Here is a 57,671-nt window from a genome sequence, read left to right as displayed (position 1 = left end):
CCGGTTGAACGGGCCGTTGAAGCCAAAGATTTGAATCATGATCCCTGACAAGATAACCCATGATAAGAAGTGCGGCAAATAGACGCTAGTTTGAACGAACTTAACCATGTATTTTTGGCGAAGTTCATTAAGCATAAGAGCGAAAATGAGAGGAATGAGCAAATTCCCTGAAATTTTCCCCAGTGCTATGATAAGCGTATTGATTAAGGCCTGACGCACATCGTCTAACTCAAGCATGTACCGAAAATTCTCTAATCCAACAAATTCTGAATGAAGAAAGCCGGCACCCGGATTATAATCCTGGAAAGCCATTACAACACCGAACATAGGAACGATTTGAAACATGATCAACCAAACCAAAGCCGGAATGAGCATGAACCAATAATGCTTGATTTCTGAATTTTTCTTTAGCCTTAATGGCATATTTTTCAGTTTAGACCCCACCACTAAGTTTCCTCCTTTATGCATATTTAACATATAAAGCACTTACAAATATTGTTGCATTCGCTATAAGAACAAAGTTCTATAGCGAATGTTGCTACCTTAAGTGGTCCCGCCTTTTCTGAATGTTACCGGTAGACGGTAGAGATCTTTATGAAGCTCCACACCGTCTACTTTTTGGATTAGTAGACGTACTGCCGTCCGGGCCATTTCTTCAACAGGTTGTACAATGGTGGATAAGAAAGGATAAAACAAATCATCTTTCTGAATTCCGTCATAACCTACTACCTTCACGTCTTCCGGAACATGGATTCCGTGTTCTCGTGCCCGCTTAATATATCGAGCCGCCAGCATGTCACCATTCACAAACACCCCGTCAACTTCTTTATATTGTGCAGCCGTTAAGATCTGATCAAGATGGGGGTTCAATAGATCCTCGTCGAGATCAGGAATTTCATAATCGGCTTGGGGCAGCCCCAACTCCTTGGCAGCATCCATAAAACCGACTTTTCTCAGATCCACTTCGCCCCGGATCGACGTCGCGATATAACCCAGGTAGGCCGGATGCCGTACCCCTGCCTTGTGTAACTCTTGTAACGCGATACGCCCGCCGTTATAGTTATCCGAGGTGACACAGGAAATCTCATCTTTGAAATGGCGGTCTATTGAAACCAGCGGGATGTCTTTCACAACACTATGTTCGATATCGTTGTAAGTGATGGCTACGATCCCTGCGACCTTATTCTGGTTCAGGATATCAAAATAATATATTTCTTTTTCGGGCTTGCCCTTGCTGTTGCATAGAATCAATTTGTAGTCATGACGATCCAATTCATCTTCAATATAGTAGGCAAGCTCGGAAAAGAAGGGATGCCTTATTGTAGGAAGCAAAAGTGCAATCATCATTGACTTCTGCATCTTAAAATTTCGTGCCACCTCATTCGGTACATAATTTATTTCTTTGATCGCAGCTAGTACCTTCTCGCGAGTCTCCTGTTTGACTGAAGGGTGGTTGTTAATGACTCTGGAAACGGTCCCAACTGCAACGCCGGCAATATCAGCAACCTCCTTAATACTAGCCATGTTGCACCTGCCTTTCTATTTGGAAACGTTTCATTTATTAAATGAAACGTTTCATTCATTTGTTGGATTTATTCTATCACCATTTTGGAAACGTTTCAATAGGGTATTTTATTTTTTTATATGCACCAAATATCTGCTCATTTGCCCAGAAGGTTTTATCGGGATTACCTAGGTTAGCTGATGGGCAAATTAAAAAGCTTCCCGTCTTGCGGCGGGAAGCTTTACTTAAGACCGTTATTATTTTGTGATCCCGGTTTGCAGTTACGCTAAATGTCCGCTTCCCCTACTTGTCTCAGCTTGCTTGCTCCATGAACTCCCTGAAGTCTTCAACGATTTCTTTGGATTTGGTGTGGTGCAAATAATGATCTGCTTCAAATTTTATGACTTTTCCACGTACAGAATCTTTAGCCTGCGCTTCATGCAGTGGTATCCAGCCTTCAACAGATTTATTATCCGCTTGGATAAACAATAGAACGGGAAGATTTTTTGGGAATTTCAACTGTTGAGCCGCTTTGAAATTAGAAGAAATATTTTTCATTTCATTTAAGGTAGTGTCATTATTATTATTTTTATTTGCAATCATTTTCGATTGCTCTACGGTGTGAGCATCAAATGCTAACGAAGCATAGGGGTCATTCCCTACTTTTTTGATCAATCTTAAGAGACCTGATTTATTGAGGAATTCAAACGTTTTTAATGGGAATCCATCATTCATTCCGCCTTGGGTTGGCACACTGCTGTCGATTCCGATAAATGCATTTACTTCGTTTGGATATTTGTTAACATAATTCAATCCGTAAATACCTGCAATGGAATGGCCCATTAGCGTGAAGCGGTCAATATTGAGCTGCTGCAAAGCTTCATGGACTTCAGTGACCATATTGTCTGCGGTCCGCTCCTTATCGGTTTCATCACTTAATCCATAGCCGAACGGCTCAACCACGACAACTTTGTAGAACGGAGATAGTTCATCTACCAGCATCTTAAAATCAAGTGCTGGAGATGCTGTTCCAAAACCCGGCAGGAGCACGACTGTTTCTTCGCCTTCCCCTTGGATCAGCACATTCATATGTTTTCCGTCTACAGAAACTAACTGGCCATAGGGTTCTATTTTACCCTGCTCCACCTTGTTGCAAACCAGATTAACAATAAAAACAATGGCTAGAAAAAGTACCATTAATCCTGCTAAAGCTCCTATAGATTTAAGGATTATGCGAAGTGGTTTGCGCATCCTTTTTTTTGTACCCTCTTCTTGTCGTTTCACACTCATCTTCTCCTGTCCTTATCTGTGTATTGGACTGCCTTAAGCGGGCCGATATTGCAAAGTTTACATGACAAACATGTACTCCTTGTAACGGCAATATGAACGGAGTATGAACAAACAAAATAAATGCAATTGGAGCTCTGGATTTAAATGCTCGATAACGGTGCTATATTGCGTCGTTCCCGGCTTTACCGGCACATAAAGGCTCCAATACTTGCTGATTTTATCATCCTTTTCATAAATACGGAATCCCCTTACCTTTTCCTTACTGGTGAAAGGCGTTTTCCAGGTTAATGTAGCCTTGGTCCCTTGAAGTTTCACCTTGAACTCCTCTGCAGGAGCCGGTTTGGTGTCCGTTCGTTTGATGCCGTAATGATCATATACCTTTAGCCCGTTTTTTCCATGCCACTCACGTTCTCTCTAACTTCCTGCTTGAGCACCTGTCCTGAGTAGGACGGGGGCATGTTGGCCTTGCAAATGCCTTGAAAATGTAAAGAGTAATACCCGTTTTCATTAATAAATAGAGTTAATGTATTCTTATAACACTGAAAGGAACTATTCGCACATGACAAGAGAAGTGAAAAGGCAATTAAATGAGGGGCCTAGAATTCGAAGAGAACAAGAATTGGTATCAAAAATGATTCATATCTATTGCAGGAAAAAACATCATCATACAGCCTTCTGCGAGGAATGTCAGGAGTTAAATGTATATGCGAGGAACAGACTATCGCTCTGTCGCTTCGGTGAGGATAAAACGGCTTGCGCAAAATGCCCTATCCATTGTTACAAACAAGATTACCGTCAAAAAATCAAGGACGTAATGCGTTACTCAGGTCCATGGATGCTGCTGTACCACCCCATTGAGTCCATTAGGCATATTCCAATGCCAGGCAAAGGAAGAAAATAGCCAGTCTGGAACTATGTATTCTGGCAAATGTTCCAGATCAGCGGGCGGTCCGAATAGGCTGCCGATGGGAATCAGCAGCCTACCGCCTAGTGCTAGGTTATGACGTAGTATGTTCCGCATCATACTCGCTGGAAAGCTCTTTCAGCGACTTGATTTTACCATGGGGGTGCTGGTCCTGCTTTCGGGATTTCCACCCAGCTTCTTTTCTTTGCTTCTGCTGGCTCATCTCGGGTAGCCTCCTCTGGAAATGCATCATGTATACTACAGTAATAGGATGCTGTATATTGCGTTTATTCATACGTGTTAGTTTGTTTTCATATTTGATACTCTCTTGTTAATCCTGATTCAAAAACGTCCGGGTCCGCTCCAGCTGCGGGCTGCCAAAGATTTGCTCCGGTGTTCCCGATTCGGCAATTTCCCCGTTATCCATGAAGAATACACGGTCTGCCACATCGCGGGCAAAGTTCATCTCATGCGTGACGATAATCATCGTCATGTTCTCGTCCGCAAGCTGGCGGATGACACGCAGCACCTCGCCGGTCAGCTCGGGATCAAGTGCCGAAGTCGGCTCGTCAAACAACAGGATATCCGGGTTCAGCATCAGCGCTCTGGCGATAGCTACCCGCTGCTTCTGTCCACCTGACAGCATGGAAGGGTACACCTCCGCTTTATCGGCAAGGCCTACTTTGGAGAGTAATTCCTTACTTTTGGCGGCAATATCCTGAGTGCCCTCCCGCTTCAGCGTTCGTGGAGCAAGCTCCAGATTCCCCCGTACGCTAAGGTGGGGGAACAGATTAAAGTGCTGAAACACCATGCCCATGGTCGCGGTAATCTCCCTTATATCTGCATTGCTGGCGTATTTGCCGTTCTCTACCAACGGTTTGCCATGGATAAGGATACTTCCGCCGGTAACCTCCTCCAGATGAACAAGACTGCGCAGCATCGTACTTTTTCCGGAACCGGAAGGACCGATCACTGCCACGACTTCTCCCGGTTTCACATCAAAGGTAATCTTCTTCAGCACATCGAGACTGCCGAAAGATTTCTGCAATTGCTTAACTTCAATCATACTACTCATAATTGGACAGCCCTTCTACTCAAATTTGAAACGTTTCTCCAGTGCCTTGAAGAACAGCGTTAGTATTAATGTCATCAGCAAATAAATAACGCCGGCAACTACAAATGGGGTCACCGTAAAATCGCGGTTCACCGCCGTCTTCGCGTAATTCAGCAGCTCTGGTACAGCTACGGCATAGAGCAACGCAGTGTCCTTGACCAGAGTAATGGACTCATTGGCTACCGCTGGTAATGCAACCCGGAACATCTGGGCAAGAATTACCTTGCGCAGGGTCTGCCATTTGCTGAGCCCGAGAACCTTAGCCGCCTCATGTTGTCCTTTATCAATCGAGAGCATCCCGCCACGGAAGATCTCGGCAAAATAAGCACCATAATTAAGGATGAAGCCAAGACTGGCCGCAACGAAGCGGTCCATGACCAGATATTCCCCAATGACCGGAATCTGCGGCAAGCCGAAGCAGAAGAATAGCAGCTGCAGCAGTAGCGGAGTTCCGCGCATGACGTAAATATAAGTGTGCGCAAGCCAAGCTAGCGGTTTAATTGAGCTCTTGGCCAGCAGTGTGACCAGCATCCCTAGCGGAATGGACAGCACGATGACAATCAGAAACAGCAAGGCGGTCGTCCGTGCACCTTCAAGCATCGGCCCGGCAATTTTTATAATGTAATCTATATTCATATCTTCAACCGACTCCTAAAGGAAACAATCTAGTTCAGTACTTTGTTCTCGCCAAACCACTTCGTTGAAATTTCAGCAGCCGTTCCATCACTGCTTAGTTCATCCAGAGCCTTTTGCAGCTCAGTAAGCAGTGCTTCATTGCCTTTCTTAATCCCAATGCCGTATTGCTCAGGAGCCAGTGATTCATCCAGCAGCTTATAAGTGCCGGTCTCCTTAGACATGTAATATCTTGCCACCACTTCGTCAATAACCACTCCATCCAGGCGTTTCGACTTCAGGTCCGTCAGGGCAAGCACATTGTCCGGAAATTCGGATACCTTGTCAATCTCTGCTTTGATTGGACTGGCATTCAGGGCATCGGCAGCCGACGAAAGACTCTGCAGTCCGACTTCTTTTCCGGCCAAATCATTCAGCTTCGACAGCGCCGAATCCGCCAGCACGACTACAACCTGGCTGTTCTCCAGATAAGGCTTGGTAAACAACACCTTCTCTTTACGCTCGTCTGTTATGGTGTACCCGTTCCATATCATATCAATGCGTCCGCTATTCAGCTCCGATTCCTTAGCCGACCAGTCAATTGGCTGGAAGGTGATCTCTTTGCCCATTTTCCCGGCTGCTGCTTTCGCATAGTCAATATCAAAACCGACAATTTCATTGTTGTCATCTCTGAAGCCCATCGGAGCAAACTTATCATCTATACCGATCACCAGTTTGCCGTCATCACCTTTTGAACCGGAGCAGCCTGCGATCACTGCAATTGCCATAGCTACGAATAACATTAATAATCCTTTTCTCTTCATCTCTCTAATCCCCCTAGTAAATGACACACTGTATGCTGCGCTTTAGTTCATTAACACGTTATCAGTTTATCATGATAACATATCATCTGAGCGGCGTCGATAGAGAAGAGAAACACTTCTGTGTCAAACAAGTGGAAACGGCCTCACCGTCCTCAAAAGGACGGTATCCGTTACCGAGAAATAGAAGGATAATTTATACCGTGAAGCAAATAAATGCTTATATTTTAAAAAAAGCCATCGCCTGTATGTTCAGGTCAGTGGCTTAAAATAGTTTACAACGACCTCACGGAATTCCAGAGCAGCCGGCGAAATGTAGCGGCTTTTGTGCCACAATAATGCGATCTCACGCGCCAAGTCATGATTTTCCACTTGGAGATAGTGAATCTGTTCCCTAGAATTCCTTGCCGTGCTTGGTATAAAAGCGATGCCGATTTCTGCCTCCACAAGCGCACTTAGCCTTGCTGGTTCATCCCCCTCATACACATATCTAGGTTCAAAGCCAACTGTTCTGCATACATTTTCTACTAAATCGCGGGTACCATAACCTCTCTTTACACCGATAAACTCTTCATCACTTAGTTCTATCAAGGAAATGCTGTTTCGGTCTGCCAGCCGATGCCCTTTGGGAACCGCTACAAGAATGGGGTCAATGAATACTATTTGGCATTCAATATCCTCCTCCTCTATGGCAGGCGAGGACAAGCAGAAATCGACTTCTCCTCTGTGAAGAAGCTTAACCATTTCATACGTGGTCAGCATTTGCACATGAAATTGGACATTAGGCCGTCTTTTTCGAAACTCCCGAAGGATATTTGGCAAAGTGCTCGCGGCAGTCACCGCAAGTTCAAGTGTGCCTTGTTCCGGGGAGGATAAATCACGCAGCTCCTGCTTTCCCTGTTCCAGTTCAAACAAAGCCCTTTCCGCCCTGCGGAGGAATTGGCTTCCGAACTCATTCAAGCGTAGCTTCCTTCCTATCCGGTCGAATAGCGGGACTCCCAGATCTTCTTCCAGACGTTGAATCGTTTTGCTTAATGAGGATTGGGTAACGTGCAGGCTCCGTGCTGCTTCGGTCACATGCTCCAGCCGGGCTACTACGAGAAAATACTGCAGTTGAAGAAGTTCCATTTCACACCCCTCTCATTCCTTCTAGTCTATGAAATCATAACATAAAAGGCGTTGGAATAAATAATCAATCTCAAGTACGATAATATCAATACACTTGGGGAGGACCAAAAATGAATGCTCGCAGCAGGTGGCTGATGATCTCCGTGGGTCTGGGGATCCTATTGAACCCATTAAATTCTTCGATGATTTCCGTGGCTATAGCAAGGCTGCAAAAGGTATATCAGCTTGATTTTACAGAGGTATCCTGGATCATTTTCTCATTCTATATTGCGAGTGCTATCGCTCAACCTGTCATGGGGAAGGCCAGTGATCTATTCGGGCGCAGAAAGATCTTTCTAACCGGTCTTGTTGTAGCCTTCGTTGCATCATTATTAGCTCCGCTATCCCCCACCTTTGGGTGGCTCATTGTGTTCCGCATTGTGCAATCCATCGGAACAAGCATGATGGTTGCAGTTGGAATGGCCATTGTACGAATTCATATTACGGAGAAACAGGCGACTGCGCTGTCCGTGATGTCCATTTTCCTATCCGGTGCGGCAGCTATCGGGCCCTTTATCGGAGGGGTCTTGATTCAATGGTGGGATTGGTCTGCGATCTTTCTCGTCAATATTCCGTTCGTGGTTACGAGCTTTGTGTTAGCTTGGCGGATGATTCCTAAGGACGAACCGCCAACATCCGTTACATCCCAGATGTCGTTCCGTAAATGGTGTGATTTGATTGATGCGACAGGGATTCTGCTCTTTATCGTGGGTCTGGTCGCCTTGCTGGTGGGATTACTGTCAGCAAAATCATCTGGCCATGTCTCGTTGGGTCCTGTCATTATCGGACTGATTGGCCTTTTTGCACTGGGGGCTTTCGTACGCCATGAGTTAAAAGCGGCATCACCCTTTATTCCTTTGCGCACATTCGCCAAATATCCTGAGATGACTTGGGTTAATATCGAATTCATGCTCGTTAACGTACTTTATTACTCACTCTTTTTCGGGCTTCCGTCCTACTTGCAAATGGTACGTCATGTCAGCGAATCCCATACAGGGATTCTGATGTTAAGCTTAGGCTTGTGCTCGCTCATTGTTTCTCCACTAGCCGGACGATGGATAGATAAATCAGGACCAGGGCCGGCGTTGCTGACATCCGGAATACTAATGACACTAGGAGCGGTATGGATGGTGACCATGAATCCAACTTCACCGGTTATCAGTGTATGTGTGTCGTTGGCTGCATTCGGTGTTGGGAACGGGTTAAATAATGTCGGTATGCAAGTGGCCTTGTTCAAAAGCTCACCAAAAGAAATGATCGGTGTAGCGTCCGGCGTATTTATGACATCGAGATATCTGGGAACCATTCTCTCTTCCTTATTGCTGGGCATCATAATGGGAGGTAAGTTCAGCGCTGGGGGATTTCGACTGCTTGGTGTGATCCTCTCGGTCATTGCAATGTCCCTGGTATGTATGAGTTGGCGGCACAGAAACTCACGACAACTCGAAGAGTCTTAGGTGATGCTCTAAACAAAGAAACTCTACAACCACATGGGTTGTAGAGTTCTTTTGTTCATTCTGCAATGAGGTTGTTGAATTAGAATTTAAGGATTCCCGAGGTATGCAGCAACACCAGGAATACCAGAATAGGCGCAATATACCGGAGCATGAACAACCAGATGCGGAACCAGCGCGCCTGTAGTCCAGCCGCTTCTGCTGCCCCCTTCCAGAAATAACCGGCAAAAATGGTGATCAGCAGACCGCCAAGCGGCAGCATAATGTTGGAGGTGATGAAATCCATCCAGTCGAACAGGGCTTTGCCGCCAAACGTAAGTTCAGGGAACATTCCCAGCGACATTGCTGAAGGAATACCGAGCAGAAAACAGACCAGAGACAATACCCAAACCGAACGTTGACGGCTCCAGTTCCAGCGCTCCATCGCGAAGGATACAGGCACTTCAAGCAGGGATACAGCTGAGGTCAAGGCGGCAATCGCCAGCAGGATGAAGAACAGACCGCCGAAGAACGAACCTAACGGCATAGCCGAGAAAGCCGCCGGCAGAGCGATGAATATCAGCGAAGGTCCTTGGTCAGGCGCAATGCCAAACGAGAACGTAGTCGGGAAAATAATCAATCCGGCGATAAACGCATAGATCAAATCTCCGGCTCCTATCGCAAGTGTAGCGGTGCCCAGCGACTGATTTTTATCCACATATGAACCGTAAGTTAAAAGAATCCCCATTCCGAGTGATAACGAGAAGAAGGCATGTCCCAAGGCGACCAGTGCGGATTCTGCCGTTAGTACCGAGAAGTCCGGTTTGAGGAAGAAAGAAACCCCTTTATCTGCACCCGGCAGGGTTAGCGCACGAATCATCAATACAATAAGGAGTACAACCAGGCCGGGAATCAATACTTTATTAAATTTCTCAATCCCGCCCGATACCCCCAGGATAACTACTCCCGCAGTAATCAGGATGGCTACACCCTGCCAGACAATCGGCAAGTACCCTGAGATAAATGAACCAAATTCACCTGCATAATCAGTCGTGCTGAACAGTTGTCCATTGAAGGCAATCATTGCATAGTGCAGCGTCCAACCTGCAACAATAATATAAAAGGAGAGGATTAGAAAAGGCGCAATCACTTGCAGTATTCCAGCTGCATTCCACCCTTTTCCGCCTCCGGCACGGATGAACGACGTTGCCGCGCTTCCGCGGCCACTGCGTCCGATGGCGAGTTCGGCCAATAGCACAGGCAAGCCGATCAGCACCAGACAGACGATGAAGAGCAGGAAGAAAGCAGCTCCGCCATTTTCTCCTGTAATATAAGGAAATTTCCACATATTTCCCAGACCCACCGAGCTGCCGATAGCCGCGAAAATAAAGCCGCTGGAGGAGAAACGTTCCTTTTTCTCCGAGAGCAGGCTTTTTTCACCTTTAAACTGATTCATTTCATAACGCCCCATTTTCTATTTTTTAAGAACTCATTATAGCTTAAGTACCCATCAGAGTCATATGGTAATTTCTAATTTCTTAATATTCAATCCGTTAAAAGAGTTGTATTTATCATTTACAATGGTCTCTTTTTCAATTAGAATGATTTACATTGTGTTATTATTTACTTAGTGTAAACCATTCGCAGGAGGGCTTTGATATGAGCAGCTTACCTAAGTCTGCCAGATTTCCACTTTTCATTCTAATGCTGAATCTGTTTATCGCTTTATTGGGACAAGGTATGGTCATCCCCATTCTTCCTGAATATTTAAAACAATTTAATGCCTCAGGGGCTGCAGCCGGGTATCTTATTGCTGCTTTTGGAGCCGCACAGTTTATTTTTTCACCTATAGGCGGGCAGCTTTCGGATCGGTGGGGCCGAAAATCAATGATCATATCCGGTCTGTTTTTAACGGTCATTGCGGATCTGCTGTTTGCAGTATCTGCGACTTTGCCGCTTCTGTATATTGCCCGATTTATCGGGGGAATAGGTATTGGATTAATGGTTCCTTCCAATATGGCCTATGTCGCTGATATTACCACTCAGGAAACCCGCGCTAAAGGAATGGGATTATTGGGGGCTTCCATGAATTTGGGTATGGTACTTGGTCCAGGGTTAGGGGGGATTATCGCTGAATTCGGCATACGTGTCCCCTATTTTTTCGCGGGTGGGCTTGGACTTGCAGCTACGCTGCTTAGTATATTTATGCCAGAGACACTTCCCAAGGAAAGACGGAAATCCGTTAGTAAACGGGTACGCCGGGAGCCCCTTCGCAACCTGATCCTAAATTCATTCCGGACTTCGTATTTCCGCTATCTCCTACTCATTCTGATCATGACATTTGGTTTGATGAATTATGAAACGGTGTATGCCTTATTTGTGGAACAAAAGTACGGTTTTGATGCCGCTAAAATCTCAATTATCATTACGGTAGGTGCAGTTATAGGCATCATTGTGCAGATCTGGCTGCTCGATTATCTTATTAAGCGGCTAGGCGAGATGAAACTTATACGTCTATCTTTGGTGATCACGGCAATAAGCTTGCTCTTGATGATCATCAAGTTTAATTTAGGTTATCTGATCGTAGTATCTGCCCTGTTTTTTGCCTTTAATGCATTCTTAAGACCAACGGTAAGTACGTTGATTGCCAACTCAGCTGGTGATCGGCAAGGATATGCTGCCGGATTGAATACAACGTATACCAGCATAGGAAATATACTTGGGCCGATTTTAGCGGGGCAGTTGTTTGACAAACACATGAATATACCCTATATTTTTGGTGCACTTATCCTTACATCTGCTCTTTTCTTAACCTTGCGAAAGCCAAAAAATGATAAAGAACGGGTTGCTGCCTATGACTGAGAACTGGCATCAGAATTTGAGAAACAAAAACCGGGAAGAACTAATTGCTGCGGCTAAGGAACTTTTTATGAAGCAAAGCTTTCTCAAAGTTAATATTAAAGATGTATGCCTCGTGGCCGGTGTAAGCCGGGTTACATTCTATAAGCATTTTCAATCCATGGACGAACTGATCTTTGAGGTTCAGATGGAAATCCTCCAGAGTATGACCCAATTTGTTGGAGGAGCAGCTTCAGCCGAAATGAATGGTAAACAAATGCTTACTTCGATGCTGGAGGCTTGGATTGATTATGCTTCGCAACATCCAGAGTACATCAAGTTTATTCTTCTCTTCGACCTGCATTATGAAGCCTATGACTCAAGTGATGAACTCAAAGAGCAGTACAATAATTTTGTGAACCGGGAAAAAGAACGCCATTTCCTATTGGATGCTCTGGACATTGGATTTAAAGATGGATCGTTAAAGTCAGATACTGAGCCTTTGAAGACCGCTCATTTTATCTTCATGTCTATGATGGGTTTACTTCAGAAAATGAGCTTGATTCCCAAGAACGATTGGAGCAGCGAACTTCAGGATAAACAAATGGCTAACCGGTTTGTTGGCATGTTGGTTCAGCATTTAAGTGGAAAATGACAAATCCCCCTGCCTAAAGGCAGGGGGATTTGTCCATAAACCTGTTTCTATATCATAGAGATGAATCGAACCGGTAGGTCCAGAACTGTTCTGTGCCGAACCGTTCGCGGATTTCTTCATCACTCAGCTCCCGGTTCCCGACGAGTTCCGCCGCTTGGAATTGCGAACGGTGCGCCGTAATCGAGGCCATTTTCTTAACAAGGAATGGTGTCACGTCTACGGTCACATCTGCTTTCCCGATTACCATCTCATGATTGCTGGCGAAGGCGCTGCAGTACACAAGCGGCCGTTCTGCCGCGGGGAGCCGGCTGATGGTTCGGATGACGGCGGCCCCGGTGGCATCATGATCGGGATGCACACTGTACCCTGGATAGAATGTGATGACCAGCGACGGGGTCAATTCCTGGAGTAGTGACAGGATGCGGGAGTCCAGCAGTAGCTGGTCTTCGAACTCAATCATTTTATCATGGAAGCCGAGCATCCTTAAGTCTTGAATGCCAATCGCATGGCAAGACGCTGTCAGTTCCTCCTTGCGGATTGCTGGCAAGCTGACACGGCTCGCGAACGGCGGGATGCCCATATTGCGGCCCATCTCCCCTAGTGTCAGACAAGCATAGGTGACTTGAGCGCCGCCTTCTATGTACATAGCCAATGTCCCTGATGCAACGAATGCTTCGTCATCGGGATGGGGAAATACCACTAGGATGTGCTCATGTTTGGCTTGTTTAGTATTCATGGCTGCTTGATCCTCCGCTTTCATTAGAACTTTTCCCGGCTTAATTGCAATGACACAATTAGCTTTCCTTGACTGTCGTGCCCGGCCATGATAAGGCGTTCATGCTCATTCTCATCAACATGCGTAAGGCCCTCAGCATAGATCCAGCCGTTTGCTGTCTTTAATCCGACCCGGTAAGGACCTGTGCCGGAGATGGAGCCGTGCGTATATGAGACGGCCGCATTGGTGATGAACGCCGAAGCGGTTGGCCGGCTGCTGTCCAAATGACTGGCATAGGCGCCTGTCGTGAGTTCAAGGTGCAGGTAAAGTTCCTGACCGGTGAGGCGGTCGATCACGGTTTGGATGTCTTGAGGATGTATCGGCTGCATAATGGCCTCCTTGATTGGTGTTTTACCCTTCAACTATATCAGCTTGCAGTTCCGTTGCAATTTCAATCATTTTGGGAACTACAGCTTCGTTGGAAATAGCTACATACAAATCACCCATGTAAAGCCGGAAAGGAATTTCCACATCCCCCTGCTTCCACATAAAAAAGTCTCCATCAATGGACATGTTGCTTTCCGGGCCTTTTACGGTCAAAACCTGTGAGTACGCAAAGTCGGGTTTGGCCGCAAAGTAATCTTTGCATTCATCCAAAGAGATGGATGGCTCCGTATTGTTTTCCTGCATTGATCGTGTGATACGAAAACGCTGATTCATTGATAGGCCTCCAAAATTTTTTTGAAATCTATAGCTTCTACAAAACTATATTCTCTCATTCTCGGAGTCTACTGTCAAAACTATAGTGTACATAAAAATGAACGATTGCCAGCCTCTATCTGTCTTATTGATGAGAACAAGAAAAAGGGGGTGCAGCAGAATGACTGACCGGGAAATTTTCGAGCTATATAAAGAAGATGTTTATTATTTTTGCTATTATTTGATGAAAAATCAGGCAGATGCTGAGGATATTAGCCAAGAGGTATTTGTCAAAGTGATTTTGGCAGATAGATCAAAGGTAAGGAACTTAAAATCGTGGATTTTGCGAATTGCTTCAAATGAGTGTAACAGCCTGATCAGAAGGCGTAAAACAGGAGTGATGAAAGAATTACGTAATTATTTACTATCCAGGTCTCAGGACTCCAACCCTGTCGAAGAGCATTTAAATCGCCGGGAAACTAGAAAAGAAATTCAAGGCTTATATAGTAAGCTTCCCGACAAAATCAGAATGGTAGTAGTCCTTCGTTTTATTAACGAATTGACTGTACCCGAGATCTCTAAAGTGATGGACATACCCGAAGGAACTGCAAAATCCAGACTAAATAAGGGGCTTAAGCTGTTAAAGGGCAAGATGGTTGGAACTCAACTAAAGGAGATGAGCAGCAATGAATCAGTATAATGTAAAGGATAAGAACATTCCCCTGCCGGATTATGATTTAATGTGGACAGCCATAGAAAAAGAAGCATATCAACGCCAAATAAATCTGCAGCCTTCGCAGAATATTCCTAGACATCGTGCGAAGGTTGTTCCCATCAGTATCGTTTTCTCATGCATCTTGCTTGTCGCCATTCCTGTATACGCTAGTGTGACGATGAATTGGGATGAAATTGGCGGCCGTAGTGTGACCAATGCATTAAAAAACGGTATCGGCCAGCAGTATGATCTCCAAGCTTCCAGTTCTGGAGTTACAATGAACTTGAACGGTGTGGTAACGGATGGAGAAAAAATGAAAATGCTCATATCTCTGGATACTAAAACCGACCTAAGCCAATATATTGGAATTGCTACAGAGAAAAATACCATGACAAGTGAATCCGGTAGTGAGGCAAAAGTATACGGCAATTTAGAATACGACCCGGTAAGCAAGAAACTCCTTGGTGTATACGAAACCCCTGATACCTTAAAGGATGATAAAAAAGACTACAAATTTGAAGCGCAAAATCTTATTTTTCTCCGTAATAGGGATATTCCCTTAGAATCTAACCCTCAAGCCGGAGATACGATTGTTACCGGATCTACACAGTATCCAACCCTCCATATTGAATCCGTTCGACAAGCTTCAAATCAAACCATTATCCGCTATAGAGTCGCTGCTTCACCAGCTGACTTGGGACGCGGCACCCCGCAACTGGTAATTAATGCTGGTGGTCAAGTGAAAGAAGCAGTTCCTACCATCATGCCTAGCGAAGGTTCGGATTTGTTTATTGAACAGGTATTCGATATGACTGAACCCGATTGGAAGGATGCCAGTCTTCATTTTAGTTACATTGAAGAAGCAAAACGGATTTCGGGCAGTTGGAAGTTTGATTTTAAAGCAGATGGAAAAAAGGCAAGTGAAGCTATGTACACTAAGAAATTGCACACCAGTCCTGAAGTCCAAAAAAAGACAGGCATAACGTTCGATCAGCTGGTGATTACCCCTTTAGTTATCCAGATCCTAATCAATGAAGAAGAATCGCTTAAAAAAGGAATTGTCCACTACAAAACTGCTCAGCTGGTTATAGGGGATAAAACAATCGCCGGGGATCGGGTTTTAAAAGGAGATCATCCCGAAAGCTATCAGCATTTATTTGAATTTGAATCTTCGGAGTGGTATAAGGACTGGTCTGATGTTCCAATGAAACTTAAATTAAAAGATGCTGTCATTGAAAAACGGGATACCTCTAAGAATTGGATCACGCTAAATAAACCTAAGAAAGAAAAGCAGTTCGCCAAACTTAATGTGGATGGATTTGATATTCAATTCACGTATTATATTGAGGGCGAAAATTTGATAGTCGAGTCCCATTCCGAATCCCCTCGCTTCAAGGGTGTTAACCAAACTACGGTACGGATTAATGGCAAAGAAATAGTACCTGAAATTACACCTAAGGGTATGGTATCTACAGGGGTTAATATCGATAGCTACAAAGGTATTCCCTTTGATGAAAAGATTGAACTGAACCCTGGTATCTATAAATACAGCGATCCAAGCCGGAACGAAGAAGTTAAACTCTAACTGAATTCAATAATAAACCAGCGGCAGTCTTCGATTGGAAAATATAGTCCTAGACTGCCGCTGGTTTATTGAACTAACGTTCTCCGTTAATGCTGTTCCCGATCTGAATTTTCAGTCTTTAGAGCAGATGTTAGATTAGAAATATATCTTAGATAACCTGAGATTCTCTGCCTCACTCATACCGCTGATTCTCCAAAGCGGCAATACCTTCAAGCAGCATCAATCCACTCAGCTGCACGCTGAGCTGAACCGGCAGTAAAGGCTTAAGCTCCCATGAAGGGCCGCAGAGTCCCAGCTCGTGGTCCAGTCCTTTCGTCCATAAAGCGTGGGCATTCGCCAGGATAACTTTACGGATAGGAAGTGTTCCAGGAAACTGCTTCTCCAGCTGAACCCAGTAGCGGATCAGAATTCCTTTGAACAATCCGGTGTCATCAATGCCTTCATCAGGCAGCATGAGTGTAACCGGGTGGCACAGGCGGCGTATGCTTGTGTCGGCTGTCCGCAGGGCATCGTCTGCATATTGCTGCTCTCCTATAACACGGTACAGTTCAAGCGCCGCTCCAAGAAACACTCCCTGGCAGTAAGTGAATTCCCAGTCATAATCAATCTGGCCGTCTCCCAGCCTGTTAATTCCGTCCCATACAAAGCCGGAGCCGGGATCCACCAGATGGGCTTTGTTCCATTCGTAAATGCGGACCGCCCATTCCAGATCCTCCGGATCCCGGAACAATCCGTACAAACGGGCAGCCAGAATGGCTGCGGGTGCATTAGCCGGGGTGTTCTTATAATCCAGCTGATCCTTCTTCCAGGCCATTCCTCCCCCGAAATGGCTGTTCCACGCGGTTTGAATATCAGACCACAGCTCCAGCACAGCATTCTTGTATTCTTCTTCCCCGGTAGCCTGGTACGCCCGCAGCAGCGCAAGAGCCGTCCACTCCATATCATCATAATAATTATGGGAAAAGGTACCGCCATTATAAGCACACAGACAGCGGCTGAATTCTCGGATACGCAGGGGAGCTGCGGGATCTCCCGTACGTTCATAAGCATCGACAAGCACATCCATCACATGGGCCTGCCACCAATAATAGAAGTTATCGTCCGGACGGATATGCGCTTTGGGAAACCACTGATTCATAATACCGGTCTCTTCATTGTAATAATGCTGCTGAAGGCAGCGCTGGAGCCAGTCCGCACGCGCCTTCCAGTCCGCCTGTGCTGAAGCTTCAGCAAAAATGTCCATAGAATCATCCCCATCTGGCGTTAATTATTCACCGATAATAGTGCCAAGTTCAGCGATCCGCTCCAGCAGCTTTATGCCGCTGAGCTGGGAGCTTAGCTGCACAATGCCGCCGGGCGGGTGGCACCAGTCCGTTCCAAACAACGAACTTTCCTCCGCCCTCCCTCTCTCCCAAAGCAGTTCCGCATTTCTTTGAAGAAAGGATGCAGCTTCTCTGGCCTCAGGATCGGACTTTACAAGTTCGGCGGTATAGCGGACCAGTATGCCCTTGAACAGACCGCCATCTCCGCCGCCCTCATCCGGCAACACCCTGAGCTGCGGACCGGTTAGCTCTTCAACGGCTGCGGCGAAGGTCTGCCGGGCATCTTCAAGGTAGCCGGCTTGATCCGTAATCCGGTACAGTTCAATTGCGGCGCCTATATACACTCCTTGATTGTAGGTGTATTTCCAGTTTTTATCGATTGTGCCATCCCCCTCACGGTTCAGCCCATCCCAGACAAAACCGGTTTCCGGGTCGACGAGATGTTTCTTTTGCCAGCTTAGAATCCGTTCTGCCCATTCTAGATCCTGCGGATCACCGAAGGCCTGATACAGCCGGGCAGCCAGGATGGCGGCAGGCGCGTTGGCCGGGGTGTTTTTATAATCAAGCTGCGATTTCTGCCAGGCGATGCCGCCGCCCATATGCTCGTTCCAGCCCGTCTTGATGTCCTGCCACAGAATTAATGAGGTCTGCTTGTAGCTCTCCTTCCCCGTTGCCTGATACGCACGTAGCCATGATAGTGCCATCCATTCCATATCATCATAGAGCTCATTCGGCCAACTTCCGCCATTGCGGCGGAGAAGACCTTCATGCAGCGAGACGAGACGTTCTTCGTACCGTCTGTCTCTTGTCCGCAGCAGACCGTCCACCAGCGTATCCACCGCATGAGCCATCCACCAATAGTGAAATATAGTGTTGCATTCCCCATTCGGGCAAGGCGTCTCAATGTTGTACATGCCCAAGTCTTCGTTCCAGAAATAATGATCCAGCGCTTCCTGCGCCTTGTCCGCCCGTTCCTCCCACAGTCGTGGCTCAATTTTCAATTGCTTCATAAGGCTCTCTCTCCTCATATCTGATCTGGTTTCAGTAGCTGCTTACCCTTTAATACCGCTGAACGCAATGCCCTGAACAAAATAACGCTGCAGGGCCAAAAAGAGCACCAATATCGGCAGAATCGCGACCAGCGCACCCGCCATCATCGGCCCGTAATCGGTCTGAAAGTTATAGGAAAAGGCCTGCAGCCCCATTTGAATGGTCGCTTTATCCGGATCATTTAAGACGATCATCGGCCAAAGGAAACTGTTCCACCCTGCCTGAAAGGTAAAGATGCTTAAGGTAGCCAGTGCAGGTTTCGTGAGCGGCAGGTAAATGCGCCAAAAGATCTTAAATTCACCACAGCCCTCAATCCGGGCCATTTCCAGCATGTCGCTGGGCAGGGTGAGGAAAAATTGCCGCATGAAGAACACCGCGAACGTCCCGGATGCGCCCGGCAGAATAATGCCCCAGAAGGAGTTCATCAGTCCGTTGCCGCCACTGCCGAAAAGATCATTGCCTCCGGCGAATGGAATATGGCGCATCACATAAACGGTCGGAATCATGGTTACGATGCCGGGGATCATCATCGCAGCCAGGAGCACCCGGAATACCGGCTTATTGAGCCTGAATTTCAGCTTCGCAAAAGCGTAGCCGCTGAGTGAGCCAAAGAATAAATTGGCCAGTACACCAGATACGGCAAGAACAAGCGAATTCCAGAAAAATAAAGCAAATGGCACGGTCGAGAATGCTTTGCGGTAATGATCAAAAGTCAAATGCTTCGGAAACCATTGGATCGGCATCGCAAAGATTTCCTCATCCGGTTTCAGGGACGTTAGTACGCTCCAATAGAATGGCAGGAACATGGCAACTGCAATAACGATACATACGATATAATAAATGGATTTGTTAATGCCCCGCTTCAGGGCGGAGCCGCCGGTAACACCCATAGCTGTAAGCCTCCTTTTTTCCTGGGCAGCCCTGTTTAAATGACTGACTCTTCCGCTTTGGATATCCGCATATTGATCAGTGAAAAGACCAGGATGGCCATCGCCAGCACAAATGCCTGCGCAGAAGCATAGCCCATTTGCAGCTGGTTAAAGCCTTGCTGGTAGATCAGATAGACCGGTGTCTTCGTGACATTGGCCGGCCCTCCCTGCGTCAGAACAAAAGCCTGGTCAAACAGCTGCAGTGCACCGATGATCGCCATGGTACTGACCAGGAAAGTAGTCGGACGTAACTGCGGCCAAGTGATATACCGGAAGCAATCCATTTTGTTAGCACCATCCAGCCGGGCCGATTCATACAGATAATCCGGAACGCCTTGCAGACCTGCCAGATAAATAATCATATTAGAGCCGACGGACTGCCAGAGTGTCAGCAGGACTATTGAGAGCATGGCCGTTCTTGTCTCGGACAGCCAGGCCGGTCCTGTAATCCCAACGTAGGAGAGCAATCCGTTAATCAGCCCAAATTCCGGGTGCAGCAGCCAGATCCATACCGTTGCTGCCGCGACAGCTGAAGTCAGCGTAGGCAGATAATAAAAGGTGCGGAACAGCTTCACCCCGCGCCACGCCCGGCTGAGCAGCAGTCCCAATAGCAGTGAAATTAGAATATTGAGCGGCACAAAAATCAGCGAATACAGAAACACATTGCGGAAGGTTTTCCACAGCAGATCATCATGAGCCAGCCGCCGGTAGTTATCAAGCCCGATCCAGTCATTTCGGCTAAGCACATCATAATTGGTAAAGCTGAGATATAAGGCCATTACTACTGGAATAATTGTAAAGACCACGAACAGCAGCACTGTAGGCGTGATGAACAAATAAGCAGTCCGCGCCTGATGTCTTTCCACTTTTCTCATGGAAGCCATACAACTCCCCCCTTCATTATGCGGCAAGGTTCCATAGTGGCAGGGAGGCACCGCCTCCCTGCTGCTACAACTGCTACTTCACAACTTCGTTATCCTTAAGCATTTGGTCTCCCTGCTCCTGAGACTTCTTAAGTGTGTCCTCAATACTCAGTTTGTTCTGCTGGTTAAGCTGAAGATTCGGCGCTAAGGCATCCGTCTCCATTACGGAATAGCCGGGATGTGACGGGCGGACCTTAGCAAATTCCAGGGTTTCCATAAAAGGTTTCCACAGTGGATCATCCTTGAAGAACGGGTCCTCCATCGAAGGCTTGAAGCCAGGCAGGTTCAAGCTGGTCTTAGCCCACAGCAGAGCGTTGTCTTTGTTAGCCGTCCACCATTTGATAAATTCCCAGGCCTCATCGTGATGCTTGGAGCCCTCAGGAATAACCAGGCCGAAGCCGCCCATCACACTGCCTTTGTCACCGTTAGGGCCTGCTGGCGGAGGAACAACGCCGTATTCCAGGTCTTTGCCGTATTTATTGTAAGTGCTGAGCATCCATGGGCCTGAATAGAGCATAGCGACTTTTCCGGTAACAAAAGCATCCTGGCCTTCTCCGAGCCCCAGCTCAAAGCCCACTTTGTACACTTTATCTTTGTTCATCATCCGGTCCCAGAATTCGAGCACCTGCTTACCCTGCTCATTGTTGAAGTTAGTTTTCCCGTCTTCTGTCAGCATGGTGCCGCCCGCCTGCTGGAGATACATGTTGAACAATCCCAGGTCTGCCATGGAGAAGCCTGCTACTTCAAGCTTGTCTCCGTTCCATTTCGTCAGCTTCGCAGCCGCCGCTTCAAGCTCATCCCAAGTCGTCGGCGGCTGAAGCCCGGCTTCGGCCAGCAGCTTCTTATTGTAGAATAGTGCACGAGCGTCTACTGTAAGCGGCAGACCGTATAATTTATTGTCGTAAGAAAGTTCGTTCAGCGATTCGCTGTAAAAATCATCTTTGGAGATCCCATCACGTGTTAAATAGTCATCCACCGGATGCAGCACATTTTTGGGCGCATAAAGTGAAGTCCGCCAGCGGTCCCAGAAAAGTATGTCAGGAGCACCGCCGTTCGTGGCCGCAGTAAGAAACTTAGTGATCATATCCTGCTGCAGCACGTATTTCACGTGAATCTTATCCTGTGATTTGTTAAAAGCATCGACCATCGTTTCGAACTGCTTCTGGCCTTCTCCGCCCCAGTCCCCCCAGAAAGTAAGCTCTGTCTTCTTTGCACTCTTGCCGCCTTGCTCTGTTCCGCTTTTCCCTGCATTGGCATCCCCGGAATTGCCAGAATTACCGCCACACCCGGCGGCCAGGCCAGAGACCGTCACCAGAGTAAGTGCTGTAATCAACCATTTCTTCATTGATTTCATCCCCCTCAGACTATTTGGTATGTCATTGTTGCCGTTCATTTAGCTGCGCTTTACTTCGATTCCGCAGCGCATGAGCACCAGCTCGCAGAACATCATATTGGCCCAAGAGAACCAGGGACGGGTGTACGCGCCGGGATCATCTGCATGAAAAGCTTCATGCATAAACCCGGTACCGTTATCACACTGCGCCAGCCGGTCAAGAATGGATTGCTGTTCCTCTGTATCTCCTGAAGTCATTCCTTGTACCGCTAAGGCGATTGGCCAGATATAACGGTTTGGGGTATGGGGACTGCCTATGCCTGCTGCGGCTATGCCTGAATAGAAATAGGGATTACTCTTGCTCAAAATGAAGCTGCGGGTATTCATATATACAGGATCATCAACTGGAGAGTAGCCGAGATAAGGAATGGAGAGCAGGCTGGGAACATTGGCATCATCCATCAAATTCACACTACCAAGCCCATCTGTCTCATAGGCATACACAGTCCCAAACTCAGGGTGGTCCACAGTACCGTGTTGCCGGATACCTCTTTCGATCTGCTCCAGCAGGTGTTGCGCGGAAGCTGCAAGCTCAGAGCTGTTCAGCACCTCAGCGGCAATTTCACACACATACCGGAGAACAACGACAGCGAACATATTGGCCGGGATGAGATAGCCATATTCGCAGGCATCGTCGCTTGGTCGAAACCCGGACCAGGTCATTCCTGTATAGGCCGTCAGGCTGCCTTTGCCTTCACGGACCAATGTATCCGTTGGCGCTCCATGTAGGCGTTGAAACGTATAGAGGGAATCGCGCTCATGGTTCTGTTCGGTGGTCCACAGTTCAATAATCCGCCGGACCCCTTTTTCAAAAGCAGCATCAAATTGGCTGGTCCGTCCGGTATTCTTCCACAGTAAATAGCTGAGCTGGATCGGATAACATAAGGAATCTACTTCGTATTTCCTCTCCCAGATCCAGGGGTTCATTGCCGTGAGATCATCCTGATGCCCCCGTCCATCCGCCTCTTGATTAAAAGCGTTTGCATAAGGATCAATCTCGATAAAAGCAAATTGCTGCTTAACCAATCCTTCGATCATGTCTGCTATTTCTTCATCTTCAGCGGCAAGGATCAGAAAAGGCCTGACCTGTGCGGCAGAATCCCTCAGCCACATGGCAGGAATATCACCAGTAATGACAAAGGTCTTTCCGTCTTTATTGCGTTTTATTGTTGTATTCCAGGTGTTCGATAAACATTGTTCGAACATGTCCGCCAGTTTTGGGCGGTCCTGCAATATTGTCCGAACCTGTGCAGCCAGCCGTTGTATGGATTGGGGTAGTTCATTTGAAGAGTACAGTAGAAATAACCTCCCTTTTGTATTTTTATTAAGCGCTTTCATTAAATAGTATATTGGTATACAAATAATATGTCAATCAATATTTTAGACTTAATGATATATCATTTCAAGAATCTGGATATAAAAAAACCCATCCGATTGAATGGGTTCGTCGCTATCTGTTGCCGTTACTTTCGAACTGCCGGTCCGGTCGAGCTGCCGGGGATCAGCTTCGCCTCCAGCATTACCTTATTCGGTACAGAATGCCCGTTCATAATTGTCAGCACATTCTCTACCGCAAGCCGCCCCATCTCTTCTTCATTCTGGCGCATATGGGTGAAGGCATAACCTCCTCCAAGTTGTGTCGGCGGACTGTCGAAGCAAATAATGGAGATATCCTCGGGGATGCGCAGTCCCAGACGTTCCACCGCTGTCTTGGCGAGCAAGGCAATATTGTACTCGATGGCAAACAGTGCAGTAATGTCAGGGTGGCTCTTCAGATGGGATTCCAGGCGCACGAGATCATGTTCAATATTATCCGGGTTAAAAAACTTCGGCAATGTCGAGGTTAAGTCACTGACCCACAGCTCCTTATCCACCATGATTCCCCGCTGGGCATGTGCCTGTATGAAGCCTTCAATCCGGTCCTCGACGGCAGTGGTATCGACCGGCGGAGGCGAAAGAAACGATATATGGGTATGTCCCAAATCAAACAAATACTCTGTGGCTTCAAGCGCTGCCTGAAGATTATCCGTGCTGATCGATGCGGCGGCTACCCCCTTTAAATGTCTGTCCACCAGCACCAGGGGGAAACGGCCAATGACCAGCTTGAGGATTTCCGCGTTGAAATATTCGCCCTGCGCCGGGAAGATAATCAGTCCATCCACACCCAGGTTGAGCAGCTTCTGGATGGATTGCTCTTCATTCTCGGGAATACCGAAGGTTCTCCGCAAGACCAGAAAGCAGTCATTATCGCGTGAAGCCTGCTCCATGCCATAGATCAGACCCGTACCGTAGCTGTTGCCAAAATCGGTGATGATCAGCCCGATGGTCTTCTCTTCAACATTGATTGCAGGGATTCCGGTACTTGTTCCGGGAGGCAGCTCCTGAAGTTCAGCGACCGGATCGGCCACAAACGAGCCCCTGCCCGGCTTACGGACGATCAAATGCTCGGCGGCCAGCAGCTCAAGCGCTTTTTTACTGGTAATACGGCTTACATTATAGCTATCAGCCAGTTCTTTCTCGGAAGGAACACGCTCTCCAAGCTTATAGGCTTGAGTCAAAATGCTCTCCTTCACTTCGTCAAAGATCTTCTCATACATCGGCTTAGAAGACGTCGGTTCGTTCATGACCTTCACTATCTCCTGACTCTTATTATTCGTGATTTACATAATAATATATCATGATATATTATGATTGTCGATGTATACATAGTCTTTCTGTATTCATTATAGATCTGCCTGCAAAAAAACCTAACAGACGGACGCAATATAGCTGTGTCCGTCTGTTAGGTAGATTTTATGAACTGCCGCTGATGTAGTTCAAGTTAATCAGGTGATCTCAAGAAACAATGCACAATCAAAAGGCTGAAGCAGGATGGGATTGGATTCATGCCATTCCTTGGAGGATTCAGACTTCAATTTCGGGTTGCAACCCTTGTTCATTCCACTTACTTCCGAAACCAGACTCCATCCCTTTGGAATATCCAATTCGCATACCGTCCGGTTATGATTCATGACAAAGAAATAAGTACCGTCCTTTCCCCGTCTCCGGGTAATCTCGACGCCTTCCGGTGCGGCTGCGATTCCACAGACCCCAGCGTCGCCAATCATCTCTAAGACCAGCTTTTCCATCGTCTCCGGCCCCAATTCCGTGCCGGCATAATAGGCTCGTCCCCTGCCGTATGCATGGCGGGTAACCGCCGGTGTCCCGGCATAAAAATCTCTGGTGTATACAGCTAGTACCTCTGCGCCTTCCACTGTGATCACATCGCACCACAGCTCCGCTTCCTCTTCAGACTTCCCGCCTTCATCTTCCGTTTGGGTTGCCCTGGAAATCCCCTCATCATTCAGCCATCTCACACTTTGCCCGAATTGGCGCAGACAGTCATAATCGTAGATGCTTAGACCCAGCAGCTGTGAATATTGTCCCGGCAGCGTCAGTGAAATAACGGCATTATTCCGGTCCTTGACTGCGGTCCGCATATCGAGCAGGACATGCCCGCCCGATTCTGTATATTCATATAGTCTTCGGCATAGCTCTGAATCGGTGACGAACAGAAGCGGAAAAATCAGCACTTTGTACTTTGAGAAATCGTCATTTTCGGAAATCAGATCTACAGGGATATTGTGATCAAATAATGCTTTATAATAACGGTGCAGATGTGCGACGTAGTTCAGGCCGGGATGATGCGGCTGGATTTGCAGCGCCCATTCCTGGTCGTAGCTGAACACAATCCCAACCTCGGCTTCGGGAAGTCCCCCGCGGAAAGCCTCCATATGAGGAGCCAGTTCGGCTATGCTGTCGCGGATTTCATCGTATCGGCGACCCGGAATACGGCTGTGCGGCAGAATGCCGTGCCAGTACTGCTCGCTGCCGAACAGGCAGGTATCCCACCGGAAATAGACGATGGTATCCGCACCATGGGCAACGGATTGAAAGGTCCAGAGCCGTATCTGCCCCGGCCGTGGCGTTGAGCCGAGAATTTCCATACCTGTCGGTCCGGCGAGCTGCTCCATCACCCAGAACGGCTTCCCTTTGGTTCCCCTCATAAGATCGAGCGCCATGCCGAGGTGGGAGGGCGAGCTGCGCTTGATCCGCTCCTCCAGAAACAGCATCGGGTATTGATCGTGGGAGATGAAATCCAGATCCTTCGCCAGCTCGAAATAATCAGTCTTGTCAAAGAAGCCCATAAAGTTATGCGTAATACGATGGCCGGGACATACCTCCCGCAGTATATCCGCCTGCCACTTTTGGAACTCGACGACCAGACTGGAGCAGAATCGTTTCCAATCTAGCAGAAGCGATGGATTATGGCTGTTAGGTGTAGCAAGTGGAACGGGAATCTGCGAGAAAGAGGTATAGGTCTGGCTCCAGAACACCGTTCCCCACGCCTCGTTCAGGCCTTCGATCGTCCCATGCCGTTCCTCCAGCCATCGGTGGAACCTTGCCCGGCAGTGATCGCAATAGCACAAATTACGGTGACTGTTACCCAGCTCATTGTCAATTTGCCAGCCGGCAACATAGGGGTTGTCCCGGTAGCGCAGAGCCATGGTCCGCACAAATTCTTTAATATGCTTCCGGTAGTGTGGATGCGACTGGCAGTCATGATGCCGGCCGCCAAAGCCAACCCTCTGTCCCTCCGCATTCAGGGGGTACAGATCTGGATGAAGCTCCATCATCCACACCGGCGGAGCCGCCGTCGGTGTGCCCAGCATGGTTGTAATCCCCTGCTCTCCCAGCAGTTCAATGGCTTCGTCCAGCCAGCCGAAATCATAGATGCCGGGACTCGGCTCCATCTTCGCCCATGAGAACTCCGCCATCCGTACAACCTCGATGCCCATCTCCTTCATCATTACTGCATCCCGCTGCCACAAGTCGGGCGGACAATGCTCGGGATAATAATCAACACCAAATTTCATGGCTTGCGTAACTCCTTCCCATTCACGAGGTAATGTCCAGCTCTTTAATCTATTCGTGTTTATCCTTTAATCGCGCCGTCAATCATGCCGGAAATAAGCTGTCTCTGAAAAATCAGAACGATAATAAGCAGCGGCAGCACGCTTACAACCGAGCCGGCCATGATGAGATGATAAGGTGTATTGTTGCTGTCCTCCAGCGCCTTGAGCGCCACGGACAACGTCATATGCTCCTGCGAGCGCAGAATAACGGACGGCCACAGAAAGTTGTTCCACTGCTTGACGAACAGGATAATCCCCAGGGCGGCGAACGCCGATTTCAGGTTGGGAAGAATGATCCGGCGGAACATGCCAATCTCGCTGCAACCGTCGATTCGTGCCGCTTCCATCATTTCATCGGGAATGGAACTGCAGTACTGCCGCATGAAGAAGATGCCAAAAGCATTGGCCAGATCGGGTAAGATCACTCCCCAGATGTTGTCGATGAGATGCAGGTTCTTATAAATGACAAACAGTGGAACCATCGTTGCTTCATGGGGGATCATTAGCGAAGCGAGCACGAAGACGAACAAAATGTCCTTGCCGCGAAACCGATATTTGGCAAAGGCGAACCCGGCCAGGCTGCAGAACAGCAGTGCAGTAATCGTCATGGTCGTGGACAGCAGCAGACTGTTCCAGGTGATGATTCCAAATTTACGGTTCACGAACAATTCAGTGAAGTTCTCCCAATGCAGCGTTGTCGGCAGCCAGATCGGCGGATTGACGAAGATTTGGCTGATATCTTTCAGCGATGAGCTGAATAACCAGAACAGCGGAAACAACGTGATGAGGGAGACCACGGCCATCAGGACAAATGCTGCACCAGCGGTCAGACCCTTCTCACCTGAACGGCTGGCCCTTTTCGCCGCAGACTTCATTTTCGTTTGTGTCAAAAGCGTCATTCGGTTCTCCCCCCTTATTTCTCATCGAATAGACGCATCTGGATCAGCGATATGCTCATCATCAAGATGAAGAAGCAGACAGCGATTGACGAGGCGTAGCCGAAGTTGAAATTCTGAAAGCTTTCGTTATACAGCATCAGCACCGGCGTCAGCGTCGAATTTAGCGGACCGCCTTTGGTGAGAATGTACGGCTCGGTAAAGAGCGAGAAGGTGCCGATTGTGGACAGCACGGTGCAGAATAGCAGCATTTTTTTAACCAAAGGAATGGTAATGAAGAAGAAGCTTTTCACTTTCGTCGCTCCATCGACATAAGCCGCTTCGTACAAATCCTTCGGAATACTTTGCAGACCGGTCAGCAACAGCAGCATATTGTAGCCGAGCCAACGATACAGCACCATTAACGCCACAGAAAAGCGCGCCCACCACGGGGAATCAAGCCAAGGAAGCGGAGACTTGATCCAACTGAGGTTAAGCAGGAACGTGTTGATCAGCCCGTCTTGGGTATTGAATAGCAGCACGAATACGAATGATACGGCGACCACCGACACAAAATTCGGCACAAACAGAGCCATCCGGAAAAATCCTTTGCCCACCATCCATTTGGAGTTGAGCATACTGGCAAAGATTAAGCCAAGAAAGAGCATTAGCGGCACATACATCAGGAAGATGACTAAGCTGTTCCACAGCGACAGCCAAAAGTAATGATCCTTCAGCAGCGCCGTATAGTTGTCCAGCCCGATGAATAGCTTGTCACTTGCACCGTTCCATTCCGTGAGACTGAGATAAAACGAATAAATAATTGGATACAGTGAAAAGATGCCAAATAATATAAAGTATGGGGAAATGTACAGATATGGAGCGTAACGGATCTGTCTGTTCCATCTTGTCTTGCCCATAGATATTCTCACCTCCTTGATCCTTGCTGCTGTCTACTCTCTTTTGGTCTTCTGCCGGAGTTCATCGGCCATTGTCTTTAACGCATCTCCAGAGGAGGCGTCATTCAGGAACACCTTTGCCCACACGTCAGTCATCAGCTTGTTGGCCATCGGGAAATCGGAGGTGTAAGCAAGCGGATAGGTGCTCTCCAGTGATTGGGCATACACTTTTAAGATAGGCTGGCCCTTGAAGTAATCAAATTGCTTGTCCATTGCCGAGTCGGAATATACCGTCTTCAACGAGGGGAATAGCCCCGCTTCCAGCATCATTTTGGTCTGAGACTCCTTATCGCCGAGCATGAATTCGATGAATTTCCAGGCTTCTTCCGGGTGTTTCGAGTTTTTATTTATCGCCATGTTGGACCCGCCTTGGTTAGCCCCGCCATATTTATCGTCTGCTGACCATTTCGGCATCGTCGTAACTGACCATTTGCCCGAATCCTGCGGCGAGTACTGCTTTTCGATGATCGCGTCATGCCAGGAACCGCCGACTACGCTGGCGATTTTACCCTCACCGATGGCATTGCCCCAAGGGTCGGAGTTGGCGCGGGCGTCATAGACAAGCTCTTCCTGCTGCATCTTGATCAAGTAGTCCGTGATCTCCTTCACTTCCGGACTGTCAACTGTGACCTTGCCGTTCTCGTCAAAATACCAGTATCCGCGCTGCCACATCATAGACTCGAACACGCGGTTGCTGGAATTGGTCTTCGAATCGCCGTACATGAACGCTCCTGTCTTCTCCTTCACCAGCTTGGCGGCTTGATAATAATCGTCCCAAGTCTTAAGTTTGGCAGCGACCTCATCGGGATCGGTCGGCAGACCGGCCTTAGCAAACAGGTCATTCCTGTAGAACATCACCACCGGGCCGCTATCCCATGGCATGGCATAGATTTTGTGGTCCATGGTGGCGTCCTTCCATTTGTAGGGCACGATATTATCTTTATATGGAGCCACACGTTCGGTAATGTCGAGCAGCGAATTGATCTCCACCATCTGTGATAGATTCGTCGATTCGAGCGCCAGCACATCCGGCACCGCGTCGTCTGTATTGGAGGACACCAAATACTTCTGATAGAGGTCGGTGGATTTCATGGTTTGGAACTCAACTTCGATATTGGGATAAGCTTCCTTGAACCGGTCCATATTTAGATCAATCCCGGCTTTGGCCTGCTCCCAAATCCAGACGACAAGCTTCACCTTCTCCTCTCCCCCTTGATCCGTTCCAGCCGATCCGGAATTACTCTGTGTGTTGGAACCAGAACAGGCGCTTAACAGCATGGAAGCTGTAAAAAGCATGGAAAGCAGCATTTTCCCTCTTTTGTTATGCATTGTTTGACCTCCTTGAGTGGGTTGATACCATCATAAGAGAAATGTAAGGGTTTTCAAATCCGACTGCCGTTCGAAAAAGGTTCACTTTTATTGGAATGTAATAAAAAAGCCCGTTTTCTACACGGGCGAAAGGTCAATTCATTGGATTTTGGTGTCTTTTTGTTTGTTGGCGGTATTGTCCCGGAGCGAATCCGACACTTTTCTTAAACCATTTGGCGAAGTATTTGACGTCTCCAATCCCGATCTTCTCCGCAACTTCCTCCATACGGTAGTCTGTCATTGCCAGCAGATTCTGTGCCCGTTCCAGCTTTTTCTGGGAAAGAAAATCAATCAGGCTGCTGCCTGTTGCTTCTTTGAATACGGTGCTGAAGTAACTGCGGCTTATACCGATCCGGTCGGCGATTTCGCCGACTCGGGGATCGAGATGCAGATGGTGGTTGATATAGTCAATGGCGCTGAGAATATCCTCCTTATGCTGGCGGCTAACCAGACGGGTCTCGCGCTCGATTGCCCGCAGGCGCAACAGACGCAGCACGCCCTCTATCCATCGTACCCCGCCCTCAACCGGCCCCTCCAGTCTCCATCCCAATCCGGGATTACGTGAACTCTTCAGATGCAGCAGTTCATGCTCCGCCGTATCCCGTTCCGCCCAGTGGCAGGCCAGTAACACAGTACCGTCTGGACACGGTAAGAACGCACGTCCTGGTGACCCGGATGCAAATGCCTCACCAATCTTTAGAAAAGTTTTTGGCTCCGGTTCCGGGCCAATTGGGGAGGGGACTTCATTGCGGTATTCCTTCCGTTTGTCATCAGACATCGAAAAACTGGAATTGTTAGCGCTTCCATTTTCATACAAATGAAAGATGCAGCCGCCTCGGGTCATCCAGCTCCAATCTCCATTCAGCTTGGCTACCAGCCTCTCGTCTGCAGAGATATCCTGTACCCGAAGCCACTCCATCACAATTTGCATCTCGTCCTCAGATGCTGCCATGGAGGACTGATTCTGCAGATGAAGCTCGCATTCACGCCGGATTTTATCGAGGCATCGCTCCATTTCCTCGTCGCCCATGCTGGTTTTTACAATATAGTCGGAGATACCGAGCTGGATCCCCTGCTGTGCGTAAGCAAAGTCGCGGTGACAGCTCAGAAACAGGATTTTGACATGGGGATATCTGTGTCTAATTTTATGAGCCAGCTCGATTCCGTCCATCTCGGGCATCACGATATCAGTAATGACAATGTCGGGTTCATGATTGACCACCTTCTCCCAGCCTAGGATGCCGTTAGGTGCATCGCCGACGACTGCCATGCCATGTCTGCCCCAGTCCACTGTCATCCTCAGCCCTTTTCTCACAAGCTGTTCATCATCAACGATAAGCACCTTCAGGGGTAAATCTCTCCGTAAGTCTTTGGCCATCGTATGATCACCTTACTTCCGTGGTTTCGTTCGGACTCTATCGTAAAATCGCAGTTTTCGCCAAAATGCATGTTAAAGCGCTCTCTGACATTCCGCATGCCAAGTCCTCCTTTCTTGCCCGGAATGACTTGGCCGTTCCTCACATAGAGCAAATGCTCCGGCTTGATACCGATCCCGTTGTCAGTTAACTCCGCCTTAATTTCGCCTGATCCGGAGACGAGTGACAGCCTAATTTCACCTGCTCCGTCTGTAAAGCCGTGAAAAAAGATGTTCTCCAGTAGCGGCTGGAACACCATCCGCGGCACCAGGCAGGACATCAGCTCCGGCTCGGCCTCCAGCTTGAAACTAAAGGCATCATCGTACCGGAGCCGCTGGATTTCGATAAAATGAAGCACTAAAGCCAGTTCCTCCTCAAGCGGTACCAGTGTTTTAGTCACTGCAAAAGTGCTCTCCAGGACGGCAACCAGATGCTCAATCATTTTCTGAATATCGCGGCGCCCGGCCAGCCTCGCCTTCCACTGAATGCTGTTCAGAGTGTTAAATAGCAGGTGGGGGTTGATCTGGTAGTGAAGCGCCCGCAGTTCTGCTTCGCTCTTCAGCTTTTCGCTCCGGCTGATCTCACGCACCAGATCCTGGATTTGTCCGGTCATCCGGTTGAAGGATTGGCTTAAATAGCCCAGCTCATCGCTGGTGAGCACCGGGGTCTGGATGAACAGCTCCCCTTGTCCGAATCTTCGCATCGAATGGGTCAGCTTTTGAATGGGCCGCGTAAGCCGAAGCGAGAAGAAATGGGCCATCGCGATGGCGAAGAGCAGCGTGCAGCCCGCAACGATCAGCGTATAGTTCAGGATCACGCCCGAGGAGCGATAGAACTCAGCATGCGGCATTCTGGCCTCGACAGTCCAGCCCTCCCGCTCCATAACGCCGGACCAGACAATATCGTCCTCCGGACTACTGTATTTCTCTGAGCTTTGCAGCAGCACGCTTCCGTCCGCTGCCCGTATTTGCAGGTGAGCATTCATATTATGCTGAAACGCCCGAAGCAGATTCACCACGGAATCCGCCTTCGTATCGATTAGAATCCGGCTGCCTGGCGGGAGTCCGAAGTGATCCTTGACCGGCACAACCAGGCTGATGACCATGTTGTCATTTACAAAGCTGTAATAGTAATCCGGCCGGTGGATGATAACTTGTCTTCTGCCATTCCCGGAAACTTGGCGCCAGAAGGAGGAGTCCGTAAGCCTTGCCTGATCAAGTCCGCCGCTTCCGATAAATTTGCCCGAAGGCATCACAACCGAAACACTTACAATATTGACCGTTTCAAAAGATATAAGATAGCGCTGGAGCGCCTGTTCCTCCTTATACCGGCTATAGTTCAGCGTTCCGCCATCTTCGATGACCATGGGTGTAGAGATCAAATAATTCAGTAGATTGCCCGTAATATTGTCCATCTGCGCGATGCTGGTATCCAAATGGAGCTTAAGCTCCTCAATGGCGTTCATTCCGTAGCTCCCGAACTGTGAATTCACGATCTGCGACGATTTATGATTGGAGAAATAACCCATTACGGCCAACGGAAGCAGCGCAATGACTGTGAAGAACATCAGCAGCTTGGCGTACATGCTTCGGCCTATTGATAATGCCTGCGGTTTGCCTTTGTTCCGGGGGTGTGAAGCTTTCGTTTTCATTCCGTTCCCTCCACAGCATCGACTGGCCTTACCAAAGCGTAAAAAGGGCAACCGGATCTACGTGATCCGGTCCCCCTTGCCTATTTCCGCAAATCCGGTTAATCCCGGTTTATTCGTCTTCTTTGAACACCGGTGCAATATTCAGCTCAAACTGGAACTCCTTCTCATCCAGCCTGTAGGGAGCCAGCAGCGCGGGACCGCAGGAATTGGAGCCTACGCCGCTCATCTGATAATCCAGATGAACAATTGTCTCCGGCCTGCGGGTCAGATCGTATTGATGCAAGGTTTGGGTCAGATCCTCCGGCGTATAATGCGAAGCATTGAAGGAGAATGGACGGTCACTCCGGAATCTCAGTCCCATGCCGAGCTCATTCGAGACAATAACCCATTCCGTTTCATTGTGGGAACCGTTCTCCTGCGGCATGATATAATCCACAAACTGCTCATCGACGGTAGTCAGGTATTTTCCTATTTTAGTGCTATGTCCCTTGTCGATGTAGCTTTCATGGGGACCCCTGCCGAAATATTCGATCTCCTCATTCCCTTCCGGCATCACGGCGCACAGCCCGAACCGGGGCAAGAATGGAATACCGTCTCTGGTCGTTACGTTAGTACGGAGATAAAGCTCTCCTGTTGCGTCCACCTTCCAGCGGAACGTTCCCCGTAAGAACGGCGGACGTAAATAGCCTCCCATCGAGAAGAACGCTTCCAGCTCTACGGCTTCACCGTCCTGCCGGATCGTGTCCACGCGGTAAATATGGGTTACAGCCCGTTCGTACCCCTCCTGCATCCATTCGTGCTTCACGAACCGGTCATTATCCGCCGGGGCGCGCCATACCGCAAAAGAAAGCGGCGCAAGCAGCATCTCCACTCCGTTCTTGACCAGGCTGTCAAACATACCGGCGCCAAGATTAAAGCCATATTCAAAATCGAAGCCCGTGATGACAAGCCGGTCGTCCCGGCGCTCCACCTGGAGAGGTGACCGGGCCTCGGGTTGGAACAGCTCAAGCTGCGGAGCCGGCAGTTCAAACTGGCCGAAGGAAATTTCATGGCCGGGTGATGCCCACCAGGTTTCTTTCGCAATCCTGCACGACAGAGTAACAAAATACCTTCCTGGCTCCTCCGGAATCCCGAAACCAGCTTCGACTGTCTGCGAGCCGTGAGGGCCGGCCGACAAACCGCTGATTTCACCTTGACTTACCGTTTCACCGTCCTTTTCCAATTTCCACAGAACTCTCACATGAGATAGATCCCTGAAATCATAGCGGTTGTGAATTTCTATAAGCCCCGATCCGATTTCTTTGGCTTCAAATACAACGGGTGCAATCACCTGCTTGAGTTCCAGCAGTCCGGAATGCGGCTTCCGGTCGGGGGCAACCAGACCGTCAATGCAGAAGTTGCCGTCATTAGGCTGATCGCCGAAATCTCCCCCATAAGCATAATAAGGCCGTCCGTGTTTCATAATCTTGATGCCATGATCCACCCATTCCCAGACACATCCACCCATCAGCTTCGGATACCGGTTGATCACATCCCAGTAATCCTGCAAATCACCGGGCCCGTTGCCCATGGCATGGCTGTATTCACACAGAAACATCGGTTTGGTCGTATCCGGATCGGATGCGTACGCTGCAATCGCCCCGCTGGAGGCATACATCCGGCTCTCCATGTCGAGCACCTCCGTATCCGGGCTGCCGCCGTGACGGGGATCCGAACCCTCGTAGTGAATAGGACGCGAAGCGTCCCTTGCTTTGGTCCAGCGGGCCATTGCCATATGGTTCTCTCCATAACCGGATTCGTTGCCCATGGACCAAATGATGATACATGGGTGGTTCTTATCCCGCTCCACCATCCGGGTTGCCCGCTCGACAAAAGTTTTCTCCCACTCGGGGTTGCGCGTGAACCAGTTGAAGTCTCCTGCAGGAAGCGCGCCATGACATTCCAGATCGGCTTCTCCGATCACATAGAAGCCGTATTCGTCGCAGAGCTCCAGAAAACGGGAGTCGTTCGGGTAATGCGAGGTTCGAATGGTATTGATATTATGCTGTTTCATCAGCCGCAAATCTTTGATCATATGATTGACCGGAATCGTTTGTCCAAGCTCCGGGTGGGAGTCATGACGATTGACACCCTTAAGCTTTACCGCTTGACCGTTGATCGTGAACACGCCATCCTGAATGGATATTTCGCGTAAGCCTACGGGAAAATGCAGCACTTCATCACCTGCGAACAAGTATAAATGGTATAAATGCGGGTTCTCTGCATTCCACAGCACGGGATTCTGCACATGCAGCTTCAACGTACCTTGGCCTTCGATCATGGCCTGCGCCCGTTCTATCTCCGCACCGTCTGCATCCTGCAGAACAGCTTCAACTTCAAGCCTGCCTGTTGTCTCCACCTCGCAGTTTAGCTCCGCACTATCGAAGCTTGCGGACAGAGACGTGCGGTTGAATACATCGGAGATATGAGCGGACTCCCTGGCAAGCAGGTAGACGTCCCGGAAAATACCAGAGAATCTCCAAAGATCCTGATCCTCCACATAACTTCCGTCACACCATTTCAGCACCATGACAGCCATCCGGTTCACACCAGGACGGATATAAGGCGATACATCAAATTCGGCCGGCATCCGGCTTCCTTGGCTGTAGCCAACAAATTGTCCGTTCACCCACAGGTAGAAGCAAGAATTGACTCCTTCAAATACCGCAACCTTCTCCTTGCCGTTCCAATTATCCGGCAGTGTGAACTCCCTGACATAAAGTCCAGCAGGATTATCATTGGGCACGAAGGGCGGGTCAAACGGAAAGGGATAGTTGATGTTCGTGTAATGCAGTTGATCATAACCGTTTACTTGCCAGCAGGACGGAACCACCAGATCATCCCATCGGCTAATGTCATGGTCAGGGGCTACACAATCTTCCTTGACCGCTCTGACGCTGGTGTGATATTTGAACTTCCAGCGGCCGTTCAGCGTCTGATAATACGGGGAACGCCCCCGCTTTCTGCGGCGCGCGTCTGCAGCTGACGCGTATGGGATATAGTAAGCTCTAGCTGCTTTCCTGTTAATCTGCAGCGTCTCGGTATCTTCCCAGTAATTCGGAATAAATGACATGACCATCCTCCTGATTATTGTAATAGGGCTTACCACTCAGCAATGCTGCCGTCCCGATGCCGCCATACCGGATTTCTCCAACGGTGGCCCGACTCCGCCATCTTCCGCACATACTCCTCGTTCACCGTAATGCCAAGACCCGGTCCGGAAGGAATATTGACATGACCGTCACTGTAGGCAAAAACTGTAGGATCGGTGATATAATCCAGCAGGTCATTTCCTTGATTATAATGGATGCCGAGGCTTTGTTCCTGAATGACCGCATTATAAGACGTCGCATCTACCTGAAGACAGGCGGCAAGAGCAATCGGCCCAAGCGGACAGTGCGGAGCGACCGCGACATCGAACGCTTCGGCCATGGCGAATATTTTCTTGCATTCCGTGATGCCTCCCGCATGGGACAGGTCGGGCTGAATAATATCGACCACCCCATCCTTCAGCAGATTTTTAAAATCCCAGCGTGAGAACATGCGCTCACCCGTCGCGATCGGAGTGCTGGTATGATGTGCGATTTCCCGCAGTACTTCGTTGTTTTCCGGCAGCACCGGCTCTTCAATGAACATCAGACGGTACGGATCCAGCTCTCTAGCCAGTCCCCTTGCCATCGGTTTGTGAAGCCGCCCGTGAAAATCGACAGCGATCCCGAATTCCGGTCCACAGGACTCCCGAATGGCGGCGACCCGCTCAACGATTGCATACACCTTGTCATGTGTATCAATGAACTGCATCTCTTCCGAGGCGTTCATCTTAATCGCCGTGAAACCGGCGGCCTTCTTCTCCAGAGCAGATTTGACGACATCGATGGGGCGGTCTCCGCCTATCCAGGAGTAAACCCGCATTGAATTGCGGCAAGCTCCGCCGAGCAGCTGGTACACGGGCGCATTGTAGATTTTCCCTTTAATATCCCACAACGCCTGATCGATCCCGGCTATCGCGCTCATTAAAATAGCCCCGCCACGATAAAATCCTCCCCGGTACATCAACTGCCATAGGTCTTCAATCCGTTGAGGATCCTGTCCGATCAAAAGATCCATCATCTCTTCCACTGCGGTCTGAACAGTATGAGCCTTGCCTTCGACCACCGGCTCTCCCCAGCCGGATATGCCCTCATCGGTTTCAATCTTCAGAAACAGCCAGCGGGGAGGAACGATAAAGGTCTCAAATCCGGTTATTTTCATCGATTATTTAGCTCCTTTTGTGTTGTTCAATCTGGCCTTGCTGACTTCTTTCGCAAATTGGCGGGCTGTCTCTGTTATCTTCCCATAGTCGCCCTTCTCCACCGCTTTCCGGTCTACGAGAGCGCTTCCTAAACCGACGGCAACAGATCCGGCGGCAATGAAGGATCCGACATTCGCAAGTGTCACGCCTCCTGTCGGCATCATCCGAATGTGACCAAGGGGCCCCTGCAGTTCCTTTATGTAGGAGGCGCCCAGCGAACCGCCGGGGAACACCTTTAGCAGGTCAGCACCAGCTTCGTGCCCTCTGACAGCTTCGGTTGGCGTCATTACGCCTGGGATGGAGATTCGCCCGTACTTTAAGGTCAGATCCACAATTGCCTCATTCAAATTTGGCGAAAAAATAAAATCGGCTCCCGCCGCGATAGCCTGCTCGGCCTGCGTCAACTTCAGCACCGTACCTGCTCCCACCAGCAGGCGATCTCCATATTTCGCCTTCATGTCCGCGATCAACCTGTTCACTTCCGGCGTATCGGCTGTAATCTCCAGCGCCCCGACACCGCCATCTGCCAGTGCCGCGGCAATTTTATCCACCCTTTCAGGCTCTGGTCTGCGAATAACGGCGACCAGTCCGGAAGTTATCAACCGCTCAATCTGAAGATTTTTGTCCATTTCTTTCCTCCTCCTTTGGAATGCCCCTCATTTACCGGATAATATCCTCCAAGTCGGATCCCCCTGCCAGGAGAAGATCTACATCCTGCCGTGTCGGAAGACCTTCCACATCGCCGCTTACCCTGACAACAATGGAACCTACCGCGTTGCCGCGTCGCACCGCTGAGGGCAGGTCCTCCCCTTGCAGCAATCCGCTTATAAATCCGGCGGCAAAACCGTCTCCGGCACCCATCGGATCAATGAGCCGTTTCACCGGAAACCCTGGCTCATTTCCCGCGATTCGTCCGTTACTGTAATAAGCCCCGTTGGCGCCGAGCTTGATTACGACAGCACCGGCGCCGGATTTCAGCAGACGATCTGCGATGTCTGCAGGCGTACAGCATCCTGTCAGAAACTGTCCCTCCTTAATACCGGGCAGCACGTAGTCGGCAAGTGCCGCCATTTCGTTAAGCACAACGCAGGCTTCTTCTCTGTTCCAAAGCTTCCAGCGGATATTGGGATCAAACACAATGGCCGCACCGTGTTTTTTTGCCGCTTCGAGGGCTCGAAAGGTTAATTTCCTGCACTCCGGGCTAAGCGCCGGAGTGATGCCGGTAACATGCAGGATGCGGGCTTTTCCAACATAAGCCTCATTAAGCTCATCCTCGTGCATCAGGCTGGCAGCCGATTGTTTGCGGTAGTAGTACACCTGTATTTTGTCCGGGGATATTTGTTCTTTGAAAAACACTCCCGTCGGCGCTTCGTCTGTAATCCTGACTTCGGAAGTATCGACGCCATGTCCTCTTACGACCTGCCTAATATAGCGTCCAAATGGATCATTTCCGAGCTTGCTGAACCAGCCCACGGTATGTCCCATACGGGCAAGCCCAACTGCCACATTGGTCTCGGCTCCGGCAACATGCTTGTGAAAGCCGTTCACATACTCCAGGGGAACCATCCGGTCCGGTGCCAGAAGTACCATGGTTTCCCCAAAGGTTACTACCTCCATTGCCCCTCCTCCTTCTGCTTCATCACTGATAGAGTTTCTGCATGAAGATCATATCTTTACTCTTGAATAAAATTAAATCACTTACTTTTTTGCCTTATTACACAAAAAGACCGTGCGATCCATTGTTTTTTAACGTTAAATGTAATTACCTTTACGATATTGATACGATCTTTATGCTACAATCATATTATCTTGTTGTTTACTAGTCAATACTAAATCAATACTTAGACATATCTACTTATCCTCAAGAAGCTCCTATGCTAAAATGAATTCATTCCAAGTGATAAGGACGGCTAAACATGAAACAGATCAAACAGACCGCGTTTCAGGCTACAATAGAGCTTATGAAACAGAAAATCCTCGATGGGGAATGGGCTCCGGGGGATCGGCTTCCTACTCTGCAGCAGCTTGCTGCTGATTTTTCCGTTAGCGTTACTACAGTACGCGAAGCGCTGCGGATATTAGAGAGTCAGGGGAATGTCAGCATTGAGCACGGACGAGGGATGTATGTACGAAACGATCCGCTGCTGTTGGATGATCCGGCGGTAGCCTTAGAGGAATTGGAAAACATTTCGATAGTGGATCTGCTGGAAGCTAGACTGCTCATTGAGCCTGAACTTGCCGCTCTGGCCGCGCAGCGGGCCGATGAAGATCAGATCCGCAGGCTGCGGGTACTGGCAGAGCGAATGGTGCGGCAAATGGAGGAAGGTGGCCCATTCTTCGAGACAGACCTAGCCTTTCATCAGTTAATCGCCGAAGGGGCAGCAAATCCGGTTGTGGCGCGGATGCTGAATTCGATTCTTCCATTGCTGGCCGAAGGGCGCAAGCAGACCAATACGCTGCCCAATATGCGGACGAAAGCTTCCAATTATCATGTTCTGATCGCCATTGCTATCGAGGAACGACAAAGCGAAACAGCACGGCAGCTAATGGAGGGTCATATCCAGAGTATGCTGACAACCCTGAAGAAGTAGATTCACCCTGTGACGCTGCAAAACAAGCTGCCGAGAATAATCTCGACAGCTTGTTTAACACGCCTATAAGCTCCCTGTAGTAATGGATACTCCATCCGGAACGACAAGTATCGGAGTTTGCTCCCCGCAATAACCCAAGGGCAGAAATGCAGCTTAATCATATTGAATTTTTTTGATCCGTTACTATCTTAATACCCCATATAATTCTCCAAACCGGCCGAATCAATAATCACCATCTGCTTGTTTCCAATCAGCTCAATAAGACCCGAATCTTCGAACCTTGAGAATTTTCTGCTAATAGTTTCGCGGGTGACCCCGACATAACTGGCCAGTTCTTCACGAGACAGCGGAAGGTCAATATGAATATGATCACCACGTTGCTTGCCATATTTGTCGCTGAGTTCCATGATCATGTAAGCAATCCGTATTTCCGGATCTTTGGTTGCCAGGCTTTGCGCCAGATTTTCTGTATGGGCTAGTCTTTTGGTAACACTCTTCAACAGCCTAAGCGAAATATCCGGATTATCAGTCATCAGCTGCTCCATATCGGTTCGGGTCAGCATGCAAATGTTGGTGTCTTTCAGCGCATAAGCACTGAAGTTGCTCAGCTCATCGCTGTTAAAAATGCTCAGTTCACCGAAAAAATCCCCGTTCGTCAGGATGTGCAAAATTTGTTCCTTGCCTTCAGGAGTTGTTTTGGATAATTTCACATGCCCCCGCTGAATGATGTACAGCGTATCCGACGGCGCCCCTTCCAGAATTAACGGTTGACCTTTAGTGAACTTACGGTGCTTGATCATGGCGCTGATCCGGGAGAGATCGTCATCGCTCAACGCAGCGAAAATCGGCACCTTGCGGGTACAAGGTTCTGCAACGTGTTGGCAAGAATGCTCATTCATAACTGTCCCCCCTTTTGTTCGTTTTTTTTGTACAACTCCTGCTTCTCTTTAGGAAGCAGAAGACTTTTTGTCCTCAACCGGCGCAAAGTGACTTGTATCCTCACCACATACCGGACAAACCCAATCCTCAGGCAAGTCTTCAAACGCTGTGCCTGCAGCTACATCCTCATCGGGATCGCCTATTGCCGGATCATAGATATAGCCGCAGGGTTGGCAGATGTATTTCTTCATCATTATCATCTCCTAAAAAGTTGGTAGTTTAGTTCAATCTGGTTTGTACTTCAGCCATAATTTCCACGATATTGCTCCCGTTGAGATCAATGCCCGTAAGTGTGATGCCTTGCTCGACAGCGGCTTTATATACCAGGGAAGCAGCTGCACCTTGCCAGGATATCGCCCCGGTAATTGTGTTATCTTTCACATAGATGAGCGTATATGCTCCATTTTCTTCTCCGCACACCGCCATGTCGCATTGCCGTTCATCAACGTTGCCTATTGAAAATAGTGAGAGGCCAAAGGCATTAAACAAGGTCACTGGAACAGCTCTACGATAAACAGTGAGATTGGCGGCCATATTATTGCCGGCAATCCGGCCCTGCTCGATCGCTCCGCCCCACAGTCCTTCCACATGCCCGTTAATTTCAGCAACATCTCCGGCTGCGTACACATGCGGATCGTTTGTTTGCATTTGATCATTTACGAGAATGCCCTGCCGGACTAGAATATTCGAGCCATTTACCAGCGCCGTATTCGGCACGATACCAATAGAGTAAACTACATGGTCACAGGAGAAGTGAGACTGATCGTCCAGCGTAATTCCGGTAACAAACTCTGTCCCTGTAATAGACGCCACCCCTGATTGCAGAATAACCTTAACACCTGATCGTTCGAGGGTGTCCTTAAGCAGCTGTGAGGATTTCTCATCAAGCTGCCTGCCCATCAGGCGGTGAAATGCTTCGATCACCGTTACCTGATATCCTGCTTCATGCAGCGCCCAAGCGGTTTCGATTCCCTGCACTCCCCCGCCGATTACGGCTACACGGCTGCCATCCTGCAGGCTGTCTTTCAGCCGGTCCGCGTCGTTCATATCCCGGAGGGTATGAACATTGTTCAGGCCTGCCCCCTCAATCGGTAGCGCGCGGTTCCTTGCTCCCATACACAACAGGAGCTTATGATACGATACACTTTGCCCGTCTTCTGTCTCCACCAGCTGCCGGTCCGGGTGGACAGAACTGATTCGGGTAGAGGTCTTTACGGATATCCGATTATCGCGATACCATTTTTCCTTCTTGATCAGCACCTTCTCACTGTGCAGGTCGGTAAACAGGCCTTTGGTCAGTTTAATCCGGTTGTAGGGCAGTTGGTCTTCCTCTCCGAGGATCGAGATTTCCGATTCTGCGTCTTGATCACGGATCGCTTTGGCGGCATGGACGGCGGCTACTCCGCCGCCGACAATAACGTAATGTTTTGTCATCCTATAATCCTCCTTCCTAAAATGAACTCAGCAGTAAATCCGATACAAATTCAGCCGCATTTTTAATTTTTTGTACTTTCTCAGGCTCTTTAGGGGAAAATCTGATTCTTAAAGGGAACTCCACATGTGTCATCCCTGTGGATTTAATAACATCAGAAGTACTTTGCACCGTCATGTTGGTTCCGTTCAGATAATCCTGAATGACTTCAATGGCTTCACCGCTCCAGCCGTATGAGCCAAAGGCTGCAGCAAGCTTGCCTTCCAGATTCATGTTTTGCATTTCTTTCAGAATGTTCTCCAGGTTCCCGATCATGTCCGCGTATTTAGTGGAGCTGCCGATAAAGACTGCGTCGGCTGACGCAATGCTGTTCAGAATATCGGCGGCGCTGCTTTTGTCCGCATCCCAGACCTCTGTCGCAATATTATTTTCCTGCAAGCAGTCTTGTATAATTTTGGCCATCTTCTTGGTACTGTTTTTGATGGTGGTATATACAATGACTGCCTTTTTTCCTTGAGTGGTTTCGCGGCTCAACGTGGCGTACATTTCGATATATTTGCGGATGTCCTCCCGGATCACAAATCCGTGGGAAGGAGCGATCATCCGGATTTCAAGATCCTTGACTGCCTCCAGCAGTGTTCTTACATATCTTCTGTGAGGATGAATAATGGCGGCGTAATAACCCTGGAAATCTTCCGTGATATCAAAACCGGCTTCATCGCTGAACAGATTCTCCACCGCAACATGCGTGCTGAAGATATCGCAAGGAAATAAGATTTGATCTTCGATACAATAGGTTATCATCGTTTCAGCGGTATGAAGGTAAGGTGTTTCTTTAAACAGAAGTGTTTTTCCTCCGATATCCAGCTTATCTCCGTCTTTAACCACCAGGAAGTTCCGGCTATGAAGCTTGTACATTTCCTGCAATTCCGGTACGGCAATCTCGGTGCATACGATTGTAGCATTTGCAGCCTTGCCAGCAAGAGCTGCCAGTCCACCGGAGTGATCAGGTTCTGTATGGTTAATCACGATGTAATGAATATCCAGAAGATCAATCATTTCACCCAGACACTCGGCATATTCACGTCCGAATTCCATATCTACGGTATCAATGACAGTCGGCTTTCCTGTTTTTAACAGGTATGAGTTATAGGTTGTTCCTTTTGCCAGAACCAGGCGGTGAAAGGGAACCTGACGGTTATCGATTTTGCCTATCCAGAAAGTGTCCTCGGCGATTTTTTTGAACTGTGTACTCATTTTGTTAACCTCCAATGTTTGGTTGATAATGTTTATCAATAACCATATTCTAATATGGCCGCCAAACAAAAAAGAGGATTTGAATCAAATTATGAAAGTTTGAGATAAAATTCGTATACCTTAAATTTAGACGATTTAAACGATGTGATTATGCGTAGGGTCACATTTCGTATAAAAAAGAAAAAATAAAGCCTCTTTCCGAGCTTTCGATGTCCCGGAAACTGCCCTTGTTCTGATGTGAATATTAATAACCCATATCCCCCTTCCGCCATATCCTAATCAAAACAATAAAAAGGTGGATAACGATGACGGAAATACAAATAAATGCTGTAGGAGACCTTATGGTCAAACGTCATATTATTTCAGATGCTAAACAAGCTGACGGTACCTATTCGTTCGGCCCCCTGTTCGCAAAAGTAGCTCCTTATCTGAAACAGGCTGATTTGACGATTGGCAATCTCGAAACCACCTTTGCCGGAAACGGGCGTGATAGCCGGAAAAGTCTGCGTTCAAGCGGTCCGATATTCAAGTGCCCAGACGAATTGGCCCCGGCACTTAAGGAAGCCGGATTCGATGTATTAGTAACTGCGAACAATCACTGCATGGATTATGGTACCCAGGGTCTGATTCGCACGTTAAAAGTTCTGGACCATACTGGAATCGACCATACCGGAACCTCTAAGTCATTAGAAGAATCCAAGAAAACTCTTATCAAAAACGTAAAAGGAATTACGATCGGAATTCTCTCTTACACGGCAGGAACCAACAGGATTCCTGTACCTGCGAGTCAGCCATGGCTGGTCAATCGGATAGAAACCGATAAAATCATTCGAGAAATTCGAAATTTAAAAAAGAAAGCCGATCTGGTCTTGCTTTATCTTCATTTCGGAAACGAATATAAGTACACTCCAAACAAGCGGCAAAAGCAGCTGGTCAACCTCTTCTTTAAAAATGGCGCAGACATCATCCTGGGGTCTCACCCGCATGTTCTTCAACCGTTAGCGGTTCGGGGAAAGAAACAATTCGTTATCTATTCGCTGGGTAATTTTGTTTCGACTAAGCTCATGAATATTCCTTATACCCAAAGCAGTATCATTCTTACTCTTAAAATCAAAAAGGATCAAAAAGGAAACACAAGTATCACTAACGTCGATTACATCCCGACCTGCGTAGTTCGCAAAGTGAAAAACGGCAGAAAAATGACAGAGGTCATCCCCATCCGCGATGCGTTAAAGCGGAATGCCTCTGATTTAAACACGGGGAAGCGAAATGCCTTAACTGGTATGTTGAAGCATACGGATACTATCTTAAAGCGGGGGTAGAGCCGTTTTTATAATGAACAGTTTCGTCTGTAACCTTCCGGATATGCTGATAGCCATCGTTATAATCTAAACAGCGGTAGTCCAGGACTGTATCTCTCGTCCATGGCTGCCGCTGTTTCAATTGGTCATTTGTATATAAAAAAGCTCACCCTCAAGTGTTAATAATTCCATAATGAATAAGGTCTACAAATTTATTTTCTTTATAGACATGCTGCAATAAAACACCTTCCTTCACCATGCCCGATTTCTGCATAACCCGTCCAGAGCCTGGATTTGAAGCAAAAAATCTCGCGTACACTTTATGGTAATGCTTTTCTGTGAAGGCAAACTCAAGGATAGCTTTTGTTGCTTCTGTCGCATATCCTTTACCCCAGTACTCCTCACCTATCCAATACCCGAGTTCGCCATTTTTGTGTGTTTGGTTATTGGACAGTCCGATAGCTCCATAGAGCTCATATGTATTTTTATCAGTAATGGCAAACTCATAGGATTTATTATTGTTAAAATTAACCTCTTGTGTTTGAATCCATGATAATGCACAATCAACGGAGTATGGATAAGGCAGAGTTAATGTACTTTTATAGATGTTGTAATTATTGCAGAGCTCACTGACACGTTGTGCATCAGATTCTTTAAAGGGTCTTAGAATCAATCGTCCGGTAGTAAGCGTTCTTTGGGCTTGATTGTACATTGTTCTAATCATCTCCTAGCTTGAAATTATATGACTGGTATTTTCAATTTTCTTCCTGTTTCAATAAAAAATCAATCGGGTAATTCAATTTCGGAGTTATATTCATTTCATTAGATTCAGGCCTTCCAAATAGGAGGTCTATTTTTGACGCACACATTAACCTAACCCTTTGGAGGCTGCCATGCATCGCGTAAACCTGAACCAGGAACGATACAACCAACAGGTCATTGATCACGCTTCCTTTGGCATCGCCCTTGTTGGGCCAGAAGGTGTGATTTTAACCGTTAACCCCGCCTTTGAACAAATATTCGGCTATTCCAAAGCAGAATTGGACGGCATGAGGTTGGAAGACCTTTCCCATCCCGATGATGATTTTAGAACTATACACAAACTAAAGGCGCTCATGGGTGACCAAACCAAAGTACAACTCGAAAAGCGGTTTGTTTCAAAAAGTGGAGACGACTTGTGGGGGTTGCTTTCTCTTAAGCTTTTCAGCGATGAGGCGGACCAGGCATTGTATTACATTTGCCAAATCATTGACATCACCAAGCAAAAAGAATCCGAGCAGCGCCTTCAGGAATCAGTTGAGCGGTATACGTCACTCAAAAAATACAACCATGACACCGTGATTTCCTTTGGCCTAGACGGCCGAATTATTAACGCCAACAGTATGGCGGAAAAGATCACAGGCTACTCCATAGAGGCCGATCTGATCGGGATGGAGCTTTCGAGTTTAATTGGCGAAGAGAATGTTCAGAAGATTCTGAAAAGGGCGCTGTACGATAATTCGGTTGAACAGCACATTAATGCGCTTATAACCAAAAGTGGCCAGATTGTTGAAGTGCTTACCAGTATTGCACCGATTTATGTAAATAATCAAAATATCGGATTCTACCTCATCTGTAAGGACATCTCTGAACAGCGGCAGTTGTTGCTTGCAAAGGAGGCTGCCGAGTCTACGAACAGAGCGAAAAGTGAGTTTCTTGCGATGATGAGCCACGAAATCCGCACCCCTATGAATGGGGTAGTCGGCATGACGGATATTCTGCTTGAGACTACTAACCTTGATGAAGAGCAACGGGGCTATGTAGAGATCATCCGCAAAAGCGGGGAAACGCTGCTCAATATCATCAATGATATTCTTGATCTTTCAAAAATCGAGGCAGGCCGGACAGAACTGCAAGAGGATTCGTTCGATCTTCGCAAATGCATCAAGGACAGCTTCGCCGTCATTTCCATGAAAGCCGATCAAAAGCAAATTGAGCTCTCCAGTACTATAAATCATGATGTTCCGGACTATATCTACGGAGATCGCGACCGTTTGAAACAGGTTCTCTTGAACCTGCTCGGCAATTCCGTGAAGTTCACCTCCAAGGGCAGCATATCGGTAAAAGTGAAGCTGCTAAAGGAAGATCCGACAAAGTTGGCCTTTACGGTAACCGATACGGGCATTGGGATTGATCCTATGCGGCTGAATGACATTTTTGAACCGTTTGCGCAGATTGACAGCTTTATGACGCGCAATCACGAAGGCACTGGTCTGGGCCTTGCGATCAGCCGCAGAATCATCGATATGATGGGCGGCGAGATATACGCGGAGAGTGACGGCAAGAGTGGCTCGTCTTTCTCCTTCACCATCAAGCCCAAGAAAACAGCGGCAGTACCCGCTCAAGAGTCTTCCTTGTACAAGCACCCTATTACACGGGAAATTAACATTTTGCTTGCTGAGGACAATTACATCAACCAACTGGTGTTAACCAAAACACTTGAAAAAATAGGTCATAGAATCACTACTGTCACAAACGGAATAGATGCAGTTGAAGCAGCACGCAAAGAAAAGTTTGATCTTATTTTAATGGATCTGCACATGCCAATTATGAACGGCTTCGATGCGGTGAAGTTGATAAGAGAAGAACACAAGGAGAACTGTCCTCCGATTATCGCAGTCACAGCCAATGCTTTGAAAGGTGATCGGGAAAAATGTCTTGCTGCCGGGATGGACGAGTATGTCAGCAAGCCTATTAAGCGGGAAGTCATCCTGAAGCTAATTAACGAGCTTGTGAACAGATAATAATAAGCATTATTTCTGAGTGATATTACATTATCCCCTTTAGGTAGACAGTAAAAAGCATCACATTACTGTTATACTTGGAGGGGATTTTTCAGTTCATCCCTCCATCCAAACATTTTTTTAACATTTGACTCTTATACTAATTTTAGTTTCTTTAGAAAGGATGTTTTTCACATGGTCAATATCCTTGTTGTGGAGGATGATATAAAGCTCAATCAAATAATTTGTACTTATCTGTGTGATAACGGATACGACGCTAAAGGATGTTTAAACCCACGCGAGGCATATGATTTGATGTATAACAGTCTGTACGACCTTATCATCTCAGACGTTATGATGCCGGAGATTGATGGCTTTGAATTTGTGGAAACGGTCAGGGCTATTAACAAGACTATCCCTATTCTTTTTGTTACCGCCCGTGACGATATTTCCTCGAAACAAAAAGGGTTTCGTGCAGGGATTGACGATTACATGGTCAAACCGGTCAATATGGACGAACTGGTAATGCGTGTGGGTGCTCTGCTTCGACGGGCGAATATTGCTCATGAAAAGAAACTGGCGGTAGGAAGTCTTATGATGGACGCAGATGAGATGACCGCAACGGTAAACGGTGAGGAAATTTCGGTGACGGTACGGGAATTCAACATACTCTACAAGATGCTTTCCTATCCCAAACATACCTTTTCCCGTGCCCAGCTTATGGACGAATTTTGGGGCATTGGCAGCGAAACAAGCCTGCGTGCCGTGGATGTATATATTGTTAAACTTCGGGACAAGTTCTCCTGCTGTGAGGATTTCAAGATCATGACGGTTCATGGACTTGGTTACAAGGCAGTGCTGCAATGAGGAAGATAAAGAAAGAGAAGCTCCGGCTCAAATCGCAGCATTTTTCATGGAAAGAGTTTTTCTGGACCTTTATTGTGCTGTCCACGCTGACCGCAGGGCAAGCGCTGATCTACGATGCCTATCTTTCCGTAGAAAACGTTCCACCGCAATACATCTTCGGGATCACGGGATATTGGATCATCGTTGCCTTCATCTTCTGTCTTTTCACCGCAAGGCAGAAGTACAAAACCTTTGATAAGCCCATGAGAAAACTCAGCGAGGCGGCAAAACAGGTAGCGGAAGGCGATTTTTCCGTCTATCTGGAACCACTCCATATAGCGGACAAGAAGGATTATGTGGACGTAATGTTCGGGGATTTTAACAAGATGGTTGAAGAACTCGGCAGCATCGAAACGCTCAAAAATGATTTCATATCCAATGTGTCCCATGAAATTAAAACCCCCCTATCCGTCATTCATAGTTACGCTATGGCGCTGCAAAAGGTTGATCTGTCGCCGACACTTCGTACAGAATATACTGATACTATTATTTCGGCCTCCCAAAAACTAACGACGCTGGTGATCAATATTCTGAAGCTGAACAAATTGGATAATCAGGAGATTAATCACGTTCCCGAACCCTTTGATCTGTGCAGACAGCTATGCGATTGCGCTCTTACTTTTGAAAATTCCTGGGAAGAGAAGAATATCGGATTTGTGGCGGATATAGAGGACCGTGCCATTATTCGCGCAGATGAAAGTATGCTTGAGATCGTATGGCTTAATCTTCTCTCCAATGCACTGAAATTCACAGCCCCCGGCGGAACGATCACCCTATCGCAGACTTCGGATAAAGATACGATTACGGTCACGGTAGCAGACACTGGCTGCGGCATGGACGAGGAAACGATGAAGCATATTTTCGATAAATTCTATCAGGGAGATACTTCCCACTCCGGGGAGGGAAACGGCCTTGGACTTGCTCTTTCGCTGCGGGTCATTGAACTGGTGGGCGGTGCCATAACGGTTAGGAGTGAGCCCGACCAGGGTACAACATTCACAGTCAAATTGAAAGTGGAGAAGTAAGCTCTTCCCCATGCGATTGAATGGATAAGATCGATTGAATCTCCACCACTTAGCTGACGCTTGAAGGGGTGGATTCTTGCGAACAGAGGAGCAACCTCCTCTTATGGGCAAGCGATCCCTGCGTTCTCGCAGTTCTACGTTTTTTTTATAGGTAATAGCTATACCGCTACCTGTTTGATATTATGAGCCGCATTTTCATCCCGATCATGGTGTGTTCCGCAAGCTACACATGTCCATTCTCGAATCGAGAGGTTCTTCACTTCGGGATGGATCGTGCCGCATACGTGGCACTGCTGACTGGTCGGTTCGAAGGTGTCGGCAACCCGGAGGGTTCGTCCATACCAGGATGCTTTATACGTCAGTTGACGCACCCATTCGCCCCAGGACGCATCAGCGATGGACTTGGAGAGTTTGGGATTTTGAATCATATTCGCCACTCGCAGATGTTCGATGCTGATCGTTTGGCACTCACGGATCAGCTTCGTTGTCATCTTGTGGAGAAAATCGTTCCGGGAATTTGCAATGTGTTCGTGAATACGAGCAATGTGTTGCTTGGCTTTCTTCCAGTTGGAGCCCCCTGGTGTGCGTCTTGCCAAACGCCGCTGCCACAGCGCAAGCTTTTTCTCGTATTGACGGTAAAACCTGGGGTTGGCAAAATGTTCGCCGTTGGAGCACACAGCGTATTCCTTAAGCCCCAAGTCAATGCCGATATGTGCATCTGCTTGTGGGAGTGGGATCTTTTCGACCTCGCAAACCAGGGAGACAAAATACTTATCGCTGGCGTTTTGCCGTACCGTAGCGGACAGTATACGACCCTCCAGCTTCCGAGAGTTGGCGAAACGCATCCAGCCGAGCTTGGGAAGCTTCAATCGGTTGCCTTCAATGGCGATATTTCCGTTCGTGAATTTCGTGGTGTAGCTTTGTACTGGATGCTTCCGACTTTTGAAGCGAGGCGCTTGATTTTGCTTTTTGAAAAAGCGGTCAAAGCTATCTGCCACATGCCGAACGGCGGACTGTAAAGCAATACTATCGACTTCTTTGAGCCAGTCATATTGTGTTTTTAGGACGGGGAGCTGTGTCGCACAGGTCTGATAGGACAAACCTTTGCCTGTCTCGGCATAGGTTTGGTTCCACTCTTCCAGGAAATGATTGAACACAAAGCGGCAGCAGCCAAACATTCGACGAATGAGTTGCTGTTGCTCGGTATTCGGGTAGATGCGGTATTTATAGGCTTGATGAACGATCATGTGCGACACCCCCTTTTGTAGTATTTTCTCACAGTATAGCACATATGTTCGCTGAATAGTTGAAAACCGCCTATTCATCTCCGCCTATAGAGGTCGGAGTCTTTTCGGCTTTTGAAGATAAAGCAGCCTGAATTCGGAACACGAATTCAGGCTGCTTTTTATATTAGACAACATATCTTCCAATTCCGGTTCATAACGATTGTTCAATTAATATTTTATAAACATTTTATAAGCAATTCATAAATATCTCGGCAGTAAGATGATCAAGTCAAGTGAAACAGGAAAGCTTCAACATCAACTTAATTAATAAAGGAGAAATTATTATGAGTGAGATCACAAGAAACGAATCTAATTTCGTCGGTTATGAGTACAAGGACGTTACGGTAAAACGCAAAATGGAGTCGGTGTATGTAGACGGGTATAACAACTTCGGCTGGGCGCTGGAGGGTACTTCAACCTCAGTTCAGAATGTGGGTTCTGTAACCATGAAGTTCAAGCGGGACCGGAAGATCCGTAATAAAGCCGAGCTGACCCGCCTGCAACGCCAGTTCGATGCCTCCGTTAACGAAATTGAAACGCTGGAAAGTTCCAAGGTCATCGGTGCTTCTGTCGTCGCCTATGTTATCGGTGTGATTGGAACAGCGTTCATGGCTGGCTCTGTGTTTGCTAATCAAGCTGACATGCTGCCTCTTACAATAATACTGGCAGTCCCCGGTTTCGTAGGCTGGATCATCCCGTATTTTCTCTTCAGCGGTATCAGCAAGAAAAAAACGAACAAGGTAGCGCCTCTGATCGATCAGAAGTATGACGAGATTTACGAGGTGTGCGAAAAGGCTAATGCCCTGCTTGGGAAGTGATTAAGGGTTTACTTGACCGCTACCCGGTCGATTATCAAGACCGAACCGCCCTAACAAACGTTGCATCACTTACAATCAATGCTTTAATCGGCATCGGCAAGTTGATCCTCGGTGTGTATCTCCTATCTGGATGGTTCATGATTAACGCGGTGTATTACATAATCCTTTTTGCCGCAAGAGGTCAGGCACTTTATAAATATCGAGTGGCCAAGAGTATCGAAGACCCTGCACAAAGATATAATATGGAATTTATTGTTTATCAACGAAGTGGCACTTTCCTTTGTCTTCTAGGGGTCTCCTATCTGTTGGTCTGCCTGCGGATGTATGTTGCCGGAGATGCCATCATGTTCAGAGGTTACATTGTTTATCTGGTAGCAGCAGTTGCTTTCACCAAGCTTGGTATTGCCATTTACGGTACCTTGGCTAACCGGCATCTGAAGGGCCCTATTGTTTCTTCACTGAAAATGATTAGCTTTGTAGACGCAATGGTCTCCATTGTGGTGACTCAATACACTCTGCTTATGATGGAGAAATCCCCCAATGCCATCAGCTCCAGCGCTTTATTTGGAATGGGATGCAGTGTTTTATTTTTTCTATTAGGGATATGCATGCTGTTCAAAAAGAAAAAGGTACCATTGAAAGGATGGAGTGAAGTGAGTAAACAGAGAGAAGTAAACATCAGTGTCCTAAAAAGAGGCCCCATTTTGTTCATTATGATTTTTGGAGCCTTTCTTGCGACGTTGAATCAGACGGTGATGGGCGTTGCCATGCCGGAATTAATGAATGATTTCAACATCTCAGCGGCAACCGCCCAGTGGCTGACAACAGGTTATATGCTGGTGAACGGTGTACTGATTCCGATTACGGCTTATTTAATGCAGCGTTTTACTACCCGGCAGCTTTTCCAGACTTCCATGTTTATTTTCCTGGCTGGAACGGTCGTAGCAGCCATCGCGGCAAGCTTCCCCGTTCTGCTTACCGGACGTTTGATTCAGGCAACTGGCGCAGGAATTATCATGCCGCTGCTCATCAATGTTATTTTAACGCTTTTCCCTCCGGAAAAAAGAGGCGCTGCCATGGGCATGGTCGGATTGGCGATTATATTTGCCCCCGCGATTGGACCTACTTTGGCAGGATATATCCTGGAACATTACAGTTGGGAGACCATGTTCTATGGGATCATTCCGCCCACTGTCCTTGTTATTGTCTGCGGATTTATTTATTTGAAGAATGTATCGAAACGCTCCTATCCCAAGATTGATATGATAAGTGTGGCCCTATCCACCCTCGGCTTTGGCGTTTTGCTGTATGGCTTCAGCCGGGCCGGCAGCGCAGGCTGGTCGAGTGCGGAGGTGCTCTTGTCTCTTGGTGCGGGTATCCTTTCTCTTGCCCTGTTTACTTGGCGGCAGCTGGCTTCCATAAATCCGCTTCTCGATCTCCGGGCCTTCAAATATAAGATGTTCTCCTTAACCACCGTCATCAGTATCGCAGTTACAATCGTGATGTATGCGGATATGATTCTGCTTCCCCTGTACCTGCAGAGTGCCCGCGGCTATACGGCCATGGAGTCCGGCTTACTGCTGCTTCCCGGCTCGCTTGTGATGGGACTGCTTATGCCGGTCACCGGAAAGCTGTTCGACCGGTTCGGAGCAAAATGGCTTGCCATCATCGGTCTGCTTATAACGATCACCACGACCCTAAGTTTTGTTAATTTAACGGACTCTACCAGTTATATCTATCTGGTGTTCATGTCAACAGGCCGGCAGATCGGAATGGCGATGTTCCTGATGCCTATACAAACCGCAGGATTAAATCAATTGCCGGCGAAGCTTCATGCGCATGGCACCGCAATCTCCAATACCGTTAAACAAGTCGCGGGTGCCATAGGTACTTCTTTGCTGGTAACCATCATGACAAGCCGTACCACAACTCATTTGCAGAATCTTATGGGCTCAAGTGGCGCACAAAGCGCAACTCAGGAACACATGATGATGGAAGCGTCCATCCAGGGTATAAATGATGCCTACCTCGTTATTGTGGGAATCGGCATTCTCGCCTTGCTGCTCTCCTTCTTCATCCAACAAGTGGGACAGTCAACCGGGAAAGAGTCCGAAATCAAGTTAAAAAAGATGATTGCCGAAAAATCTTGAATTTAAATTGTGGAGAACTCTATAAAAGTAAAATAAATAACAGGCGTCCTCCTCTATGAGAGACGCTTGTTATTTATTTCGCTTCGTTTACCGGGTCATGTCCTGGAAATTCTCTATAAACTCAACCTCTGCTGGAGTAGTACTGCCAGCTCCTCGGCTGTATCCCAAACCATCGGACGGATATCTTGGATTTGTACAAAAAGGTTATCGGCATCGCTGCCGTTTACGGTCCAGATCACCGGGATGTTTAAACCGAGCGCATATCCCGCTGCAAAATACACCTCGGGGGATTGACCGGATAAGTCCGCAATCATCAGTTTACTGTCCGCGATAAGCTCCAAGGAATACTGTTCACGGCTCTGCGTTTTTGTATGTGTAAGCAATCGCGGCAGATAACCGCACTGCTCGATTTTCGGCAACAGTAGTTCCAGCCACTCCGTGCGTAAATCCCCCTCATCCGAAATGAGAACGACGCAAGGCTTTAGTTTTTTTCCTCCTGCGTTCGCAGCGGCTTCGCTCCATCCTTTGCCGGTAAGCTTAAAAGACATACCTTCCCTGATGAGCAGCTGCTCATTGATCAGCTTATCAATGATATAGACCAGCTCTTGCAGATTGGGCGAATAGGTCAAATTATAGCTGCTGGAGAGTGGTTGAATGACCACGGGTTCCTCCGGCCCTTCGGAATGTCTGTACAAATATTGCAGTAGACGGTTTCCTTTATCTTCAATAGTAACAGGTATTTTCGGAGAATTTGCAATCGGCTCTAAGTCGTTGGCCGCTAGTGTGACCTTTTCATCGCAATCGGTCAGCTCCCGGATATAAGCTGATATTAAATGAAGCATATCGCGTTTTTTGGGGTGCGGCAACGAATTAATAGGTTCGTAGCTGTCTCTCCGCAGGCTATAGAAACCGCCGGGGGAACAGGCACAGCCAATATATCTATCGTAATCGCCTTCCGGTTTAATGGGAACAATCTCATCGCAGAACAAACAGTGTTTCTTATTCATGACAACTTTTCACCTCTTATTAATTGCTAACCTCTACCTTACCAAGTTTTTTAAGGAAAGTAGACAAGCAGATATTTCCTTCACTGCTGAAAATGGACGTTTATTGATGAACTTATAGTCTATCCTCAGTCGGCGATCATACAAAAAAGACAGCCGTCAGGCGGCTGCCTCTTCTTAGTTTATGGAATTATAGTTTCTGAGTCCCTCCCCCGCTCTTGTGCACTAGGAAGCCGCATAACATCAGGCTAATTGCCACATAGGCTGCGATCATGCCGATGATGCCGAACCAGCCAAAATGGCTGTACAGCACCCCGCCGCCTGTACCGCTCACACTAGAGCCTATGTAGTAGAAAAAGAGGTACAGTGCATTGGCCTGCGACTTATGTTCATCGGCCACCAGGCCCACCCAGCTGCTGGCAATGGAATGGCCACCGAAGAAACCAAAGGCGAAAAGTGCGAGGCCGATGATTTTGACCCATAGGTAGGGATGCAGCGTGCAAAGTGCTCCCGTTAAGATGATGGCAAGAGCTAACCTAATGACACCGGTACGGCCATACCGGTCAGCCAGCCGCCCCATCCAGGTGGAACTGAAGGTTCCCATCAGATACACGACGAAAATGCTGCCGGCCAGTGATTGGCTAAGATTGTACGGTTCACCGGTCAACTCAAAGCCAATATAATTAAACAAGGTGACAAAGCTGCCCATTAGCAGAAAACCTAGCCCATACAGACAAAGGAGCCGCGGATTACGGCATTGCGACCAGAGCAGTGGAATCACCTGGCCCAGCTTGCCTGTCTGTTTCACGAAATGGCGTGAAGGCGGAATCACCATCCAGAATATCAAAGCCGCAGCCAGACCCAACACGCCAATGACACCGACAGCTGCGCGCCAGTCAAACCAGTCGGTCAACAACCCGCTGATGATCCGGCCCCCCATTCCTCCAATGGAGTTGCCGCTAATATAAAGTCCCATCGCATAACCCAGACTGAGGGGTTCGATTTCTTCCACAAGATAAGTCATTGCTATAGCGGGCAATCCGGCAAGCGCAATGCCTTGTAATATACGCAACAGCAGCAATACGGGGAAAAGCGGGCTAAAAGCGGAAATGACGGCGATCACGGAAGTTGCAACCAGAGAAGCCGTCATAATGGCTCTGCGGCCAACCGCATCGGATACGGAACCGATGAACAGCATGGTCAATGCCATGGATAGAGTGGTGACCGACAAGGTTAAACTGGCTTCCGTCGGCGTGATTCCGAACGCTTCGGTAATTTCCGGCATCAAAGGCTGCAAGGTATAAAGAAGCGCAAATGTGACAAAACCTCCGGCAAACAGTGCAAGACTAATATTTCGGAACGATTTTGAACCCTGCTGAATTTTCATTGCTCCCTACTTTCTTTGCTGGAGAAACTCCGATTGTCAGAACAGGACAGGGGGACCGGAACCCTCCTTGTTATTTGCGGAACAGCTTTCGTTCCATCTGTGTTAAGAACTCGTAGCCGTCTGCTGTCACCACGATCGTATCTTCAATCTGAAATCCGCCTGCGCCCAGTTCATAATAAGGAACTTCCACACACAGCACCATCCCCTGTTCCAGAATGCGGTGATCTCCGGGCGACAGAGTTACATCATCGTACAATTCCAGGCCGATGGCATGCCCCACATGCTGGCGCCGGTAATGCGGAATGCCTTCCTTCTGAACTCTGGCTACGGCTGCCTGGAAGACATCAGAGGCCTTTACGCCAGGGCGGATCATTTCAAGCGCCTGCTCCCAGCCGCTGCGAACCGCATGAAAGTGCCGGTCCATCCAAGGGGTGGCTTCTCCAAGCACTACAGTCCGGCCTGTGTCTCCCCAGTACCCGTCCAACTGAAGGCAAAGATCAAAACGGATCTGGTCCCCCGGCTCGATGACGCGGAAATAATTCTCAATCAGCGGCAGAGCGCTGCGCGGACCCGCACCCACTGCCGTCATCGCGGGGGTGCCCCCTGCTTTCATCACTGCAAGCCGGTAATGGTCGGCCAAGTCCTTCTCGTGCACACCCGCGGCGATCAGATCGATTAGTTCCTGCTCAATTGTCTCGTTCAGAACCGCAGACTTCCGCAGACGTTCGATTTCAAACGGGGTCTTGATCTGGCGGATCTGGCGGAACAGCTGGTAGGCTGCAACAGCCTGTCCGCCTGGAAGCCCTGCGGCAAATTTGGCAAGCAGATCCGGAGCGATCCTCATTTCGTCCACTCCTACTGCTTGTCCTTTGAATCCAAGAGCTTCAAGAGCCGCCTCCAACGCTTCAATCGGACCCGTATAGGTTGTCGTATTCTGCAGCAAAGCGTAAAAAAGATCGATATCCGGAGTGGATGGTTTGCCTTCGATAGACCCCTCCACAAAAAAATCACTATACACATATAAATCCGCTCCGGTAATCCCCGACTGCGCGACTACACCTAGCCGATTTGTAGGGATAATGACACAGGGACGGGTTTCCGGTTCACGCGGCAGTACAGCATAAATTTGCATCGTCCAGTTGCTGGCCCGCAGCTGCGAGCCAAGAATATAGTTGATATTTTCCGGCGTGGTCGCCACAAGAGCAGCCAGACCTCTGGTTGCCATAAGTTCAGCGGCACGCGGCCGGTTGACTCCGGAAACAGGATTCGAGATTTGCTTGTCCATCAGGTTCAAGACCTCCGTTTATTCGTTCGGCTGCCGAGCAGTTTTTCCAGACCCGGTGCGGAGCGGATGACCAGTTTGATTGCAAAAAACAGAACAAGTGCAAAAGCGATAAGCACCATGGACACGACAGCGACCGTAGGATCCTGCCATTTTTCCATGTACAAGAAAAGCTGTATAGGCAAGGTGTAACTTCCCTGACGTAAAATAAGCAGTGCTGTCTCGACCTGATCAAAGGTGAAGACAAAGGCAATCGAGCCGGCTAAAACAAGCGAAAGCCGCAGCTGCGGCAATGTGATCGTAAAGAAA

The 57,671-nt window shown here is 48.1% G+C and carries 52 protein-coding genes (2 of these 52 running past the window's edge); 13 read left to right on the top strand and 39 right to left on the bottom strand.

What is annotated here, in order from left to right; genetic code table 11:
- From MHI45_RS00975 to MHI45_RS00965, 3 genes are all read right to left on the bottom strand, one after another.
- Positions 1-423 carry the 5' portion of an ABC transporter permease gene (locus tag MHI45_RS00975; protein WP_076112921.1) on the bottom strand. Its footprint begins 480 nt before the window's first position, so only the first 423 of its 903 coding nucleotides appear in the window; it begins with the start codon at positions 421-423; the stop codon falls past the left edge of the window.
- 120 nt (positions 424-543) lie between these two features.
- The gene (locus MHI45_RS00970) at positions 544-1,524 is read right to left on the bottom strand and encodes a LacI family DNA-binding transcriptional regulator (RefSeq protein ID WP_076112885.1); all 981 of its coding nucleotides are present in this window, start codon (positions 1,522-1,524) and stop codon (positions 544-546) included.
- A gap of 292 nt (positions 1,525-1,816) precedes the next feature.
- A complete protein-coding gene (locus MHI45_RS00965; RefSeq protein WP_144024421.1) occupies positions 1,817-2,794 on the bottom strand; it encodes an alpha/beta hydrolase in 978 nt (325 codons plus the stop codon).
- A gap of 523 nt (positions 2,795-3,317) precedes the next feature.
- Between MHI45_RS00965 and MHI45_RS00960 the strand changes: the two genes are divergently transcribed.
- Positions 3,318-3,695 (top strand): nitrous oxide-stimulated promoter family protein, encoded by a 378-nt coding sequence (locus MHI45_RS00960; protein WP_445667496.1) that lies wholly within the window; start codon positions 3,318-3,320, stop codon positions 3,693-3,695.
- A 97-nt stretch (positions 3,696-3,792) separates the two neighbouring features.
- Here MHI45_RS00960 and MHI45_RS00955 read toward each other — a convergent pair whose 3' ends face one another.
- The 5 genes from MHI45_RS00955 to MHI45_RS00935 form a co-directional block, all read right to left on the bottom strand.
- The gene (locus MHI45_RS00955; protein WP_231578275.1) at positions 3,793-3,921 is read right to left on the bottom strand and encodes a DUF6254 family protein; all 129 of its coding nucleotides are present in this window, start codon (positions 3,919-3,921) and stop codon (positions 3,793-3,795) included.
- A gap of 108 nt (positions 3,922-4,029) precedes the next feature.
- A complete protein-coding gene (locus tag MHI45_RS00950; protein ID WP_038592061.1) occupies positions 4,030-4,773 on the bottom strand; it encodes an amino acid ABC transporter ATP-binding protein in 744 nt (247 codons plus the stop codon).
- 15 nt (positions 4,774-4,788) lie between these two features.
- On the bottom strand, positions 4,789-5,448 hold the full coding sequence (locus MHI45_RS00945; RefSeq protein WP_076112889.1) for an amino acid ABC transporter permease: 660 nt from the start codon (positions 5,446-5,448) through the stop codon (positions 4,789-4,791).
- 29 nt (positions 5,449-5,477) lie between these two features.
- Positions 5,478-6,248 carry an amino acid ABC transporter substrate-binding protein gene (locus tag MHI45_RS00940; RefSeq protein ID WP_076112890.1) on the bottom strand — a complete coding sequence of 257 codons (771 nt, stop codon included), beginning with the start codon at positions 6,246-6,248 and terminating at the stop codon, positions 5,478-5,480.
- A 249-nt stretch (positions 6,249-6,497) separates the two neighbouring features.
- On the bottom strand, positions 6,498-7,373 hold the full coding sequence (locus tag MHI45_RS00935) for a LysR family transcriptional regulator (RefSeq protein WP_341118822.1): 876 nt from the start codon (positions 7,371-7,373) through the stop codon (positions 6,498-6,500).
- A gap of 110 nt (positions 7,374-7,483) precedes the next feature.
- Between MHI45_RS00935 and MHI45_RS00930 the strand changes: the two genes are divergently transcribed.
- A complete protein-coding gene (locus MHI45_RS00930; RefSeq protein ID WP_076112892.1) occupies positions 7,484-8,869 on the top strand; it encodes an MFS transporter in 1,386 nt (461 codons plus the stop codon).
- A gap of 79 nt (positions 8,870-8,948) precedes the next feature.
- Here MHI45_RS00930 and MHI45_RS00925 read toward each other — a convergent pair whose 3' ends face one another.
- The gene (locus tag MHI45_RS00925; RefSeq protein WP_076112893.1) at positions 8,949-10,301 is read right to left on the bottom strand and encodes a sodium-dependent transporter; all 1,353 of its coding nucleotides are present in this window, start codon (positions 10,299-10,301) and stop codon (positions 8,949-8,951) included.
- A gap of 203 nt (positions 10,302-10,504) precedes the next feature.
- On the opposite strand from MHI45_RS00925, the gene MHI45_RS00920 reads away from it, so the two are divergent.
- Positions 10,505-11,707: an MFS transporter gene (locus tag MHI45_RS00920; protein WP_076112894.1), complete on the top strand. Its 1,203-nt coding sequence runs from the start codon at positions 10,505-10,507 to the stop codon at positions 11,705-11,707.
- The gene (locus MHI45_RS00915) at positions 11,700-12,338 is read left to right on the top strand and encodes a TetR/AcrR family transcriptional regulator (protein ID WP_038592040.1); all 639 of its coding nucleotides are present in this window, start codon (positions 11,700-11,702) and stop codon (positions 12,336-12,338) included. The genes MHI45_RS00920 and MHI45_RS00915 overlap by 8 nt, the downstream gene beginning before the upstream one ends.
- A gap of 52 nt (positions 12,339-12,390) precedes the next feature.
- Here the strand turns inward: MHI45_RS00915 and bshB2 are convergent, their stop codons facing one another.
- The 3 genes from bshB2 to MHI45_RS00900 are packed head-to-tail and all read right to left on the bottom strand — an operon-like array spanning position 12,391 to position 13,773.
- Positions 12,391-13,074 carry a bacillithiol biosynthesis deacetylase BshB2 gene (bshB2, locus tag MHI45_RS00910; protein WP_076112922.1) on the bottom strand — a complete coding sequence of 228 codons (684 nt, stop codon included), beginning with the start codon at positions 13,072-13,074 and terminating at the stop codon, positions 12,391-12,393.
- 23 nt (positions 13,075-13,097) lie between these two features.
- Positions 13,098-13,442, bottom strand: a complete 345-nt coding sequence (locus MHI45_RS00905) for a YojF family protein (RefSeq protein ID WP_076112895.1) — start codon at positions 13,440-13,442, stop codon at positions 13,098-13,100.
- A gap of 22 nt (positions 13,443-13,464) precedes the next feature.
- A complete protein-coding gene (locus MHI45_RS00900) occupies positions 13,465-13,773 on the bottom strand; it encodes a hypothetical protein (protein ID WP_076112896.1) in 309 nt (102 codons plus the stop codon).
- A gap of 160 nt (positions 13,774-13,933) precedes the next feature.
- On the opposite strand from MHI45_RS00900, the gene MHI45_RS00895 reads away from it, so the two are divergent.
- Both MHI45_RS00895 and MHI45_RS00890 read left to right on the top strand, forming a co-directional pair.
- Positions 13,934-14,452, top strand: a complete 519-nt coding sequence (locus MHI45_RS00895; RefSeq protein ID WP_076112897.1) for an RNA polymerase sigma factor — start codon at positions 13,934-13,936, stop codon at positions 14,450-14,452.
- Positions 14,439-16,052: a DUF4179 domain-containing protein gene (locus tag MHI45_RS00890; RefSeq protein WP_076112898.1), complete on the top strand. Its 1,614-nt coding sequence runs from the start codon at positions 14,439-14,441 to the stop codon at positions 16,050-16,052. Before MHI45_RS00895 ends, MHI45_RS00890 begins: the two co-directional genes overlap by 14 nt.
- Positions 16,053-16,224: 172 nt before the next feature.
- Here MHI45_RS00890 and MHI45_RS00885 read toward each other — a convergent pair whose 3' ends face one another.
- The 17 genes from MHI45_RS00885 to MHI45_RS00805 all read right to left on the bottom strand — a co-directional run bounded on the left by MHI45_RS00885 (position 16,225) and on the right by MHI45_RS00805 (position 38,839).
- The gene (locus MHI45_RS00885; protein ID WP_256718207.1) at positions 16,225-17,295 is read right to left on the bottom strand and encodes a glycoside hydrolase family 76 protein; all 1,071 of its coding nucleotides are present in this window, start codon (positions 17,293-17,295) and stop codon (positions 16,225-16,227) included.
- 24 nt (positions 17,296-17,319) lie between these two features.
- Positions 17,320-18,384 (bottom strand): glycoside hydrolase family 76 protein, encoded by a 1,065-nt coding sequence (locus MHI45_RS00880; protein WP_256718208.1) that lies wholly within the window; start codon positions 18,382-18,384, stop codon positions 17,320-17,322.
- A 42-nt stretch (positions 18,385-18,426) separates the two neighbouring features.
- Positions 18,427-19,314: a carbohydrate ABC transporter permease gene (locus tag MHI45_RS00875; protein ID WP_038592017.1), complete on the bottom strand. Its 888-nt coding sequence runs from the start codon at positions 19,312-19,314 to the stop codon at positions 18,427-18,429.
- 35 nt (positions 19,315-19,349) lie between these two features.
- Entirely contained in the window at positions 19,350-20,237 is an 888-nt protein-coding gene (locus MHI45_RS00870; RefSeq protein WP_038592014.1) for a carbohydrate ABC transporter permease, read from the bottom strand.
- Positions 20,238-20,310: 73 nt separating this feature from the next.
- Positions 20,311-21,621 (bottom strand): ABC transporter substrate-binding protein, encoded by a 1,311-nt coding sequence (locus tag MHI45_RS00865; RefSeq protein WP_076112899.1) that lies wholly within the window; start codon positions 21,619-21,621, stop codon positions 20,311-20,313.
- Between the two features lie 48 nt (positions 21,622-21,669).
- Positions 21,670-23,007 carry a glycoside hydrolase family 125 protein gene (locus tag MHI45_RS00860; protein ID WP_076112900.1) on the bottom strand — a complete coding sequence of 446 codons (1,338 nt, stop codon included), beginning with the start codon at positions 23,005-23,007 and terminating at the stop codon, positions 21,670-21,672.
- Between the two features lie 125 nt (positions 23,008-23,132).
- Complete coding sequence (locus MHI45_RS00855; protein ID WP_076112901.1) at positions 23,133-24,293, bottom strand: GntR family transcriptional regulator; 1,161 nt, start codon at positions 24,291-24,293, stop codon at positions 23,133-23,135.
- A gap of 201 nt (positions 24,294-24,494) precedes the next feature.
- Positions 24,495-26,585, bottom strand: a complete 2,091-nt coding sequence (locus tag MHI45_RS00850) for a beta-galactosidase (protein WP_341118820.1) — start codon at positions 26,583-26,585, stop codon at positions 24,495-24,497.
- Positions 26,586-26,644: 59 nt separating this feature from the next.
- The gene (locus MHI45_RS00845) at positions 26,645-27,523 is read right to left on the bottom strand and encodes a carbohydrate ABC transporter permease (protein WP_256718209.1); all 879 of its coding nucleotides are present in this window, start codon (positions 27,521-27,523) and stop codon (positions 26,645-26,647) included.
- Positions 27,524-27,537: 14 nt separating this feature from the next.
- Positions 27,538-28,419: a carbohydrate ABC transporter permease gene (locus MHI45_RS00840; protein WP_076112903.1), complete on the bottom strand. Its 882-nt coding sequence runs from the start codon at positions 28,417-28,419 to the stop codon at positions 27,538-27,540.
- 33 nt (positions 28,420-28,452) lie between these two features.
- Positions 28,453-29,787, bottom strand: coding sequence for an ABC transporter substrate-binding protein (locus MHI45_RS00835; protein ID WP_076112904.1), 1,335 nt, complete (start codon positions 29,785-29,787; stop codon positions 28,453-28,455).
- 133 nt (positions 29,788-29,920) lie between these two features.
- On the bottom strand, positions 29,921-31,204 hold the full coding sequence (locus tag MHI45_RS00830; RefSeq protein WP_076112905.1) for a response regulator transcription factor: 1,284 nt from the start codon (positions 31,202-31,204) through the stop codon (positions 29,921-29,923).
- Positions 31,171-32,892 (bottom strand): cache domain-containing sensor histidine kinase, encoded by a 1,722-nt coding sequence (locus MHI45_RS00825; protein ID WP_076112906.1) that lies wholly within the window; start codon positions 32,890-32,892, stop codon positions 31,171-31,173. The genes MHI45_RS00830 and MHI45_RS00825 overlap by 34 nt, the downstream gene beginning before the upstream one ends.
- A gap of 109 nt (positions 32,893-33,001) precedes the next feature.
- Positions 33,002-36,004 carry a glycoside hydrolase family 2 gene (locus MHI45_RS00820; protein WP_076112907.1) on the bottom strand — a complete coding sequence of 1,001 codons (3,003 nt, stop codon included), beginning with the start codon at positions 36,002-36,004 and terminating at the stop codon, positions 33,002-33,004.
- Between the two features lie 29 nt (positions 36,005-36,033).
- Positions 36,034-37,182: a galactonate dehydratase gene (gene dgoD / locus MHI45_RS00815; protein WP_076112908.1), complete on the bottom strand. Its 1,149-nt coding sequence runs from the start codon at positions 37,180-37,182 to the stop codon at positions 36,034-36,036.
- A gap of 3 nt (positions 37,183-37,185) precedes the next feature.
- Positions 37,186-37,851: a bifunctional 4-hydroxy-2-oxoglutarate aldolase/2-dehydro-3-deoxy-phosphogluconate aldolase gene (locus tag MHI45_RS00810; RefSeq protein ID WP_076112909.1), complete on the bottom strand. Its 666-nt coding sequence runs from the start codon at positions 37,849-37,851 to the stop codon at positions 37,186-37,188.
- Between the two features lie 31 nt (positions 37,852-37,882).
- Positions 37,883-38,839: a sugar kinase gene (locus MHI45_RS00805; RefSeq protein ID WP_076112910.1), complete on the bottom strand. Its 957-nt coding sequence runs from the start codon at positions 38,837-38,839 to the stop codon at positions 37,883-37,885.
- Positions 38,840-39,138: 299 nt separating this feature from the next.
- Between MHI45_RS00805 and MHI45_RS00800 the strand changes: the two genes are divergently transcribed.
- Positions 39,139-39,813 (top strand): FadR/GntR family transcriptional regulator, encoded by a 675-nt coding sequence (locus tag MHI45_RS00800; protein ID WP_076112911.1) that lies wholly within the window; start codon positions 39,139-39,141, stop codon positions 39,811-39,813.
- 188 nt (positions 39,814-40,001) lie between these two features.
- On the opposite strand, the gene MHI45_RS00795 is transcribed toward MHI45_RS00800, so the two are convergent.
- The 4 genes from MHI45_RS00795 to MHI45_RS00780 are packed head-to-tail and all read right to left on the bottom strand — an operon-like array spanning position 40,002 to position 43,441.
- Positions 40,002-40,712, bottom strand: a complete 711-nt coding sequence (locus tag MHI45_RS00795; protein WP_076112912.1) for a Crp/Fnr family transcriptional regulator — start codon at positions 40,710-40,712, stop codon at positions 40,002-40,004.
- A gap of 48 nt (positions 40,713-40,760) precedes the next feature.
- Positions 40,761-40,943 carry a rubredoxin gene (rd, locus tag MHI45_RS00790; protein WP_038591984.1) on the bottom strand — a complete coding sequence of 61 codons (183 nt, stop codon included), beginning with the start codon at positions 40,941-40,943 and terminating at the stop codon, positions 40,761-40,763.
- Between the two features lie 28 nt (positions 40,944-40,971).
- Complete coding sequence (locus tag MHI45_RS00785) at positions 40,972-42,186, bottom strand: NAD(P)/FAD-dependent oxidoreductase (RefSeq protein ID WP_076112913.1); 1,215 nt, start codon at positions 42,184-42,186, stop codon at positions 40,972-40,974.
- A 16-nt stretch (positions 42,187-42,202) separates the two neighbouring features.
- Positions 42,203-43,441 (bottom strand): FprA family A-type flavoprotein, encoded by a 1,239-nt coding sequence (locus MHI45_RS00780; RefSeq protein WP_038591980.1) that lies wholly within the window; start codon positions 43,439-43,441, stop codon positions 42,203-42,205.
- A 305-nt stretch (positions 43,442-43,746) separates the two neighbouring features.
- Here MHI45_RS00780 and MHI45_RS00775 point away from each other — a divergent pair, with 305 nt between their 5' ends.
- Positions 43,747-44,763, top strand: coding sequence for a CapA family protein (locus tag MHI45_RS00775; protein WP_076112914.1), 1,017 nt, complete (start codon positions 43,747-43,749; stop codon positions 44,761-44,763).
- Positions 44,764-44,914: 151 nt separating this feature from the next.
- Here the strand turns inward: MHI45_RS00775 and MHI45_RS00770 are convergent, their stop codons facing one another.
- Positions 44,915-45,454: a GNAT family N-acetyltransferase gene (locus tag MHI45_RS00770; protein WP_076112915.1), complete on the bottom strand. Its 540-nt coding sequence runs from the start codon at positions 45,452-45,454 to the stop codon at positions 44,915-44,917.
- A gap of 181 nt (positions 45,455-45,635) precedes the next feature.
- On the opposite strand from MHI45_RS00770, the gene MHI45_RS00765 reads away from it, so the two are divergent.
- The 3 genes from MHI45_RS00765 (at position 45,636) to MHI45_RS00755 (ending at position 49,435) form a co-directional block, all read left to right on the top strand.
- Positions 45,636-47,525 carry a PAS domain S-box protein gene (locus tag MHI45_RS00765; protein WP_076112924.1) on the top strand — a complete coding sequence of 630 codons (1,890 nt, stop codon included), beginning with the start codon at positions 45,636-45,638 and terminating at the stop codon, positions 47,523-47,525.
- A 174-nt stretch (positions 47,526-47,699) separates the two neighbouring features.
- Positions 47,700-48,371, top strand: coding sequence for a response regulator transcription factor (locus MHI45_RS00760; protein WP_076112916.1), 672 nt, complete (start codon positions 47,700-47,702; stop codon positions 48,369-48,371).
- Entirely contained in the window at positions 48,368-49,435 is a 1,068-nt protein-coding gene (locus MHI45_RS00755; protein ID WP_076112917.1) for a HAMP domain-containing sensor histidine kinase, read from the top strand. The genes MHI45_RS00760 and MHI45_RS00755 overlap by 4 nt, the downstream gene beginning before the upstream one ends.
- A 158-nt stretch (positions 49,436-49,593) precedes the next feature.
- On the opposite strand, the gene tnpB is transcribed toward MHI45_RS00755, so the two are convergent.
- The gene (tnpB, locus tag MHI45_RS00750) at positions 49,594-50,682 is read right to left on the bottom strand and encodes an IS200/IS605 family element RNA-guided endonuclease TnpB (protein ID WP_341118816.1); all 1,089 of its coding nucleotides are present in this window, start codon (positions 50,680-50,682) and stop codon (positions 49,594-49,596) included.
- 323 nt (positions 50,683-51,005) lie between these two features.
- On the opposite strand from tnpB, the gene MHI45_RS00745 reads away from it, so the two are divergent.
- The gene (locus MHI45_RS00745; RefSeq protein WP_076111868.1) at positions 51,006-51,539 is read left to right on the top strand and encodes a hypothetical protein; all 534 of its coding nucleotides are present in this window, start codon (positions 51,006-51,008) and stop codon (positions 51,537-51,539) included.
- A gap of 713 nt (positions 51,540-52,252) precedes the next feature.
- Positions 52,253-53,689, top strand: coding sequence for a DHA2 family efflux MFS transporter permease subunit (locus tag MHI45_RS00740; protein WP_256718163.1), 1,437 nt, complete (start codon positions 52,253-52,255; stop codon positions 53,687-53,689).
- Positions 53,690-53,802: 113 nt separating this feature from the next.
- Here the strand turns inward: MHI45_RS00740 and MHI45_RS00735 are convergent, their stop codons facing one another.
- From MHI45_RS00735 to MHI45_RS00720, 4 genes are all read right to left on the bottom strand, one after another.
- A complete protein-coding gene (locus MHI45_RS00735) occupies positions 53,803-54,696 on the bottom strand; it encodes a hypothetical protein (protein ID WP_076111869.1) in 894 nt (297 codons plus the stop codon).
- 187 nt (positions 54,697-54,883) lie between these two features.
- Positions 54,884-56,080, bottom strand: a complete 1,197-nt coding sequence (locus tag MHI45_RS00730) for an MFS transporter (RefSeq protein ID WP_341118815.1) — start codon at positions 56,078-56,080, stop codon at positions 54,884-54,886.
- A gap of 70 nt (positions 56,081-56,150) precedes the next feature.
- Positions 56,151-57,365: a M24 family metallopeptidase gene (locus tag MHI45_RS00725; protein ID WP_076111872.1), complete on the bottom strand. Its 1,215-nt coding sequence runs from the start codon at positions 57,363-57,365 to the stop codon at positions 56,151-56,153.
- A gap of 5 nt (positions 57,366-57,370) precedes the next feature.
- On the bottom strand, positions 57,371-57,671 hold the 3' portion of the coding sequence (locus tag MHI45_RS00720; RefSeq protein WP_076111873.1) for an ABC transporter permease. It continues 533 nt past the right edge of the window; the window shows 301 of its 834 coding nt (coding positions 534-834); its start codon lies beyond the right edge, outside the window — the gene reads right to left on this strand; the stop codon is at positions 57,371-57,373.

The sequence above is a fragment of the Paenibacillus sp. FSL H3-0321 genome (genome assembly GCF_038002865.1).
In the GTDB taxonomy this organism is placed as follows: domain Bacteria; phylum Bacillota; class Bacilli; order Paenibacillales; family Paenibacillaceae; genus Paenibacillus_AQ.
This window is presented reverse-complemented; position numbering and strand designations above follow the sequence as displayed.

Excerpts from the sequence above, each read along its gene's own strand:
- MHI45_RS00845 (WP_256718209.1), bottom strand. The coding sequence starts at position 27,523 with ATGACGCTTTTGACACAAACGAAAATGAAGTCTGCGGCGAAAAGGGCC.
- MHI45_RS00900 (WP_076112896.1), bottom strand. The coding sequence starts at position 13,773 with ATGAATCAGCGTTTTCGTATCACACGATCAATGCAGGAAAACAATACG.
- MHI45_RS00740 (WP_256718163.1), top strand. The coding sequence starts at position 52,253 with ATGATTTTTGGAGCCTTTCTTGCGACGTTGAATCAGACGGTGATGGGC.
- MHI45_RS00745 (WP_076111868.1), top strand. The coding sequence starts at position 51,006 with ATGAGTGAGATCACAAGAAACGAATCTAATTTCGTCGGTTATGAGTAC.
- MHI45_RS00730 (WP_341118815.1), bottom strand. The coding sequence starts at position 56,080 with ATGAAAATTCAGCAGGGTTCAAAATCGTTCCGAAATATTAGTCTTGCA.
- MHI45_RS00770 (WP_076112915.1), bottom strand. The coding sequence starts at position 45,454 with ATGTACAATCAAGCCCAAAGAACGCTTACTACCGGACGATTGATTCTA.
- MHI45_RS00820 (WP_076112907.1), bottom strand. The coding sequence starts at position 36,004 with ATGTCATTTATTCCGAATTACTGGGAAGATACCGAGACGCTGCAGATT.
- rd (WP_038591984.1), bottom strand. The coding sequence starts at position 40,943 with ATGAAGAAATACATCTGCCAACCCTGCGGCTATATCTATGATCCGGCA.
- MHI45_RS00735 (WP_076111869.1), bottom strand. The coding sequence starts at position 54,696 with ATGAATAAGAAACACTGTTTGTTCTGCGATGAGATTGTTCCCATTAAA.
- MHI45_RS00875 (WP_038592017.1), bottom strand. The coding sequence starts at position 19,314 with ATGGGTGTTACCGGCGGCTCCGCCCTGAAGCGGGGCATTAACAAATCC.
- MHI45_RS00890 (WP_076112898.1), top strand. The coding sequence starts at position 14,439 with ATGAATCAGTATAATGTAAAGGATAAGAACATTCCCCTGCCGGATTAT.
- MHI45_RS00970 (WP_076112885.1), bottom strand. The coding sequence starts at position 1,524 with ATGGCTAGTATTAAGGAGGTTGCTGATATTGCCGGCGTTGCAGTTGGG.
- MHI45_RS00960 (WP_445667496.1), top strand. The coding sequence starts at position 3,318 with ATGTATTCTTATAACACTGAAAGGAACTATTCGCACATGACAAGAGAA.
- MHI45_RS00905 (WP_076112895.1), bottom strand. The coding sequence starts at position 13,442 with ATGCAGCCGATACATCCTCAAGACATCCAAACCGTGATCGACCGCCTC.
- MHI45_RS00860 (WP_076112900.1), bottom strand. The coding sequence starts at position 23,007 with ATGAAAGCGCTTAATAAAAATACAAAAGGGAGGTTATTTCTACTGTAC.
- MHI45_RS00950 (WP_038592061.1), bottom strand. The coding sequence starts at position 4,773 with ATGAGTAGTATGATTGAAGTTAAGCAATTGCAGAAATCTTTCGGCAGT.
- MHI45_RS00955 (WP_231578275.1), bottom strand. The coding sequence starts at position 3,921 with ATGAGCCAGCAGAAGCAAAGAAAAGAAGCTGGGTGGAAATCCCGAAAG.
- MHI45_RS00855 (WP_076112901.1), bottom strand. The coding sequence starts at position 24,293 with ATGAACGAACCGACGTCTTCTAAGCCGATGTATGAGAAGATCTTTGAC.
- MHI45_RS00805 (WP_076112910.1), bottom strand. The coding sequence starts at position 38,839 with ATGGAGGTAGTAACCTTTGGGGAAACCATGGTACTTCTGGCACCGGAC.
- MHI45_RS00775 (WP_076112914.1), top strand. The coding sequence starts at position 43,747 with ATGACGGAAATACAAATAAATGCTGTAGGAGACCTTATGGTCAAACGT.
- MHI45_RS00920 (WP_076112894.1), top strand. The coding sequence starts at position 10,505 with ATGAGCAGCTTACCTAAGTCTGCCAGATTTCCACTTTTCATTCTAATG.
- MHI45_RS00930 (WP_076112892.1), top strand. The coding sequence starts at position 7,484 with ATGAATGCTCGCAGCAGGTGGCTGATGATCTCCGTGGGTCTGGGGATC.
- MHI45_RS00760 (WP_076112916.1), top strand. The coding sequence starts at position 47,700 with ATGGTCAATATCCTTGTTGTGGAGGATGATATAAAGCTCAATCAAATA.
- MHI45_RS00755 (WP_076112917.1), top strand. The coding sequence starts at position 48,368 with ATGAGGAAGATAAAGAAAGAGAAGCTCCGGCTCAAATCGCAGCATTTT.
- MHI45_RS00800 (WP_076112911.1), top strand. The coding sequence starts at position 39,139 with ATGAAACAGATCAAACAGACCGCGTTTCAGGCTACAATAGAGCTTATG.
- MHI45_RS00885 (WP_256718207.1), bottom strand. The coding sequence starts at position 17,295 with ATGGACATTTTTGCTGAAGCTTCAGCACAGGCGGACTGGAAGGCGCGT.
- MHI45_RS00925 (WP_076112893.1), bottom strand. The coding sequence starts at position 10,301 with ATGAATCAGTTTAAAGGTGAAAAAAGCCTGCTCTCGGAGAAAAAGGAA.
- MHI45_RS00895 (WP_076112897.1), top strand. The coding sequence starts at position 13,934 with ATGACTGACCGGGAAATTTTCGAGCTATATAAAGAAGATGTTTATTAT.
- MHI45_RS00780 (WP_038591980.1), bottom strand. The coding sequence starts at position 43,441 with ATGAGTACACAGTTCAAAAAAATCGCCGAGGACACTTTCTGGATAGGC.
- MHI45_RS00880 (WP_256718208.1), bottom strand. The coding sequence starts at position 18,384 with ATGAAGCAATTGAAAATTGAGCCACGACTGTGGGAGGAACGGGCGGAC.
- MHI45_RS00765 (WP_076112924.1), top strand. The coding sequence starts at position 45,636 with ATGCATCGCGTAAACCTGAACCAGGAACGATACAACCAACAGGTCATT.
- MHI45_RS00915 (WP_038592040.1), top strand. The coding sequence starts at position 11,700 with ATGACTGAGAACTGGCATCAGAATTTGAGAAACAAAAACCGGGAAGAA.
- MHI45_RS00725 (WP_076111872.1), bottom strand. The coding sequence starts at position 57,365 with ATGGACAAGCAAATCTCGAATCCTGTTTCCGGAGTCAACCGGCCGCGT.
- MHI45_RS00850 (WP_341118820.1), bottom strand. The coding sequence starts at position 26,585 with ATGAAATTTGGTGTTGATTATTATCCCGAGCATTGTCCGCCCGACTTG.
- MHI45_RS00785 (WP_076112913.1), bottom strand. The coding sequence starts at position 42,186 with ATGACAAAACATTACGTTATTGTCGGCGGCGGAGTAGCCGCCGTCCAT.
- MHI45_RS00965 (WP_144024421.1), bottom strand. The coding sequence starts at position 2,794 with ATGAGTGTGAAACGACAAGAAGAGGGTACAAAAAAAAGGATGCGCAAA.
- MHI45_RS00825 (WP_076112906.1), bottom strand. The coding sequence starts at position 32,892 with ATGAAAACGAAAGCTTCACACCCCCGGAACAAAGGCAAACCGCAGGCA.
- MHI45_RS00870 (WP_038592014.1), bottom strand. The coding sequence starts at position 20,237 with ATGGCTTCCATGAGAAAAGTGGAAAGACATCAGGCGCGGACTGCTTAT.
- MHI45_RS00810 (WP_076112909.1), bottom strand. The coding sequence starts at position 37,851 with ATGGACAAAAATCTTCAGATTGAGCGGTTGATAACTTCCGGACTGGTC.
- MHI45_RS00840 (WP_076112903.1), bottom strand. The coding sequence starts at position 28,419 with ATGGGCAAGACAAGATGGAACAGACAGATCCGTTACGCTCCATATCTG.
- MHI45_RS00830 (WP_076112905.1), bottom strand. The coding sequence starts at position 31,204 with ATGGCCAAAGACTTACGGAGAGATTTACCCCTGAAGGTGCTTATCGTT.
- bshB2 (WP_076112922.1), bottom strand. The coding sequence starts at position 13,074 with ATGAATACTAAACAAGCCAAACATGAGCACATCCTAGTGGTATTTCCC.
- MHI45_RS00945 (WP_076112889.1), bottom strand. The coding sequence starts at position 5,448 with ATGAATATAGATTACATTATAAAAATTGCCGGGCCGATGCTTGAAGGT.
- MHI45_RS00935 (WP_341118822.1), bottom strand. The coding sequence starts at position 7,373 with ATGGAACTTCTTCAACTGCAGTATTTTCTCGTAGTAGCCCGGCTGGAG.
- MHI45_RS00835 (WP_076112904.1), bottom strand. The coding sequence starts at position 29,787 with ATGCATAACAAAAGAGGGAAAATGCTGCTTTCCATGCTTTTTACAGCT.
- MHI45_RS00865 (WP_076112899.1), bottom strand. The coding sequence starts at position 21,621 with ATGAAGAAATGGTTGATTACAGCACTTACTCTGGTGACGGTCTCTGGC.
- MHI45_RS00795 (WP_076112912.1), bottom strand. The coding sequence starts at position 40,712 with ATGAATGAGCATTCTTGCCAACACGTTGCAGAACCTTGTACCCGCAAG.
- tnpB (WP_341118816.1), bottom strand. The coding sequence starts at position 50,682 with ATGATCGTTCATCAAGCCTATAAATACCGCATCTACCCGAATACCGAG.
- dgoD (WP_076112908.1), bottom strand. The coding sequence starts at position 37,182 with ATGAAAATAACCGGATTTGAGACCTTTATCGTTCCTCCCCGCTGGCTG.
- MHI45_RS00940 (WP_076112890.1), bottom strand. The coding sequence starts at position 6,248 with ATGAAGAGAAAAGGATTATTAATGTTATTCGTAGCTATGGCAATTGCA.